This window comes from Bradyrhizobium sp. SSBR45G, from assembly GCF_030159255.1.
Taxonomy (GTDB): domain Bacteria; phylum Pseudomonadota; class Alphaproteobacteria; order Rhizobiales; family Xanthobacteraceae; genus Bradyrhizobium.
Genome location: NZ_BSCT01000038.1, coordinates 1 through 57,671, shown reverse-complemented (window position 1 = coordinate 57,671; position 57,671 = coordinate 1). Strand labels below are relative to the sequence as shown.

Annotated in this window: 43 protein-coding genes and 1 tRNA gene (1 of these 44 running past the window's edge); 23 read left to right on the top strand and 21 right to left on the bottom strand. The window is 65.3% G+C overall.

The features are described from left to right. The 4 genes from QQL87_RS30890 to QQL87_RS30875 all read left to right on the top strand — a co-directional run. Window positions 1–577 carry the end of a glycosyltransferase family 2 protein gene (locus QQL87_RS30890; protein WP_284422881.1) on the top strand. It extends 1,298 nt beyond the left edge of the window, so 577 of the gene's 1,875 nt are visible here — the last part of the coding sequence; its start codon lies off the left edge, out of view; its stop codon occupies window positions 575–577. A gap of 122 nt (window positions 578–699) precedes the next feature. Then, the gene (locus tag QQL87_RS30885; RefSeq protein WP_284422882.1) at window positions 700–2,073 is read left to right on the top strand and encodes a glycosyltransferase family protein; all 1,374 of its coding nucleotides are present in this window, start codon (window positions 700–702) and stop codon (window positions 2,071–2,073) included. Between the two features lie 27 nt (window positions 2,074–2,100). Continuing rightward, the gene (locus QQL87_RS30880; protein ID WP_284422883.1) at window positions 2,101–3,060 is read left to right on the top strand and encodes a response regulator; all 960 of its coding nucleotides are present in this window, start codon (window positions 2,101–2,103) and stop codon (window positions 3,058–3,060) included. Window positions 3,061–3,083: 23 nt separating this feature from the next. After that, the gene (locus QQL87_RS30875; RefSeq protein ID WP_284422884.1) at window positions 3,084–3,905 is read left to right on the top strand and encodes a hypothetical protein; all 822 of its coding nucleotides are present in this window, start codon (window positions 3,084–3,086) and stop codon (window positions 3,903–3,905) included. Window position 3,906: 1 nt separating this feature from the next. Here QQL87_RS30875 and QQL87_RS30870 read toward each other — a convergent pair whose 3' ends face one another. Beyond that, complete coding sequence (locus QQL87_RS30870; RefSeq protein ID WP_284422885.1) at window positions 3,907–4,899, bottom strand: glycoside hydrolase family 113; 993 nt, start codon at window positions 4,897–4,899, stop codon at window positions 3,907–3,909. Between the two features lie 431 nt (window positions 4,900–5,330). On the opposite strand from QQL87_RS30870, the gene QQL87_RS30865 reads away from it, so the two are divergent. The 4 genes from QQL87_RS30865 to QQL87_RS30850 all read left to right on the top strand — a co-directional run bounded on the left by QQL87_RS30865 (window position 5,331) and on the right by QQL87_RS30850 (window position 10,116). Beyond that, on the top strand, window positions 5,331–8,054 hold the full coding sequence (locus tag QQL87_RS30865) for a PAS domain S-box protein (RefSeq protein WP_284422886.1): 2,724 nt from the start codon (window positions 5,331–5,333) through the stop codon (window positions 8,052–8,054). Next, the gene (locus QQL87_RS30860) at window positions 8,051–8,494 is read left to right on the top strand and encodes a response regulator (RefSeq protein WP_284422887.1); all 444 of its coding nucleotides are present in this window, start codon (window positions 8,051–8,053) and stop codon (window positions 8,492–8,494) included. The genes QQL87_RS30865 and QQL87_RS30860 overlap by 4 nt, the downstream gene beginning before the upstream one ends. Continuing rightward, a complete protein-coding gene (locus QQL87_RS30855) occupies window positions 8,491–9,639 on the top strand; it encodes a sensor histidine kinase (RefSeq protein WP_284422888.1) in 1,149 nt (382 codons plus the stop codon). The genes QQL87_RS30860 and QQL87_RS30855 overlap by 4 nt, the downstream gene beginning before the upstream one ends. A 72-nt stretch (window positions 9,640–9,711) precedes the next feature. Next, window positions 9,712–10,116 (top strand): site-specific integrase, encoded by a 405-nt coding sequence (locus QQL87_RS30850; protein WP_284422889.1) that lies wholly within the window; start codon window positions 9,712–9,714, stop codon window positions 10,114–10,116. Here the strand turns inward: QQL87_RS30850 and QQL87_RS30845 are convergent. Further along, window positions 10,087–10,161, bottom strand: a tRNA-Val gene (locus QQL87_RS30845). The genes QQL87_RS30850 and QQL87_RS30845 overlap by 30 nt on opposite strands. A gap of 164 nt (window positions 10,162–10,325) precedes the next feature. Beyond that, the gene (cpdR, locus tag QQL87_RS30840; RefSeq protein WP_006610087.1) at window positions 10,326–10,685 is read right to left on the bottom strand and encodes a cell cycle two-component system response regulator CpdR; all 360 of its coding nucleotides are present in this window, start codon (window positions 10,683–10,685) and stop codon (window positions 10,326–10,328) included. Window positions 10,686–11,028: 343 nt separating this feature from the next. On the opposite strand from cpdR, the gene QQL87_RS30835 reads away from it, so the two are divergent. The 3 genes from QQL87_RS30835 to QQL87_RS30825 all read left to right on the top strand — a co-directional run bounded on the left by QQL87_RS30835 (window position 11,029) and on the right by QQL87_RS30825 (window position 15,298). Next, on the top strand, window positions 11,029–11,913 hold the full coding sequence (locus QQL87_RS30835) for an N-formylglutamate amidohydrolase (RefSeq protein WP_284422890.1): 885 nt from the start codon (window positions 11,029–11,031) through the stop codon (window positions 11,911–11,913). A gap of 515 nt (window positions 11,914–12,428) precedes the next feature. Then, the gene (gene hisN / locus QQL87_RS30830) at window positions 12,429–13,214 is read left to right on the top strand and encodes a histidinol-phosphatase (RefSeq protein WP_284422922.1); all 786 of its coding nucleotides are present in this window, start codon (window positions 12,429–12,431) and stop codon (window positions 13,212–13,214) included. 113 nt (window positions 13,215–13,327) lie between these two features. Further along, complete coding sequence (locus QQL87_RS30825) at window positions 13,328–15,298, top strand: methyl-accepting chemotaxis protein (RefSeq protein ID WP_284422891.1); 1,971 nt, start codon at window positions 13,328–13,330, stop codon at window positions 15,296–15,298. Window positions 15,299–15,302: 4 nt separating this feature from the next. Here the strand turns inward: QQL87_RS30825 and QQL87_RS30820 are convergent, their stop codons facing one another. Further along, window positions 15,303–16,193 (bottom strand): LysR family transcriptional regulator, encoded by an 891-nt coding sequence (locus QQL87_RS30820; protein ID WP_284422892.1) that lies wholly within the window; start codon window positions 16,191–16,193, stop codon window positions 15,303–15,305. An 84-nt stretch (window positions 16,194–16,277) separates the two neighbouring features. On the opposite strand from QQL87_RS30820, the gene QQL87_RS30815 reads away from it, so the two are divergent. Then, entirely contained in the window at window positions 16,278–17,030 is a 753-nt protein-coding gene (locus QQL87_RS30815; RefSeq protein WP_284422893.1) for a sulfite exporter TauE/SafE family protein, read from the top strand. Here QQL87_RS30815 and QQL87_RS30810 read toward each other — a convergent pair whose 3' ends face one another. Beyond that, window positions 17,031–17,666, bottom strand: a complete 636-nt coding sequence (locus tag QQL87_RS30810; RefSeq protein WP_284422894.1) for a LysE family translocator — start codon at window positions 17,664–17,666, stop codon at window positions 17,031–17,033. A gap of 172 nt (window positions 17,667–17,838) precedes the next feature. On the opposite strand from QQL87_RS30810, the gene QQL87_RS30805 reads away from it, so the two are divergent. The 3 genes from QQL87_RS30805 (at window position 17,839) to QQL87_RS30795 (ending at window position 24,474) form a co-directional block, all read left to right on the top strand. After that, window positions 17,839–19,584 (top strand): adenylate/guanylate cyclase domain-containing protein, encoded by a 1,746-nt coding sequence (locus tag QQL87_RS30805; RefSeq protein ID WP_284422923.1) that lies wholly within the window; start codon window positions 17,839–17,841, stop codon window positions 19,582–19,584. Window positions 19,585–19,699: 115 nt separating this feature from the next. Beyond that, window positions 19,700–21,493 (top strand): adenylate/guanylate cyclase domain-containing protein, encoded by a 1,794-nt coding sequence (locus QQL87_RS30800; protein WP_284422895.1) that lies wholly within the window; start codon window positions 19,700–19,702, stop codon window positions 21,491–21,493. A 173-nt stretch (window positions 21,494–21,666) separates the two neighbouring features. Beyond that, window positions 21,667–24,474 (top strand): di-heme-cytochrome C peroxidase, encoded by a 2,808-nt coding sequence (locus QQL87_RS30795; RefSeq protein ID WP_284422896.1) that lies wholly within the window; start codon window positions 21,667–21,669, stop codon window positions 24,472–24,474. Between the two features lie 47 nt (window positions 24,475–24,521). On the opposite strand, the gene QQL87_RS30790 is transcribed toward QQL87_RS30795, so the two are convergent. Both QQL87_RS30790 and QQL87_RS30785 read right to left on the bottom strand, forming a co-directional pair. After that, window positions 24,522–27,053: a YbcC family protein gene (locus tag QQL87_RS30790; RefSeq protein WP_284422897.1), complete on the bottom strand. Its 2,532-nt coding sequence runs from the start codon at window positions 27,051–27,053 to the stop codon at window positions 24,522–24,524. Window positions 27,054–27,067: 14 nt separating this feature from the next. Continuing rightward, the gene (locus tag QQL87_RS30785; protein ID WP_284422898.1) at window positions 27,068–28,657 is read right to left on the bottom strand and encodes an NADH-quinone oxidoreductase subunit L; all 1,590 of its coding nucleotides are present in this window, start codon (window positions 28,655–28,657) and stop codon (window positions 27,068–27,070) included. Between the two features lie 115 nt (window positions 28,658–28,772). Here QQL87_RS30785 and QQL87_RS30780 point away from each other — a divergent pair, with 115 nt between their 5' ends. Further along, entirely contained in the window at window positions 28,773–29,660 is an 888-nt protein-coding gene (locus QQL87_RS30780) for a LysR family transcriptional regulator (RefSeq protein ID WP_284422899.1), read from the top strand. Between the two features lie 847 nt (window positions 29,661–30,507). Here QQL87_RS30780 and QQL87_RS30775 read toward each other — a convergent pair. The 6 genes from QQL87_RS30775 to QQL87_RS30750 form a co-directional block, all read right to left on the bottom strand. Then, the gene (locus QQL87_RS30775; RefSeq protein WP_284422900.1) at window positions 30,508–31,155 is read right to left on the bottom strand and encodes a CPBP family intramembrane glutamic endopeptidase; all 648 of its coding nucleotides are present in this window, start codon (window positions 31,153–31,155) and stop codon (window positions 30,508–30,510) included. A gap of 147 nt (window positions 31,156–31,302) precedes the next feature. After that, window positions 31,303–31,470, bottom strand: a complete 168-nt coding sequence (locus QQL87_RS30770; protein ID WP_284422901.1) for a hypothetical protein — start codon at window positions 31,468–31,470, stop codon at window positions 31,303–31,305. A 729-nt stretch (window positions 31,471–32,199) separates the two neighbouring features. Further along, window positions 32,200–32,349 carry a hypothetical protein gene (locus tag QQL87_RS30765; protein ID WP_284422902.1) on the bottom strand — a complete coding sequence of 50 codons (150 nt, stop codon included), beginning with the start codon at window positions 32,347–32,349 and terminating at the stop codon, window positions 32,200–32,202. Window positions 32,350–32,779: 430 nt separating this feature from the next. Further along, the gene (locus QQL87_RS30760) at window positions 32,780–33,631 is read right to left on the bottom strand and encodes a protein-L-isoaspartate O-methyltransferase family protein (RefSeq protein ID WP_284422903.1); all 852 of its coding nucleotides are present in this window, start codon (window positions 33,629–33,631) and stop codon (window positions 32,780–32,782) included. 138 nt (window positions 33,632–33,769) lie between these two features. Continuing rightward, window positions 33,770–34,093 (bottom strand): immunity 53 family protein, encoded by a 324-nt coding sequence (locus QQL87_RS30755; RefSeq protein ID WP_284422904.1) that lies wholly within the window; start codon window positions 34,091–34,093, stop codon window positions 33,770–33,772. 108 nt (window positions 34,094–34,201) lie between these two features. After that, entirely contained in the window at window positions 34,202–34,885 is a 684-nt protein-coding gene (locus QQL87_RS30750) for a GntR family transcriptional regulator (protein WP_284422905.1), read from the bottom strand. A 142-nt stretch (window positions 34,886–35,027) separates the two neighbouring features. Between QQL87_RS30750 and QQL87_RS30745 the strand changes: the two genes are divergently transcribed. Next, on the top strand, window positions 35,028–36,230 hold the full coding sequence (locus QQL87_RS30745; protein WP_284422906.1) for an ABC transporter substrate-binding protein: 1,203 nt from the start codon (window positions 35,028–35,030) through the stop codon (window positions 36,228–36,230). A gap of 61 nt (window positions 36,231–36,291) precedes the next feature. Here the strand turns inward: QQL87_RS30745 and QQL87_RS30740 are convergent, their stop codons facing one another. After that, the gene (locus QQL87_RS30740; RefSeq protein WP_284422907.1) at window positions 36,292–37,239 is read right to left on the bottom strand and encodes an alpha/beta fold hydrolase; all 948 of its coding nucleotides are present in this window, start codon (window positions 37,237–37,239) and stop codon (window positions 36,292–36,294) included. Between the two features lie 193 nt (window positions 37,240–37,432). Here QQL87_RS30740 and QQL87_RS30735 point away from each other — a divergent pair, with 193 nt between their 5' ends. Further along, on the top strand, window positions 37,433–37,909 hold the full coding sequence (locus QQL87_RS30735) for an Hsp20 family protein (RefSeq protein WP_284422908.1): 477 nt from the start codon (window positions 37,433–37,435) through the stop codon (window positions 37,907–37,909). A 298-nt stretch (window positions 37,910–38,207) separates the two neighbouring features. On the opposite strand, the gene QQL87_RS30730 is transcribed toward QQL87_RS30735, so the two are convergent. Next, window positions 38,208–39,275 (bottom strand): hypothetical protein, encoded by a 1,068-nt coding sequence (locus QQL87_RS30730; RefSeq protein WP_284422909.1) that lies wholly within the window; start codon window positions 39,273–39,275, stop codon window positions 38,208–38,210. Between the two features lie 550 nt (window positions 39,276–39,825). Between QQL87_RS30730 and gltB the strand changes: the two genes are divergently transcribed. Together gltB and QQL87_RS30720 are read left to right on the top strand one after the other, a co-directional pair. Continuing rightward, the gene (gltB, locus tag QQL87_RS30725) at window positions 39,826–44,562 is read left to right on the top strand and encodes a glutamate synthase large subunit (RefSeq protein ID WP_284422910.1); all 4,737 of its coding nucleotides are present in this window, start codon (window positions 39,826–39,828) and stop codon (window positions 44,560–44,562) included. 255 nt (window positions 44,563–44,817) lie between these two features. Then, entirely contained in the window at window positions 44,818–46,266 is a 1,449-nt protein-coding gene (locus QQL87_RS30720; protein ID WP_284422911.1) for a glutamate synthase subunit beta, read from the top strand. A gap of 929 nt (window positions 46,267–47,195) precedes the next feature. On the opposite strand, the gene QQL87_RS30715 is transcribed toward QQL87_RS30720, so the two are convergent. From QQL87_RS30715 to QQL87_RS30705, 3 genes are all read right to left on the bottom strand, one after another. Next, window positions 47,196–48,011 carry an arylamine N-acetyltransferase family protein gene (locus QQL87_RS30715; protein ID WP_284422912.1) on the bottom strand — a complete coding sequence of 272 codons (816 nt, stop codon included), beginning with the start codon at window positions 48,009–48,011 and terminating at the stop codon, window positions 47,196–47,198. Between the two features lie 10 nt (window positions 48,012–48,021). Beyond that, window positions 48,022–48,837, bottom strand: coding sequence for an arylamine N-acetyltransferase family protein (locus tag QQL87_RS30710; RefSeq protein ID WP_284422913.1), 816 nt, complete (start codon window positions 48,835–48,837; stop codon window positions 48,022–48,024). Between the two features lie 120 nt (window positions 48,838–48,957). Beyond that, window positions 48,958–49,959 (bottom strand): KpsF/GutQ family sugar-phosphate isomerase, encoded by a 1,002-nt coding sequence (locus QQL87_RS30705; protein ID WP_284422914.1) that lies wholly within the window; start codon window positions 49,957–49,959, stop codon window positions 48,958–48,960. Between the two features lie 170 nt (window positions 49,960–50,129). On the opposite strand from QQL87_RS30705, the gene QQL87_RS30700 reads away from it, so the two are divergent. Then, a complete protein-coding gene (locus QQL87_RS30700) occupies window positions 50,130–51,827 on the top strand; it encodes an outer membrane beta-barrel protein (protein WP_284422915.1) in 1,698 nt (565 codons plus the stop codon). A gap of 138 nt (window positions 51,828–51,965) precedes the next feature. On the opposite strand, the gene QQL87_RS30695 is transcribed toward QQL87_RS30700, so the two are convergent. The 3 genes from QQL87_RS30695 to hemH all read right to left on the bottom strand — a co-directional run bounded on the left by QQL87_RS30695 (window position 51,966) and on the right by hemH (window position 54,678). After that, on the bottom strand, window positions 51,966–52,412 hold the full coding sequence (locus QQL87_RS30695) for an NfeD family protein (protein ID WP_284422916.1): 447 nt from the start codon (window positions 52,410–52,412) through the stop codon (window positions 51,966–51,968). 16 nt (window positions 52,413–52,428) lie between these two features. Next, entirely contained in the window at window positions 52,429–53,430 is a 1,002-nt protein-coding gene (locus QQL87_RS30690) for an SPFH domain-containing protein (protein ID WP_284422917.1), read from the bottom strand. Window positions 53,431–53,625: 195 nt separating this feature from the next. After that, window positions 53,626–54,678, bottom strand: coding sequence for a ferrochelatase (hemH, locus tag QQL87_RS30685; protein ID WP_284422918.1), 1,053 nt, complete (start codon window positions 54,676–54,678; stop codon window positions 53,626–53,628). 95 nt (window positions 54,679–54,773) lie between these two features. Here hemH and QQL87_RS30680 point away from each other — a divergent pair, with 95 nt between their 5' ends. Together QQL87_RS30680 and shc are read left to right on the top strand one after the other, a co-directional pair. Beyond that, entirely contained in the window at window positions 54,774–55,181 is a 408-nt protein-coding gene (locus QQL87_RS30680) for an MAPEG family protein (protein ID WP_284422919.1), read from the top strand. Window positions 55,182–55,394: 213 nt separating this feature from the next. Beyond that, window positions 55,395–57,449, top strand: a complete 2,055-nt coding sequence (gene shc, locus QQL87_RS30675) for a squalene--hopene cyclase (RefSeq protein WP_284422920.1) — start codon at window positions 55,395–55,397, stop codon at window positions 57,447–57,449. Window positions 57,450–57,671: the final 222 nt, after the last annotated feature.

The window sequence follows — 57,671 nt, the reverse complement described above, 5'->3', positions numbered from 1 at the left end:
CGTGCGCCTGACCCAGAAGGGCTACCGCGTCGGCATCGTGGATTCCACGACGTTCGAGGAGGCAAGCTGCCACGCCGGCAACTGGATCAGGCAGCGCTCGCGCTGGATGAAGGGCTATATGCAGACGCTGCTGGTTCACACCCGGCGCCCGCTTCATTTCGTGCGCAGGACTGGGCCGCTCGGTTTTCTCGGCTTTATCTTCTTCATCGGCGGCACCGTGCTGTCCGGCCTGCTGAACCCGGTCTTCTGGCTGCTCTATCTCGCCTGGATGATCGCCGCGATCAGCGGACTGGAGGCGGTCTTTCCGGAGCCGCTGTTGTTCCTCAGCCTGTTCAACCTTCTCGCGGGCAACGGCGCGCTGATGTTTCTCAACATGCTGGCGCCGATCCGGCGCGGCTGGCTCAATCTGATTCCCTACAGCCTCACCGCGTTCGGCTACTGGGCCATGCTCTCGATCGCGACCTATCGCGGCTTGTGGCAATTGCTGCGAAATCCGTTCTATTGGGAGAAGACACACCACGGCGTCTCCAAGCATGTCGTTCGCGAACTGGCGCGGGCGCGGGAGGCCGCCGCATGAGCCGCCTGTTGTCGCTTTGGGCGTTGATGGCCGTCGTCTGCGTGTCCGTCTTCGCCGCCTCGCTGAGCGCCGTGACGGCTGGCCTCGTTCCCAACGATGCCGTGACGTTGTGGGCGAGCGCGATGACCGCCGGCGAGGGGCAGATGCCGATCGGGCGCATTCTCGCCGCCTATCCGACCCTCCCCTTCCTGGCCACGACGCTGCTGCAGGTCGTCACCCCCGCCGGGACGCCAACCCCCGTTCTCCTGACCGGCGTCGTCCTCGCGCTGCTCGCCGGCGGCCTGCTGACCTCCCTTCACCGCATCGGCGTAGCCGCCGTCGTCGCGCCGTTGATCGTCGTTCTGATCGTGCTGCATCCGGCGGTCCTGCGTGCCGCGATCGCCGGACCGTCCGAGATGATCTTTACGGTCTTTCTGTTCCTGCTCGGATGCGCCTTGTTCAGAATGCGCGCCCGCACCGGAGCCTCCGAGGTGATGGCCGTCGCCCTGTCGCTGCTCGGATTGACCTTCTCGCATCCGATGGGCGCGGCGATGACCTGCGCCGCCGTCCCGTTCTTGGTTCTGGCGATCCAGCCCGAGCAATTGTCCCGGACGACGTTGAACCTGGTGCTCGCATTGCTGTTTCCGACGGTGTTCTGCGTCGCGGCCTTCTCCTACATGTCGTGGATATTCCCCGGCAGCGGCTGGACCTTCCTGATGGCGCCCGCCGAAGGAGTCGCCACCTGGGCGACGGGATTTTTCACCCTGTTTGGTCGCGGATGGTCCGGCTCCCTCGCGATCGACGCCGGCCTCGCGACGATCGCGGCGATCGTCATCGGCGCGCCCATCGCAGGCTTCGCGATCATCTCGATTTGGCGCCAGCGGCCTTTGCTCGCGCCCACCCTGATGTTCGTCTCGACGGCCGTCGCGGCGGCCGTTCTCGCGGTCACGACCGGCCTGTTCGGCGATCCCGCCGCGCTTGCGGTGATGCCTCCGATCCTTGCCGCGACCGTCATCATTCACATGCCACCGGTGCGCAGGCGGTTGGGGATCGTGGCGGCATTGCTGGTGCTCGGCTGGTTCGGCGGCGCCGCCGCGCTGGCGATCGCGGATCCCAGCGGGGCCGTCAACGTCGCCATTGCCATGGAAGGCCAACACGCGGACAGCGAGCGGAGCGCGGCGATCGATCTCGGTCATGCCAGCGCGGGACGGGACGGAGTTCTCGTCGACACGCTCAACGCGCCCGCGATCGTCCTCGGTCGGGGCGGCGCGCGTGGCTTGCTGTCGCCATCGGACGAGGCATTCACGCTCGGGATCTTGTTCTCTCGGATCGACACTCCGTTCGTGGCCGTTCCTGATCCGCAGGTCGGAAGCGGAGCGCAGGACCGGCTGAACAAGGCTTTCCCCCTGCTCTATCGGCGGGGAGCACCGGGTTATCAGCTCATTTACGACAAGGCCGGCTGGCGGCTGTTCGGACGCACCGACGCCATCGCCGGAGAGGCCACCATCCAGCACTGACGTGAGGATCATTCCAGGGAGTTCACCATGCGTATTCTCGTTGTCGACGATTCCGAAGACGGGCGGGACATCACCGAAGCGCTACTGCTGTCGGCGGGCTATGAACAGGTCATCACCGCGGGATCGGCAAACGAGGCCTATCTGGCGCTCGGGATCGGGGCGTCGTCTGCAGCGCCCGTCACGGTCGATCTCGTGCTGCTGGACATCGTCATGCCCGACATCGACGGCATCGAGGCCTGCGCACGGATCCGAAAGGAACCGCGCTTGGCAAGCGTGCCCATCATCATGCTGACAGCGCTCGGTGATACCGACAATCTCGGCAATGCGTTCGTCGCCGGTGCCACCGACTACATCACCAAACCGGTCGATCGCGTCGAACTTCTGGCCCGCGTCAGATCTGCGCTGAAATTGAAGGCGGAATTCGATCGCCGCGAGGCGCGCGAGGCCGAGTTGACCCGCCTGGCATCGAAGTCAAGCGACCGCCGCGCATCGCACACCATCGACACGAGAACGGGGCTGTTCTCCGGTGAGATCGCCGAGGCATATCTGCTCACTGATCTGAATTTTCCCGCCGGCACCGAGACATCCATTGTCGCGCTCGCCGTCGATCGACTGAACGGCTATCTGGACGCCGAAGGCAATCCAGAAGCGGGCGTCATGGCACGCGTCGCAGCCACGGTACGCGCTGCCTCCGCCTCTGTGGGCGCGGTCGCCGCCATCTACCGCGACCGTGTCATCGTGATCATTCTTCCCAATCAATCGCGCGCATCCGCCATCAAGCTGGCTGAGACGTTGCGGGGCTCGATCGCGGGTCTCGGGATATCCAATCCGGAAGGGATCGCGGCAAAACACTTCACCGCAAGCGTTGCCGTCGTGACCGAACGGGTCAACGGTGCGGGCCGCATCCATCTCCTGACCCGGGCCATCGCGGCGGTTTCAGAAATTGCGACAGCCGGCGGCGACTGCGTCGTGCCCCAATGTGCCTAGCGCCTTTTTCCGCGGCGATGGCCGTGCCAGACGGAATCAAATCATCGGCGAAATGTCTGGGCACCGCATTCATGCTGGCCGCCGGCCTTCCCGGCTTCGCAACGCCGGCGTGGGCCGGAGCCTGGACGCTCGATGCCGGAACAGGCGCGCTCATCGTCACCGGCACGGCCATGCAGTCGAACAGTGCCTTCGACCATGGCAGCAGACAACGCCCGATTCCGCACTACAGCAAGGATGAGGCGCAGGCCCTGATCGAATATGGCGTCACGGACTGGTTCACGGCCATCGTCCAGCCCTCCTTGCAGCATGTCGACATCGCGGCCCCCATTGACGCGCGACGCGCCGGCTTCGGCTACACCGACATCGGCGGCAGGGTCCGGATCTGGTCGAATTCCGCCTGGGTCGTATCGGCTCAGGCCATGGTGCGCATACCCGGCACGTCCGAGAAGACCAACCCCGCCGCAATCGGATACACCGATCACGAGATCGAACTCAGAGGCCTCGCCGGCTACGGCTTCAAGGCCGGGACACTTCCGGCCTTCGTCGACCTGCAGGTGGCGCAGAGGTATCGCCTGGGCGGCCCGCCCAATGAATTTCGGACCGACATCACCTTTGGCGTTCGGCCGGCCGACAAATGGCTGCTGCTCGCGCAATCCTTCAACGTCGTTTCCGAAGGCGCGGGCAGTTGGGGCTTCGGCAGCTTCGCCTATCATAAATTCCAGCTCAGCGCGGTGTATGCCGTAACGCCAGCGCTGTCGTTGCAGGCAGGCGGCTACTCGACATATTGGGGCCGCAACGCGTTGCAGGAGAACGGCCTGGTGCTCGGCGCCTGGTACAAGTTCTAGATCAGGGATTGCGGCAGACGCCCGCCCATGCACATGCTAGCACGGCCTCCGCCGGCTTGCCTTGCACCGTAAAGTCGGTGTCGGCGCGCCCGCCGGCGGCAGGATCGGTAAACCAGCGCCAGACCAGCACGCCCTCGACAGCGGGGCGCTCGAGCACGGCGAGCCAGTCCGCGATCACATCGGCCTGCAGCTGCAGATCCACGGGCGCGGCACGTTCTTCGGCGCTTTCCCAGGGTTTCGCGGCAGCGCCCTTGGCCGAGCGCAACCCGATCTCGGCCACCAGGACAGGCTTGCCCCAACGCGCCGACAGCGCATCGAGGCGACCCGCTACCGCTTCCATCGTCGCGATACGGCCGGCCCGGTCATCGTCGGGACCGAGCGGTGGATACAGCGACACGCCAATGACGTCGAGCTCTGACCAGAAGGTGACCGCTTCGGCTTCATCCGCGTTGTGCGCGACGTAAAGCAGGGTCCCCGGGAACGCCGCCCTCACGGCGGCGATCACAGCGCTCCATTCGGGACGCCGCGTGGTCTTGGCGAGTTCGGTGCCGATCGACAGGACATCGGCCCCCTCTTCCGCCGATATTCGAGCGATGCGTTCGAGCTCGGTACGGTAGCGGGCAAACCAGATTTTCCAGGCTTCCTCCGCCACCGGCTCGACGGCGCCGGCCCAGCTTTCCGGCACCCAGACATGCGGCTTGACCATGACCACAAGGTCGAGCCGATGCGCCTGCCGGATCGCCACGCGTAACGCCTCGTCGGACATGTCGCTACCCGCGACGACGTCCGGTGCCGAGGGACCTGCTTGCCAGAGGAACGGAATCACGGCAACCGACGTCGCCCCGAGCCTTTTCGCCGTCAACAGCGCGCTGTCCGCAGTCGAACTGCCGAACGGATGATCCGGCGTCGCCACGATGTTGAAGCCCTGCAGTCGACGCCCAAAGGCCGGATTGAGGATCTCACTTGCGAATATCAACCAAAGCAGAGACCGCATTACGGTTCGGGCAGATGGGACACGCATTTGATTCAGCCTTTAGCGACGTTATGAACCTCGCCCTCTCATGTCGGCATCGCCCGCCAAACGAGCTCGCCTGCCTATCGCGCTCGCGCAAAGCCATGTCGACGCCGGCGGCGCGACAATGGCGGGTGAGCTCATCAAGTCCCGTGTTAGCCCGGATAGGTTGCGGCGTCATATCCCTCGCCGAGCGATACTCCGCAAAACCCCGGATAGACTTTAATCTAGGATCGCCCGCGCCGCCTGCGACTCCATCGACAATCTACGATACAACCGCTAGGTATTAATACGCGAGCATTCGAAATCCGGCATTTATACTGATCAACTATTAGTTTCTGCGTATTGGGCGGTGCCTTATCCGAGGAACCGGCCAACCCGTTTCACATTCGTCAACTTTGATCGATATCGACATGAATGTGCAATTTGCGATGCGTTCAGTCGACGTTCTACATGTCGACGATGATGCTGACGCCCGCGAGATCATCGGGACCGCGATCGAATTCGACCCGATCTTCAGCGTACGCAGCTGCGCATCAGGAGAGGAGGCGCTCGCCGCGACTGCGAAGTGGTCGCCCGACCTGATCCTGCTCGACCTGAACATGCCCGGCATGGACGGACCAACGACACTGGCGCGCTTGCGGGAGCGCCCGCAGACCGCGGGAGTCCCCGTCATCTTCGTGACCGCGTCCTCGAAGGCCAAGGAGCTTGACGAAATCCGGCGCCTTGGCATCGCCGGTGTCATCGCGAAGCCCTTGGATCCGACATCTCTCTGCTCCCAGATCAATGGAATTCTCTGCAGGAGTCATCGCGAACTCGAGAGGGAGAGGAACGAGTTGCGGGACAGGCTGGCGATAGCCAGCGCGATCATCGACTCGTCGGACGATGCGATCGTCGCAAAGGACCTTTCGGGCACGATTCTTTCATGGAATGCGGCGGCCGAGCGCCTTTTCCAATTCCGCCCGAATGAGGTCATTGGCCGCAGCATTCGTATCCACATCCCGCCCGAGCAGTTGATCCATGACGACTATATTCTCGATCAGGTCAGGCAGGGACGACACATCGACAATTTGGAAACGCGGCGTTTGCGCAGGGACGGCACCGCGATCGACGTGTCACTCAGGGCCATTCCGATACGGCGGCAGGATGGCACGATCATCGGCGCGTCGATCGTCGAGCGCGATATCAGCAGGCAGAAACAGGTCGAGGACGATTTTCGGAAGAACAACTCCTCCCTCGAGCAGGAGGTCGCCGCCAGAACGGCGGAGCTCAAGACCATCATCGATGCCGTCCCAAGCGTCATCGCGTACTGGGACCGCGACCTTCGATGCCGCTTCGCAAACTCGGCCTATCAGGATTGGTTCGGCCGGTCACTGGATGACCTCGTCGGTTGCCATGTCACCTCGCTCCTGGACGAGACCCTGTTCGCCGAGGCCGAGCCTCACATCCAAGCCGCCCTGTCGGGCCGGCAGCAGAACTACGAGCGCATGCTGAACAAGGCCGATGGAAGCATCCGCAACACTTGGACCAACTACATTCCGCATTGCGACGCCAGCGGCGAAGTGCTTGGCCTTTTCGTACTCATCACCGATATCACGGAGATGCGCGAAGCACAGCGCAAGATCAAGGAGAGCGACGCTCGGTATCGCATTCTGGCCGACAACAGCTCGGACCTGATCATCCAGCTCGATCGCGACCTTCGCCTGCGCTACGTCTCGCCGGCATGTCGGGACATTTTGGGCGTCGACGAAAGCGAGCTTCTCGGCGAACGACCGTACGGCCCGATCCATCCCGAGCACGTGGAGCAGTTGCAAGCCGCCTTCGATTTGCTGCTCGCCGGCCAGGTCGATCGGAGTTCGACTTCCATCCGCGCGCATGATCGGGACGGCCGCTGGATCTGGCTTGAGGCGGTGATGAGGCCGCTCCGGGATCGGGATTCGGGACAGATATCCGGGATCGTCGGCGCGCTCCGAGACGTATCCGCTCGCAAGGCTGCAGAGGAACGGTTCCGCCTTGTCGTCGAGTCCACCCCGACCGCCATCGTCATGATCGATAGATCGGGGCGTATTGCGCTGGTGAACCGGCAAACCGAACAGCTGTTCAGCTACGGCAGAGACGAATTGGTCGGACAGCGGATCGAACTGCTCATGCCGGCGGACGAACAGCAGGGACACCAGGCCCACATCGATCGCTATTTCGCCGGCCCGGCCGCGCTGGATCCATCGCAGCGCGCGATGAGTCCCGCGCGCGAACTCAATGGCCGGCGCAAGGACGGCAGCGAATTTCCTGTCGAAATCGGGCTTACACCGATCAGCACGGACGAAGGCGTGATGGTCCTGGGCGCAATCGTCGATATCACACTCCGCAAGCAGGCCGAGGAGGAACACCGAAGGTTCAACGATCGGCTCGAACAACAAGTTGCGCAGCGCACCGCCGAGCTCGAAGCCGCGAACAAGGAGCTCGACGATTTTGCGTACGCGGCGTCACATGATCTGAAAGCGCCTCTCCGGGTCATCGACAACGCTTCGAAATGGCTCGAGGAGGACCTCGCGCCGCACCTGACCGGCGAAAACCGGGAAAACATGCAGCTGTTGCGGAACCGCGTCAAACGGCTCGAGAAGCTCCTCGACGACCTGCTGCAATTCTCCCGAATTGGCCGCCGCGCAGCCGGTACCGAGGTCATTTCCGGCGCGGACCTCATGGACAACGTGCTCGCGCTGCTCGCGCCCCCGCGCGGCTTCGACGTGATCGTCGCCGCCGAGTTCGGCTCAATCCAAGTCTACCGCATGCCCCTGCAGCAGATCATGATGAACCTGATCGGAAATGCCATCAAGCATCATGACAAGGCGACCGGGCGCATCGAGGTCACCGTGGAGAATCGCGGATCGCATCACGCCTTCGCCGTGAAGGATGACGGTCCCGGGATTCCGCCCCAATTCCATGATCGTATTTTCAAGATGTTTCAGACCCTGAAGCCGCGCGACCAGGTCGAGGGCAGCGGCATGGGTCTCGCAATCGTCCGCAAGCAAATCGAGCTGTCGGGAGGATCAATCTCCCTCGACTCGAGCCAGGGCCATGGGACGACCTTTCGCTTCACTTTGCGTACTTCCAATTCAACGAAGGAACGAGAAAGATGATCGCCGGCGCCACAGAAAGTGCGCGCGAACTGACGATCCTGGTGGTCGACGACGACGACGGCGACGCCAGATCCGTGCAGCGCGCATTCAGATCCGCGAGGATCATCAATCCGTTGCTGAGAGCATTTGACGGAGCTGATGCGCTCGACATCTTGCGCGGCACGAACGGGAAGACCAAAGTCAGTTCACCGTACATTCTGCTCGTGGACATCAACATGCCCCGCATGAACGGCATCGAGCTCGTCAAGGAGTTGCGGCTGGACAGCAGCTTGAACCGCACCATCGTGTTCATACTGACCACCTCGAGCCGCGATGAGGACGTGTTCGCGTCCTATGATCTCAATGTCGCGGGATACATACTCAAGGAACGGGTTGGGGAGGACTTTCAAAAGCTCGTCGAATTGATGCGGGGCTACTGGCGGATCGTGGAGCTCCCATGACTCTTTCGGACGACGCCAAGCGCCCCCTTGCGATCCTGATCACGGACGATGATGACGGCGACCGCAAACAGGTGCTGCGAGCCCTGAGGTCTTCGGGAACACCGTGCGAATGCACAGAGGCTGACAATATTGACCTGGCGCTGGCCGCCTGTGGGCGCCAACCGTTCGACGTCGCGATCGTCGACTACAGGTTACCGGGATGCGACGGGATCGAGGGCGTGGAGGCCTTGCACCGGATCGCTCCAGCGATGTTCATCGTCATGGCGACCGGTCAGGGCGATGCCGCCGTCGCCACCGAGGCGATGAAGCGCGGAGCGTCGGACTATATTGCAAAGGAACATATCAACGAGCGATCCATCGGTCGCATCCTCCGCTACGCGCGAAAGAAGGCAGCGATGCAGATCGCCCTGGATCAGCAGCGGGAGGAACTGGAGCGGTTCGCGGACGTTCTCGTGCACGATCTGAAATCGCCTATTTCGTCTATCAGGGGATATGCCTCGATTATCAGCCATGCCGTCAAGTCGGGTACGGCGACCCCAGATAAGATCACCGAATACTGCGGACGGATGGTTCAGCTTGGCGAGCGAATGGTCGCATTGGTCGAAACACTCCACGAATATACCAAGTCGGACGCGCATGTCGTCTTCGAGACCGTCGACATGAATCTCGTCGTCGGCGACACGTTGGCAAATCTCGCGCAGATGATCAGCAACCGAGGGGCCAAGGTGACACATGATGACCTTCCGATCGTGTTTGGCCACGCGCCGCTTTTGACGCAGCTGTTGCAGAACCTGATCGGGAACGGCATCAAATATTGTCAGGCCGCGACGCCGGCATTGCACATTTCAGCTGTGCTGGAGAAAACGGACTACTGGCGGATCGGCGTCCGCGACAACGGCATCGGCATCGCTCCGGAATTCCACCAGCAGATCTTCGAGCCCTTCAAGCGATTGCACGGCCGGGACGAATTCGAGGGCACCGGCCTCGGACTCGCGACTTGCCGGAAGATCGTCGACCGTCACAATGGGAAGATCTGGTGCGAGTCGAATCCTGACAGAGGCTCGACATTCAATTTCACTCTCCCCATTCCGGCCGAAAATCCGCCGACGCACGGCAACGACAAGGAGCCGGAATTCGCGGCGTGACACCTTCCTTGTCCGTTGGCGAATGAAGCAGCGAGAACCGAAACCTGCATCGCGACCCGGCAGGACAAGCCGATGACCAAGGAAAGCCTTGGCAGCCTGCCTCTTGGCAACCTGTTTCTCGGCAACCTGTTCAAGGAGAAGTGCGTCGCTGCTGGCCTGACGAACCGATCGGCTCACGGACTGCGCAAGGCGGCTGCGACCGTCGCAGCCGAGAACGGCACGACGGAAGCCGAATTGGATGCGATCTTCGGATGGAACCGATCGCCGGAGGGCAAGCCATTCCACGCGAAAAATCAACCGCAAGAAACTCGCGTATGGCGGCGTTGCGAAGCTCGAACGAATGACCAGATCCACGGACCATGGAGCGAACGTCTATGCCCTCACCGACAAGCCCGGCGTAGGAAATCAAGCCAAAAGCTCAAACGAATCAGACGGCGGTCTGAAGAGTGGTGGGCACGACAGGGATCGAACCTGTGACCCCTACCATGTCAAGGTAGTGCTCTCCCGCTGAGCTACGTGCCCTAATCCAAAAGTCCATTCGGGTGGGCGTCCCTATACCGGCTCCCACGCGGGCAGGCAAGGACGCAAAATGCCGAAATTGGGAATAATCCGTCGACCGCGGAGCGGCCGGTCCCAGACACCCGGGTCCGAAGCCCCAGGCGCCGAGACACCAGCGCTTTGCGGCCTCAGGCCGCCAGCATCTTGTTGACCTCGCTGACGAGCTCGCGGAGGTGCACCGGCTTGGACAGCACCTTGGCGTTCTTGGGCGCCTCCGAATCGGAGTTCAGGGCGACCGCGGCGAAGCCGGTGATGAACATGATCTTGATGTCCGGATCGAGCTCGGAGGCGCGGCGCGCCAGCTCGATGCCGTCCATCTCCGGCATCACGATGTCGGTGAGCAGCATCTCGAACGGCTCCTCGCGCAGCCGCTGGTAGGCCGACATGCCATTGTCGTGGGGCGAGACCTGGAACCCGGCATTTTCCAATGCCTTGACCAGGAAGCGGCGCATGTCGTTGTCGTCTTCGGCGAGCAGGATTTTGTGCATGGCGGGGAGCGTCTGGTCCGGGTGAGAGGCGGAGCGTTGCCGCCACTAAGCCTGACGGGCGGTAAATTTCGGGTGAAAGATTGCGCCTTTTGATCCGACATCGGCAAGGCAATTTGAGGGCGCCGGTGCGACCTTCGCCCGCCAACAGTCCGCCAGCTCAGAGTTGTTCCAATCCGGACATGAACTTTTTCATTGCTTTTCGCTTGGCAGAACGGCTCGGATTATCGAAGATGCGGCGTGGCCAAGAGTGTGCCTGCGTTGTCCAGCGCGAATCGGCCGGAGGATACCGGCGCATCAACGGACGTGACATCAACGCACGTGACCAGGGGGACGGCGCCCAGCGATGACGGATTTTGATGGCGAATTGCCGCCGTTCGAGATCATGGAGCCGGCCGAATGGCGCGCGCCCATCATCTTCAATTCGCCGCACTCCGGCTCGGTCTATCCGGACGAGTTCCTGCTGGCATCGCGAATCGACTTGCCGTCGCTGCGGCGCTCGGAAGATTCGTTCATGGACGAATTGGTCGCCGATCTGCTGACGCGCGGGTTTCCGGTCGTCCGCGTGCATTTCCCGCGCTGCTATGTCGACGTCAACCGCGAGCCCTATGAACTCGATCCGCGGATGTTCACCGGACGGCTGCCGAGCTTCGCCAACACCCGCTCGATGCGGGTCGCCGGCGGGCTGGGCACCATTCCGCGCGTGGTCGGCGACGGCCAGGAGATCTATCGCGACAGGCTCAGCGTCGACGAGGCCCTGCATCGGATCGAAACGCTGTACAAGCCCTACCATCGCGCGTTGCGCCGGCTGATCAACCGCGTGCACCAGCAGTTCGGCACGGTCGTGCTGGTCGACTGCCACTCGATGCCGTCGGTCGGCGTGTCGCGCGACGAGCCGCGCCGCCCGGACATGGTGATCGGGGATCGCTACGGCACAAGCTGCGCCTCGCTGCTGCCAGAGCTGTTCGAGGACGTGCTCGGCCGCCTCGGCTATTCGGTCGGCCGCAACAAGCCCTATGCCGGCGGCTTCATCACCGAGCATTACGGCAATCCGGCCTCAGGCCTGCATGCGATCCAGATCGAGCTCAACCGCGCGATCTACATGGACGAGCGCAAGCGCGAGCGCGGGCCGCGCTTTGCGCAGGTCGCCTCCGACCTCGCCGTGCTCGCCGAGGTGCTGGCCACGGTGCCGCTCGGGGACCTCGGCCCATTCCAGGCGGCGGCGGAATAGAGCAAGAAGCGTTTCTCTGCGCGACGGGAAGCGACGGCCACGTCAGACACGGGCACAAGACACCGCCACAAAAAAAAGGGCCGCTTGAATGACAAGCGGCCCAAGTCTAGGGAGGAAACGCCCAAGGAGGGCAGCGATAACGCGAAGCGCTACCGCACCGCAACAATATGCATTCGCGCTGCACAAAGCGCAAGGGTTTTTCCGCCCTTCTCCATGCAAAAAACACAGGCCGGGTTGCGCTCAACGCGACCCAACCGGTATTTTCATTTGACCTGTCAATGGCTTGATCCAAAAGTCTGATCAAAGGAACCGGGCCGGCGCATTTCGGTTTCGGTTGCGATTGAAAGGCCAGCGAAAGGCCAAGGCACCAAACGCGCGCGATGCGAGCCCCCGCTGGTCACTGAACGATATCCAAGATGCCAAGTCGCCGTTCCATCTCCGGATGCGCGCTCCACGGCTTTGAGATAGGCATGATCGGCGCATCGCCATTCGATTCCCTGACGCAAGGACGTGTTGTGACGGTCATCGACTTCTCTGCCTTCATCGGTCGCCTCGCGACCGCCTCGGGCGAAACCATCCTCCCGTTCTTCCGGACCTCGCTGTCGATCGACAATAAGAGCAGCCGGCATGACTTCGATCCGGTGACGGAGGCCGACCGCGCCGCCGAGGCGGTGATGCGCCGCCTCATCAAGGCGAACTTCCCGCAGCACGGCATCGTCGGCGAGGAGTTCGGCAACGAGCGCGAGGACGCCGATTATGTCTGGGTGCTCGATCCGATCGACGGCACCAAGTCGTTCATCGCGGGCTTCCCGACCTGGGGCACGCTGATCGCCCTGCTGCACAAGGGCACGCCGGTGTTCGGCATGATGCACCAGCCCTTCATCGCCGAGCGCTTCGCCGGCGACAACGGCTCGGCCAATTACAAGAACGCCGCCGGCGAGCGTCGGCTCTCGGTGCGGCGCTGCGATCGGCTCGAGGACGCGGTGTGCTACACGACGAGCCCGCTGTTGATGAACGAGAGCGACCGCGCCATCTTCGCCAAAGTCGAGGCCGAGACGCGGCTGTCGCGCTATGGCGGCGACTGCTACTCCTATTGCATGCTGGCGGCCGGCCATCTGGATCTCGTCATCGAGACCGAGCTGAAGCCCTACGACATCGCGGCGCTGATCCCGATCATCAACGGTGCTGGCGGCGTCGTCACCAACTGGGACGGCGGTCCGGCGCAGAATGGCGGGCGGATCATCGCCGCCGGCGACAAGCGCGTCCATGAGGCAGCGCTGAAGCGCATCGCCGGGGGCTGAGTGCGATCCGTACAACTACGGGCAACGCACATCACCATGCATTGTTAACAACGCGTTGACCTCACCCGCCTAGGATTTGTGCAAATTTGACACTTCCTGGGAAGGTGACGTCAATGTCTCGTTTCAGCTTGCGGCTCACGCACAAGATCATGGCGATCGCCCTGATCGGCATCGGTGCTCTGGCTGTTTTCGGTGTCATCTATCTGGCCGGCAACGCGTCCCAGGAGGCCTCCCGCCGGCATGCAGACAGCGCCCGCGCGACCGCAGATCTCAACCAGACGCTGCTGACGGATCTGCTCGAGGCAAGACGCGCGGAAAAGGACTTTCTGCTGCGACGCGATCAGAAATACGCGGTGCGTCATGCCGAGCTGAGCGCCGCGATCAAGCGTAAGCTCGATGATCTGCGCCGCGCCGTCAGCACGATGGGCGACGCGTCGATCGCCGGCAAGGTCGACGCCGTCGCCACGGGATTTGCCTCCTATGGCTCGGAATTTGCCGAAGCGGAAAAGTCGGAGGTGCGCCTGGGACTGAACGAGACGCTCGGCCTGTCGGGCTCGCTGCGCACCGCCGTTCACGACATCGAGGCGCGGCTGAAAGAGGCCAACGATCTCAGGTTGACGGGGGCCATGCTGATGCTGCGCCGGCACGAGAAGGATTTCATGCTGCGCCGTGATCCGAAATATGTCGGCGAGCTGAAGAGCGCCTCGGCCGAATTCGCCAAGGCCGTCGCCAGCGCCGATCTCGCGCCGGCGATGAAGGCGGACATCAGTCAGAAGCTCGACAAGTACCAGACGGATTTTCTGGCCTGGGCCGAGGGATCCCAGGACGCGGCACGGCACGGCGCGGCCATGTCGAAGGCCTACGCCGAGATCGAGCCCGTCATCGCGGAGATCGGCAAAGCCGTCGCGCAACGCTATGCCGCAGCACAAGCGGCCGAGGCCGAGACCGGCAGCGCGCTCAGGCGCGGCATGCTGGTGACGCTCGGCATCTCGCTGATCCTGGTCAGCTGCGCGTCGTTCCTGATCGGCCGCGGCATGTCCAAGGCGATCCGCAGCATGGTGCAGGCCATGACGCGGCTGGCGAGTGGCGATGCCTCGATCCGAATTCCGGGCGCCGGCCGTCGCGACGAGATCGGCGAGATGGCGGGCGCCGTGGAAATCTTCAAGACCAGCATGATCGAGACCGAGCGACTGCGCACCGAGCAGGCCGCAATCGAGCAGCGCCAGGCGCAACAGCGCAAGGCCGACATGGCGGCGCTCGCACACCGGTTCGAAGTCGCCATCGGTGAGATCATCGGCACCGTGTCGTCCGCCTCGACCGAACTGGAAGCCTCCGCGACAACGCTGACCAGGAATGCCCAGCATGGCCAGTCGCTGGCGACGACCGTTGCGTCCGCCTCCGAGGAAGCCGCGTCCAGCGTCCAGTCCGTGGCGTCGGCGACGGAGCAGTTATCGGCGTCGGTCAACGAAATCAGCCGCCAGGTGCAGGAATCCGCGCGGATTGCCGTGGAGGCGGTCGGCCAGGCGCGCCGCACCAATGACCGCGTCAGCGAGTTGTCGAAGGCGGCCACGCGAATCGGCGACGTCGTCGAGCTGATCAACACCATTGCCGGCCAGACCAACCTGCTGGCCCTGAACGCGACCATCGAGGCGGCGCGCGCGGGCGAGGCCGGCCGCGGCTTTGCCGTCGTCGCCTCCGAGGTCAAGGCGCTGGCCGAGCAGACTGCGAGGGCGACCGGAGAGATCGGCCAGCAGATCGCGAGCATTCAATCGGCGACGGAAGAGTCGGTCGACGTCATCCGCGAGATTTCGGGAACGATCGAACGGCTGTCCCACATTTCCTCGACCATCGCCGCGGCGATCGAGCAACAGGGCGCCGCCACCCAGGACATCTCGCGCAACGTTCAACACACAGCACGGGGAACGCAGCGCGTCTCCGACAATATCGTCGAGGTTCAGCACGGTGCCACCGAGACGGGATCGGCCTCGGCGCAGGTATTGTCCGCAGCGCGGTCGCTCTCGGAGGAAAGCGGCCGGCTGAAGCTCGAGGTCGGCCGCTTCCTCGATACGGTGCGCGCCGCCTGACCGCTCACCCGGCCGCTCGGCGCAGATGCTCGACGAGCAGCTTGGCCGGGCGCGGCAGCGCCTTGAAGCTGCGGGCGCAGATCACCAGCCTGCGGTCGGCCCAGGCGTCGCGCAGCGCGACCAGGCTGATCGGCATCGTTCGCGCGCAGCGGCGCGCGGCAGCTTCCGGCACGACGGCGATGCCGATGCCGGCCGCCACCATTTGGCAGATCGCATCGAAATCGCGCAGGCGCGCCCGGACATGCTGGCGAATGCCGAGGCGTGCAGCATGCCGGCCGATATGCACGTTGAGGGCCGTGCCCTGGGTCAGGCCGATGAAGTCCTGCTCTGCGGTTTCGCTGAAATTGATCTGCCTGCGGCCCGCCAACGGGCTTCGTTTGCCGGCCACCAGGATCAGCCGGTCCTCGCCAAAGACGAAGCGCTCGATCGTCTCCGGCACCGCATGCTCGGCGGCAAAGCCGAGATCGGCCCGGCCAGAGGCGATCGCTTCCGCGATCTCGGTGCTCTCGCGCTCCTCGACGTCGACATTGATCTCGGGATGCGCGCGCAGGAACGCCGCAAGCGCGTTGGGCAGATGTTCGGCAAGGCCGACCGTATTGGCGAGCAGCTGCACATTCGCCCGCTGGCCCGATGCGAACCCCGACAGATCCCCCTGCATGGTCTCGACATAGGCCATGATGATGCGGGCATGATCGAGCAGGCTTTCGCCTGCGGCCGTCAGGTCGACGCCGCGACGGCCGCGCTTGAGCAGCGCCACGCCGAACGCGGTCTCGAGGCCTCGGATCCTCGCGCTGGCGGACGCCAGCGCCAGATGCGCCCGGTCGGCGCCGCCGGTAATGCTGCGGGCTTCGGCGACGGCAATGAACAGCCTGAGATCGACGAGGTCGTACCGCATGATCTTCTGCCTCTGTCCAGGACGAAGGCTGGCTCCGTAACCTCCACATTGTGACGCCGACGCTCTTCGGTCAATGTCGGAGCCATGATCGATCCGATCCTCATCTTCATCGCTTTCGCGCTGACGCTTGCCGGCTTCGTCAAGGGCGCGCTGGGTCTTGGCCTGCCGACCATCTCGGTTGGACTGCTCGCGATCGCCATGCCGCCAGGCCGCGCACTCGCCATCGTGATCGTGCCGGCCGTCATCACCAACATCTGGCAGACCTTCGCGGGCCCGTATCTGCGAGACATCGCCAAGCGCCTGTGGCCGCTGATGGCGGGTACCGCGATCGGCATCTGTCTCAACGCCGGCGCCCTCAGCCATGCATCCACGCACTATGGCAACGTCGCGCTCGGCGTGCTGCTGATGGTCTACGCCGCGCTCGGCCTCACCCGCTTCGCCTTCAAGGTCGTGCCGCGCCACGAGAAATGGATCGGCGGTATCGTCGGCCTGGTGACCGGGCTGATCTCCGCGGCAACCGGCGTGCAGGTGGTGCCGTCGGTGCCGTACATGCAAGCCATCGGCCTGCAAAAGGATGAGCTGATTCAGGCGCTGGGCGTGTTCTTCACGGTCGCCACGGTCACGCTGGCCTTCAACCTGACGAGTTCCGGCCTGCTCAGCACCGCCACCGCCCTGCCCGGCGCGGTCGCGATGGCCTGCGCCTTTCTCGGCATGTTCGCCGGTCAGGCCGCACGGTCGAGACTGCCGGCCGAAGCCTTCCGCCGGCTGTTCCTGATCGCCATGATCATCCTCGGGCTCTATCTTGCCGGCCGTGCGATCATCGAGCTGGTCTGGTGATCAACGCGCGTCGAGCATGGCGATCCGGACGCCGAGATAGATGAGGAGACCGCCGATCGCGCGGTTCAACCAGAGCAACGCGCCCGAGGAGCGCCTGACGCCGCGCGCGGCGCCGGCTGCCGCCACGGCGACGCCCAGGCACCAGATCGTGCTGTTGACGATGAAGATCGTCCCGAGCATCAGGAAGGCGAGCCCCTGATGCGGCGCGTCAGCTGCGACGAATTGTGGCAGGAAGGCGAGAAAGAACATCGCAACCTTGGGATTGAGAATGTTGGTGAGTGCGCCCTGCCGGAACACGTCGCCCAGCATGACCGGCGCAGCAGGCATGCTCGTTCTTGCGGTGTCCTGGCGGCGCGCCAGCATCTGCGTGACGCCGAGATAGACGAGATAGGCGGCACCCGCCCATTTCACCGCGGCGAATGCTGTCGCCGATGCTGTGAGCAGGGCTGACAGCCCGACGGCGCTGCCGAATACGTGGACCAGACAGCCCGTGCTGATGCCGAAGGCCGCGGCCGCGCCGGCACGCCAACCCAGCTGCGCACTGCGGCCAACGATATAGGCCGTGTCCGGACCCGGCGTGATGTTGAGCAACAGTCCCGAGACCAGAAACAGCGGCAGATCGTGAATTCCAAGCATGATTGAACTTTTCCTAACGATATCGATCTAAATTTCGAGCCATGCTGAGGTTGCTGTCCTCCCGGCCAGACGGGCAACAGGGCGCGACCTCGAAGGTAGCGCGACTGGTTCTGGAAAAGCATTGGATTCGGCCGCCTGGGCCATGGTATGCGCGAGGCGGGAGCACGACGTGATGGAAAGACGCCTCGCCGCCATCCTTTGCGCCGACGTTGCCGGCTATTCGCGCATGATGGGGATCGACGAGGCCGGCACGCACGCCGCTTTCAAGGCGCATCGCGGCGCCATCCATCCGATCATCCTCAATCACGCCGGCCGCATCGTCAAACACACCGGCGACGGCTTCCTGCTGGAGTTCGCGAACGCCGCCAGCGCGATCCAGTTCGGGGTCGAGATGCAGTGCCTGATGGCGGAGCGCAATGCGCACCTGCCCGCTGACCGCAACATGCGCTTTCGTCTCGGCATCCATCGGGGCGATGTCACGATCGACGACGGCGAGGCATTCGGGGACGGCATCAATGTCGCCGTCAATCTCGAATCGATCGCCGCCCCCGGCGGCGTTGCCGTGTCGGGCAGGGCCTATGAGGAGGCCGGTCCGCAGCTTCCGGTCAAACTGGTCAATGCGGGAAGCTTCCAATTCAGGAACCTGCAACAGCCGATTCAGGCCTGGACCTGGGAGCCTGACAGCGAGGCGGCATTCCGGCCACAAAGAGACTCTGCGAGCCTTCCGCCGCAATACCGCACGGCCATTGTCGGCGTGCTGCCGTTCACCAATCTCGCCGATGCCCCCGACGACTATCTCGCCGACGGGCTTGCCGACGACCTGATCCACGCTTTGTCGCTGCAATCGTTCTTTCGCGTGCTGAGCCGGACATCGACCTTCCGCTTCAGGGACCGTAACCTCAATCTTCGCCTGATCGCACGCGAGATCGATGCGACCTATCTGATCCAGGGGACGGTGCGGCGATCGCACGACAAGATCCGCGTGACGGCGGAATTGATCGCGCCGGAAAGTGGGGCGCAACTGTGGACCGGGCGCTACGACCGTGACCTCGGCGATCTGTTCGCGATGCAGGATGAAATCACGACGAGCCTGTGCGCGGCGCTCATGCCCGAGATCTACCGTGTCGAGGCCTCGGTCCCGTTCCGCTCGCCCACGACCGACCCGACCGCCTGGGACCGCTTTCTCCGGGGTCTGTCGCACTACTATCGACCGACCAAGGCCGACTACGAGATCTCGATCGCGCTGTTCGGCGAAGCCATCGCGCTCGATCCGACGCTGGGCATCGCACATGCCTATCTCTCGACCATTCTGATGCAGGGCATCAGCTTCGGCTGGATCAAAGGCTCGCGCGAGCTCTGGGAGCAGGCAAAGGGCCTCGCGCTGGACAGCGTCCGGCTCGACCCGCGGTCCTCCTTCGCCTACGCGATTCTCGCCTTCGTGCACGCCATGCAGGGCGCGCATGAGGACGGCATGAAGGCGGCACGGAAGGCCACGGACCTCAACGCCTACGACATGGGCGCGCGCGGCGTGCTCGGCCTCTGCCACATGGTCACGGGCGAGCACCAGCAGGCGATCGATCAGTTCTCGGTCGCCGCACAGCGCGGCAACAGCGATCCGCGCTATCAATGGCCGGCATTGAACGCCTATAGTCATTACCTGGTCGGCCGCTACGAGGCCGCGTTGTTCTGGGCGCGTGACGAGCTGCTGCTGTATCCCAACCATCTGCAGGCCTTGATGATCCGGGCGGCAACTCTGGCGCAGCTTGGAGACACCGATCAGGCGCGCGAGGCCATTGGCGGCGTGCGCGGGCAATATCCCTGGCTGACGCTCGAGCGTCACATGAAGAACATCAGATGGAAGAACCTGGCCGACATCGACCACTACCGCGACGGGCTGATCAAGGCCGGTCTGACCTGAAGCAAATCTCCGCGTTCATCCCCGGTCTGCCACATGGCCTACACATTGCTTCCGCAAATTGATTGGATTCCAATGATGCTGCCGTGGTATCGCCCTCTATCAGAGTGAGGAACGGATGGAGAGACGGCTGGCCGCCATTGTCTGTGCCGATGTGGTCGGTTACTCGCGGATGATGGGCGCCGACGAGGCGGGAACCCATGCCGCGTTCAAGGCGCATCGCGGCGCCATCCATCCGGTCATCCTCAATCACGGCGGCCGGATCGTGAAGTATACGGGGGATGGGTTTCTCCTGGAATTTCCTAGCGTCGTCGGCGCAATTGCAGCCTCGGTCGAGGTGCAGAAGCTGATGGCGGAGCGCAATGCGCACCTGCCGGCCGATCGGGTGATGCAGTTCCGCCTCGGCGTGAACATGGGCGACGTCATTTTCGATGAGGACGAGGTGTTCGGCGACGGCGTCAACACCGCCGTGCGACTTGAAGCCGCAGCCCCTCCCGGTGGAATTGCACTGTCCAACAAAGCCTACCAGGAGGCGAGCAAGCATCTGACGGTCACCTTCATCGACCGCGGTCCATTCCGCTTCAAGAACATCGAACACACCATCAACGTCTGGAGCTGGGATCCCTCCTCGCCGGACAAGAGCCGCGAGCCGCGGCCCGCGACCTCGCTGCCGGCCCAATATCGGACGGCGATCGTCGGTGTGCTTCCCTTCGCCAACCTCAGCAGCGAGACCGACGAGTATTTCTCCGACGGGCTGGCGGAAGACCTCATCCACGCGCTGTCGCTGCAATCCTTTTTCCGGGTGCTCAGCCGCAACTCGACCTTCGCCTTCAAGCATGCCGGAATGAGCGCCCGCCTCATCGCTCGCGAGATCGATGCGACCTACCTGATCCAGGGCTCGGTGCGGCGCTCCGGCAACAAGATCAGGGTCACGGCCGAGCTGGTCGCGCCGGAGAACGGTGAGCAGCTGTGGGCCGGCCGCTACGACCGCGACATCGGTGATCTGTTCGCCGTGCAGGACGACATCACGGCCAATCTGTGCACCGCGCTGATCCCCGAGATCTACCGCGCCGAGGCGGCCGTGCCGGTGCGATCCATGACGACCGACCTCACGGCGTGGGACCGCTTTCTGCGCGGATTGTCACACTACTATCAGCCGACCAAGGCCGACTACGAAAGTTCGATCACGCTGTTCCGCGAGGCGATCAGGATCGACCCGGGACTGGCGATCGCCCATACCTATCTCGGCACGATCCTGCTGCAGGGCATTCATTTCGGCTGGATCCGGAATTCGCGGGAGCTCTGGGAAGAAGCGATGGGGCTCGCAGAGGCCAGCGTGCGGCTCGATTCCCGCTCGTCCTTCTCCTATTCACTGCTGGCTTACGTCCATGCCATGCAGGGCCGCGTCGAAGCGGGCATGGAGGCGGCGCGCAAGGCGCTGCAACTCAATCCCTACGACATGGGCGCGCGCGGTGTGCTCGGCGTGTGCCACCTCGTCAGCGGAGAGCACCGCGAGGCGATCGAGCTGTTCTCGGTGGCGGCCCAGCGCGGCAACAGCGATCCGCGCTATCAATGGTCGGTGCTGAGCGCGTTCAGCCACTACATGCTCGGCCAGTATGACGCGTCGCTGTCCTGGGCGCGCGAGTCGCACTATCAAAATCCCAACCATCTGCAGGGCCTCGCCATTCGCGCGGCGGCCCTGGCGCAGCTCGGACGCTCGGTCGAAGCCGGCGAGGCCGTCGCCACGCTCTTGAGCCAGCATCCGTGGATGACGATCGATCGGCTTCTGAGCAACATCCGCTGGCGAAATCCAGCTGATATCGCTCATTATCGCGACGGTCTCGCCAAGGCCGGCGTGCCGCTGACCAAGCTGACCCTGGTCGACAGCAAGGCGAAATACGCGGGCGAATAACGCAATCTCGACTTGAGGTTGACACTGCGGCGGGTTACGCCATCATTCATAATTGCATTGTAACTTTTGGACGGCGCGGCCTCGACCCGTTCCGCGGCGCAATTCGGCGCCGGCTTTGTTTGTTTGCGTGATCCCGTTTTCATCACTCAGGTGCTTTGCAAGGATGTCGTTCGATGCAAGAAGACAGCGCCCGCGTCCGTGACGCCCTGCCCGGACAGACCCCCGTCTCGCCCAACAATCCCTGCCCCTTCCTGCGCGCGCTCGTCGCCGGCGGCTTCGTCGGCGGCCACAGCGTCCCGCTGAAGACCATCGCTGATCGCGTCGAGGCGGCGAGTGGCGAAACCGGGCTGAAGAAGCGCTTCGTCGGCATCGAAACCTCTGGCGTCGCGCTGATCGCCAACGGCCTGTCGCCGCTGCGGCTGCTCAAGAGCCTGTGGTCGGGCGCCGATCTCGACCAGTTGCGCGACGGCCCGCTCGACAAGCTCGGCGGCGGCTCGCGCATCCTCGATGCCGAGGCCAAAGTCCATCCTGAGGAGATCGACCGGCTGGCGGGCTTCGGCAGCGACTATCCCGATCCCAATGGCGGCACCGAGCACGGCCTGAATGCGGCGCAGATCCAGACCTTCATGAAGGCCAATCTGAAGCGCGACGGCGACAAGGCGCGCTGGTACTACCCAGTTCTGATGAAGGGCGAGTGGCCGGTGCTGCTCAACATCCTCGGCAAGGGCGAGGGCGATGGCCGCTATCTCTCCGTCGCCGAGGTCCGCACGCTGTTCGTCGAGCGCCAGCTTCCGCAGCGCATCGTTGCGCGCCTGATGGTGAAGCCCAGGCCGGCGAGCATCATCTGGCGGGCTGCCAAGGCTGTCGTCGGCGCGGCCGTGCTGGCCGCCGTCGCGCTGCTGCTGGCCTGGATGGCGGCGCCGGATGCCGTCAGCGACAAGCTCAGCGCGATCCTGCCGAAGAAGGTCGCGGCCCTGATCCCGCCGGCGCTGCCGGAGACCGAGCCGACCAAGGCGGCCTATTGGCTCGACCAGGGCTGGACGACCAAGGACCGGCACTGGTTCCACCACGTGACCCAGGGCACGGCGACCTTCCCGATTCCCTACAACTGGTTCATGGCGATGGAGCAGCCGTATCTGTCGCTGTTCGGGACGCCCGGCCTGATCTCCGACAGCGCCTATCTCGAGCGCTTCGGCTTCATTCCAAGCCCGAAGAGCGTGGATGGTGACCCCAGCGCTCTCCGCCCGTTCGGCTATGCCGCCAACGCGACGGCCAAGACCGACACGGCCCCGGCGCTGCCTGCCGGTCTCAAGCCGACGCCGGCCGGCAATGAAGGCGGCCTGCCGGTCGGCTTCGCCCGGCTCTCGGGTGCGGCCGATCCGGTCACCGGCGCGGCACAGTCCGACAAGATCGGCCTGACCTGCGCGGCCTGTCACTCCGGCAGCATCCACTACAAGGGCGTCAGCGTCCGCTTCGACGGCGGCCCCGGCATGGCCGACCTGCGCAAGCTGGAAGAGGCGATGGGCTTTGCGATGATCTTCACGCAATACGTGCCCGGCCGCTTCGCGCGCTTTGCCGATCGCGTGCTCGGGTCGAAGGCGTCTGATGCCGATCGCGATGCCCTCAAGAAGGGTCTGAAGTCCGCGACCGACTTCGCGCTTAACATGCAGGCCAAGAACTACCAGAGCGCGATCGAGGCCAAGGGCCAGACCGAGACCGGTGAAGGGTTCGGCCGGCTCGATGCGCTCAATCGCATCGGCAATCAGGTGTTCTATCTCGACATGGCGGTCAGCGGCCTGCCGAACATGGTCGGCAACCAGGAGGCCATCGACGCGCCGGTGTCCTACCCGCCGATCTGGACCGTGCCGTGGTTCTCCTGGGCGCAATATGACGGCTCGATCGCGCAGCCGCTGATCCGCAATGCCGGCGAGGCGCTCGGCGTATTTGCGCAGATCAACCTCTCGCCGGAGACGGCAAGCGACAAGCTGTGGCGGTCGTCGATGGCGATCGAGAACCTCATCCACATCGAGGACATGCTGCGCGGGCCCGATCCGTTTGCGACGACGACGCCGGCGTTCGGCGGCCTGACCTCGCCGAAATGGCCGGAGAAGCTGTTTGCCGGCGATGACGCCTGGAAGATCGACCCGGTCCGCGTCGAGCGCGGCCGCAAGCTCTACGCCACGGTCTGCGTCGAATGCCATCTCGGCCCGGTCGCCGATCCCGTGTTCGACAAGACCTATCCGGACAAGAGCTTCTGGAAGATCAAGCCGGCCGAGGATTGGGAGAGCAAGGGCTGGAACGCCAAGGGTCCGATCCTCGACCTCGTGCAGAAGCCGGTCGAGGCGATGCAGACCGATCCGGGACAGGCCACGATCCTCGCCACCCGCAAGGTCAAGGTGCCCGGCTTCCTCGAGGTCGATCCGGCCAAGGACCTGAAGGGCTGCAACCTGCCGCAGGGCTCGACCACCGAGATGCCCTATGCGCTGGCGCTGATGGCGGTCGTGCAGAAGGCGAGCGACAAATGGATGGACGACCGCAAACTCTCTCCCGCCGAGCAGGCGGCACTGTGGGGCGACCGCAAGAACTGCCCGAATCCGGCCGGCAAGAGCTATCGCGCCCGCCCACTCAACGGGGTCTGGGCCACCGCGCCCTATCTGCACAACGGCTCGGTGCCGTCGCTGTACTGGCTGCTGACGCCGGCGGCGGAGCGGCCGACCTCGTTCTGCCAGGGCGCCCGCGACTATGACCCCACCCATGTCGGCTTCGACGTACCGAAGGGCGGCGAGGCCTCGTGCAAGGTCGGGCAATCGCTGTTCGCGACCACGGATTCCAGCGGCAAGCCGATCAAGGGCAACAGCACGCTCGGCCATTCCTTCGAGGGTCCGGCGAAGCCCAACAAGGACTATCCGAACGGCATCATCGGCGGCGCCTTCTCCGAGGAGGAGCGCTGGGACCTGATCGCCTATCTGAAGACGCTGTGAGCTGATGACGCGGCGCGCCTTGCCGAGAGCGAGGCGCGCCGGCGCTATCATGCGGCCCTCCATTCGCCAGGGCGGATGCAGCGCCGGATCGCGCCCTGCTCGCTCAGGGAGTGCAGCATCACCCAGCCGTTGACGATGAGATCACGCACGCCCTGGTGACGCTGCATGATCTCGTCCATCGCGCTCTCCGGCGCGGCGATGAAGACGTTGAGCCGGACCGGCTCGTGGATGAAGCGCGTGCCGTCATGCACCGACTGCCAGGGCAGTCCGACCCTGAGATCGCCGGCATTGCCTTCGAGCACACCGAGCTGGCCGACGATATTGTGCAGCACCTTGTTGCCGCTGCCGAAGGCGGCGTTGTTCACGGTCGAGCCGTAGTACTGCAGATTGATCCAGCTCGCGACCACCATCGGCGCCGTCATGATCAGCTCGAGCGTGCGAAAGCCGTCGTCGCGCCCGGCCTCGTAGGAGTGCAGGAAGGCGCGGCCGGCGAGGTCGAGGCCGCGGGTGAAGGCGCGCGGCGCGGCGATGAACGCAGCGTTGCCGGCGAGCCCCCATTCGGGCCGCACCTGCGACCAGTCGCGGCTGCGGGCGATGACGGCATCATCGACATCGGATGTGTCGCGGATGCCGAGCAGCGCGCTGCGTTCGAGCCGCGCCAGCCGCGCGGCGTCCGCCAACCGCGCCTTGAGCCGGGATAGATCCGGCGCGAGCGCGGCCGGAACATCATCTTCGTCGAACAACGTCACCGCGTCGGTGGTGGTGTCGTGCAGCGCGCCGATGAACCAGCAATCCGCGGGAATGTCGATGCCCTTGGCGCGCAGGCCCTCTCGCACGCGCCAGTCGTTGAGCACGGCGGCGGCGACGCGCGCATTAGCTTCGCCGGTGTGGCCGCCGCAGGCGCCGCAATCGAGCCCCGAGGCGTGCGGGTTGTTGACCGTGGTGCTGCCGTGGCCGGCGAGCAGCACCAGCCGCGCGAACGGCCCCGTCAGCGACATCGCCTTCAAGACGGCCTCCGCCATCGCGACACGCTGCGGATCGGTGAAGCCGGTAGCACGTCCGCCGAGCTCGCCGGGCGTCAGCCGCGGCTGGACGCGGGCGGCGACCTCCGGATCGAGGCCATCCACCACCGGCGACGGCACGGGACGCGTGACGCCGGCGCTGTCGGTAGCGATCTTGGCGGCGAAGCCGAGGCCGGCGGTCTCGACGAAGGAGAACGACGACACCGCCGACACCTTGAACGACTTCCACGCCTTGGCCGCGCGCCGCCGCAGCAGCCGCAAGCCCAGCACCTCGGCCGCCTCGACGTCGTCAGCGTCCTTGACAGCCTCGCAGACGATGAAGGCGGGCTTGAGCAGCACTGGGCATTGCGCGCCGCCTTTGGCATGGCCGATCGGGACGTATTCGATTGGGAAGCCGAAGAATCCGGCGAAGCCGATGGTCTCGGCTTCGGGATAGGCGGTCTCCAGCGCCCGCCGGAAGATTTCCGAGCGCACGTCGATGCAGAACGCCGCCTGCACCGGCGGCCGTGCCGGCAGCTGCGCGATCGCGGCCTGTGCGCTGTGCGCGGCGAGCTTTGCGACGAGCTTGCGCCGGAACGCGATCTCATAGGCCTCGTGCAGGACGAGATCGATCGCAAGCTCGGGCGTCTCGTCGAGCCGGTGATCGGCCGGCAGCTTCGCCGCCTCCGCCATCGCCTGCGCCCAGGCCGACTTGAACGCCTCGTCGGTGCGCGCCTGAAACAGCGCATAGCCCCAGGCGAGCCGGATCCCGAGCAGTTCGCGCAGCGTGTCGTCCCGCTGGCCGTCGAGCTCGGCGTTCCAGCCGATGTAGCGCGCGTAGGCCGACCAGCCGCCGACATCGAACAGTGCCCGCACCAGATAGTCCTCGACCGCGCGCTCGGGGATGCCCAGCCGATCGATGATCACGCCGATCGCCTGCACCGGATCGGCCGGCAGCCCGGCGATCGCTTTCCGGAATCCCGGGAGGCCCATCACCTCGGGATTGCGATCGCAGGCCGCGAGTTGCCGCCAGGCGGCGTAGGGCTTCAGCTTGCGCGCCGGGTTCGGCCAGCTCGCCTGGCCCTCGTCGAAATAGCTGGCGCAGAACGCCGAGATCTCGTCGATCATGAACGCGACCAGCGAGACGTAGCGATCGCCCTCGGCGAGCCGGTCCAGCACCTCGGCGACGGTGGCGACGACGGCGGGCGGCGATGACAGGCCGGCGTCAGCACGCGCCCTCTGCTTGAGCTGATCGATGTCGAGCCCGATCGACGGATGCAGCTCGAGCGCCTGCGCCAGCGCGGCATCGTCGATCCGGCCGTCGTCGAGCGCCTGCCGATAACAGGCGCGCGGCATCAGCATCCGCGTCCGCACCACGCGCTCGAAGGTGGCGGCGGTCGCGGCGAAGCTCTGCGACGTGAAGCCGAGGAACGGGTTGACCGCGACGAAGTGCTTCAGCGGCCACAGCGGCGCGATCCGCCGGCAGGCGCTGTCGATGCACGCAGCGAGCCGCACATCTGCTTCAGCGCCGACCGGATCGGTGGCAGTCATGGGCTTGGCGAGGGCGGCCTGGGTCATGGGACTCTCGATGATCACGGGTTGGACGGCGTCTGCGAGGCCGCGCGGCGCGGCCACAGGCTCAGCACGAGGCGGTTGGCGAGCGTGTTGAGATAGAGCCCGTTGCGCAGGTGGACATAGGCTGCGATCCAGAACGGCGCGTCGGCGCGGCGCATCATCTGGTTCTGGAACACGGTCACCGCCGCGAACGAGACCACCACCGCGGCCGCGATCAGCATCGGCACGACGCCGTCGACCGGCCGCGATGCAGGGAAGCTCCCGGCCACGACCCAGGCCATGCCGGCCTGCAGCGCGAAGTACACAAGCGCGACGCCGACCGCGGTGACCGCGGCGCGGGCAACGACGAACGCGTTCGGCCGCTCATCGATGGCGTTGGCCATCAGGTGCACCAGCCCCATCAGCAGCACCGCGCCGAGCGCGATCTGCGCCGGGTTGCTGCGCAGGGTCATGCCGAAGGCAAGCCCCGTCAGCAGCGCGAGGCCAATGACCGCCGTCAGCGCCAGGATCAGTCGTGCCGCATGCGGCTGGCCGCCGGGGCTCGGCGTCCACGACGCGCGGGCGAGATCGATGATGCTGCCCGACGACAGGAAGGCATGCGCCTTGTAGAGCGAATGCGCGACGATGTGCAGCAGCGCCGCCGAGAACGCGCCGAGCCCGCATTGCAGCAGCATGAAGCCCATCTGCGCCACCGTCGAGTAGGCCAGCTGCACCTTGACCGAGGTCTGCGTCAGCATCACCAGCGAGCCGAACAACGCAGTGGCGCCGCCGACCAATGCGAGCACGTCGAGCGCCGGCGTCGCCAGCAGCAGCACGTCGCTGAGTCTGAGCACCAGGAAGCCGCCGGCATTGATGATCCCGGCATGCAGCAGCGCCGACACCGGCGTCGGCGTCTCCATCACCTCGATCAGCCAGCCATGCAGCGGCAGCTGCGCCGATTTGAGCATCGCCGTCGCGACGATCAGCAGCGCCGCGATCGTGACCAGCGCCGATCCCGCGCCCTCACCACTGCGGGCCTGCGCGGCGAGGCTTGCGATCTCGAGCGTGCCGAACCGGACGTAGAGCAGCAGCGCCGCCAGCGCGAGCATGGCGTCGCCCAGCCGGCTGGCGACGAACTTCTTGCGTGAGGCGCGGATCGCGGCCGGCCGCGTGCCATAGAACAGCAGCAGCTTGCCGAGCGCGAGGCTGGTGGCGATCCAGGCGGCCAGCAGCAGCACGAGGTTGCCCGAGATCAGCAGTGTCAGCACCGCGGCCAACGTCAGCAGCAGCCAGCGCGTGAACCTGACCTGCCCCGGATCGCCGTCGAGATAGTTGCGGCTGTAGCGGATCACGACGACGCCGATGAAGCTGACCAGCACGATGAGGATCGCACCCAGCGCGTCGAGCTGCAGCGACAGCCCGAGACCATAGCCGCCGAGCAGGGGCGTCCGCCCGGCCCCAAGGACGGCTGCAGCGAGGCTCGCGGTCACGGCGATGCCGAATGCGATCGCAGCGGCGACGATCGCGTTGCGGGCGACGGTCCTGGCGCTCCCGCCCGTCACGGTGAGCGCGGCGACAGCGAGCATGAGCGGCGCAAGCGCCGCGAGATAGGGAAGCAGCTGGTTCATGGCGGTCCGGACGGTTGATCGGATGAGACGATGTCGCGCCCTGCTTTACCGACTGCGGTTCCTTCTTAAAATTTCAATCATTGAACCTGATCGTTATAAAATATAGAACGATGCCATGCCGCATCTGAACTACCACCATTTGCGCTATTTCTGGATGATCGCGAGCGAAGGCAGCATGAGCCGCGCCGCGCAGCGCCTCAACGTCTCGCCCTCCTCGCTGTCGGTGCAGGTCAAGGCGCTGGAGGAGCAGCTGGGCCAGAAGCTGTTCGAGCGCACCGGACGCACGCTGCAGCTGACCGAGGCCGGGCGCATCGCGCTCGACTATGCCGGCAGCGTGTTCAAGTCCGGCCATGAGCTGATCGAGACCTTGTCGGGCCTGCGTCCCGGACGGCAGCTGCTGCGGGTCGGCGCCGCGGCAAACCTGTCGCGCAACTTCCAGATCGCGTTCCTGAAGCCGCTGATCGGGCGCGCCGACGTCGAGCTGATCATCCGCACCGGCCAGTTCGCCGATCTGCTGGAGCAGCTCGACGCGCACAAGCTCGACCTCGTGCTCGCCAATCATCCGGCGGCGCCGGATACGCGCAGCAGCTTCGAGAACACGCTGATCGACGAGCAGCGCGTCAGCCTGGTCAGCCGCAAGCCATCCAGGCCCGCCCGCTTCTGCTTTCCGCAGGATCTGGCGACGACGCCGGTGATCCTGCCCGGCCGCGGCAGCGCGCTGCGCTCCGCCTTCGATGCGCTGGTCGGCGGCAGCGGCGTCCGTCCGCTGATCGCCGCGGAGGTCGACGACATGGCGATGCTGCGCCTGATGGCGCGCGAGAGCGGCACCGTGACCCTGGTGCCGTCGATCGTCGTGATCGACGAATTGCGCTCGGGCGTGCTGGTCGAACGTGCACGGCTGAGCGCGCTCAAGGAGCAGTTCTTCGCCGTCAGCCAGCAGCGCCGCTATCCGAACCCGCTGGTGGCCGAACTGATCGGAGCACGCAGCAAGAAGATGGGGTGAGCCCATACGAGCCGCAACGGTACGCGCCGCCTGATACAGCGCCCTCTCCCCTTGCGGGAGAGGGCTGCACCGGCCCATCCACGTTTTCATTCGGGTGAGGGGTATCTCTCCGCGAGTGTCGATCGTCGAGACATACCCCTCACCCGACCGCATGTGCCGCACTGTCCGAGATGCCCTCTCCCGCAAGGGGAGAGGGCACATTCATGCACACCGCTTCTGATGCCTCGGTCATGGCAGCGCGATGGGCGCCAAGATACACTTGATGACGATCGTTCGTCATTCCTACACATGTCAAACAGCAGAAGACATGAGATCGCGCTCTCGCGGCGTGATCCGCCCGAGCTTTGCGCTTGATCACCCTCCGCAACTAACGGGAGGGCGCAGGGAAGGCCGGACCTCGACTGAGGCCCGTGGCCCCCGTGCGGAAAGAATGCACGGGGCAGGAACCACAGGTTCAGCCGGACGACCCGGCCCTCCCTGCGCGATGGCGTTACGATTTATACGCGCTCTCCCCGGTGTCCGGCTTTCAGCCACCGTCGCCCGCGCGCCTCGTCAGCAGCGCCGGCTTGACCTCAGCGTCGGGAGGCCAGGACCACGCGATTTCATCGTGCACGGCCGGTCGTTCGTCGGCATGAGCAATCACGCTGCGACCCGCCGCACCCACCGCATCCAGCCTCCCACGCTCGTGACGACCGCGATACGCCCCTCCTCGCGGAAACCGGACGGCGCGGAGACTACACGAATTCCGAAATTCGTAAATCAGAATATTTTTCGCGGGAGGGCTGGACAGGCTTTGGCGAGGTGTGCCCGTCGGGCAAATCGGGGCGACCATAAGGACAGGCCCGCCTCAAGCAAAAGCGATCAGGTCGACCACATCATGCGCCAGCACCAATGGCCACAACGCCACCGAGCGCTGCAGCATCAGCATGAATCCTGCACCGAGGATGGTGGCCATGACGACGTTTCCGAGTCCGGCCCACCGATGGTAGCCGCCGAACAGGAGTGACGAGACCAGCACGATCAGAACGCGGTTGCCGAGCCAAAGCCGCAGCACGTCGGCAGCGCAGCGGCGAAACACCAACTCCTCGCTCACAGCGACCAGCCCAAGTCCGAGGGCGAGATCGAACAAATAGAGCCAACCGCCGGGCTGGGGATAGCGTCCGACGACCGTGCCAGGAAACGCAGCATTGATGACGATTCTCGGCGCCTGGCTGAGACGTTCAAGCAGCGACAGGCCGACGATCCAGAGCATCGTCTCCAGATGGGAGATACGAGTCCTCTGCGACGTGAAGGCAACCATTCGCGCCGACGGGATCGCGGCCATGACGGCAAGCGCGCCAAGCCGGCCGGCATAGTCCCAGGCGATCCAGCCGAGTGCGGCGTGCTGCTGCAAACGCACGAGCTGGGACGCGATCATCGGCGCAAGGATGGCAGCGAACCATGCCGTTGCGCTGGTTCTGGCCCACCGGTCGTCGGGACTATCAAGCTCGCGCACGACGTGACTTCCGGATCCTTCGCTGCCGCGATCGCATCCTGGCAAGAACGACACGCGCTGTCACATGTTTCTCCGACCAGCGCGGATGGTCAATGTCGGAGAGGCCGGCGATGAAGGCGGCCTCTCATGGCTTTCCCGGCCGCACGGCTAGTGACAGGGCCTGCCCTTCATCTTCGCGTAGGCGCTGTGGCAGCCATCGTGCAACTGCCATTTCTTGATGGTCTTGGGTACCGGATAGCACCGGGTCTGCGCGTATGCCGATGACGCGGCGGTGAGCAGCGCCAGCGCCAGAGCAACCTTGAAGACGGATCTCATGGCTTCCTCCAAAAGCACATCGGTTAACGGGAGCGCGCGACGCTTGATGCAATCTAAGATTGTAAATTGGATCGTGATATCTCTAGGATCCCTCGCGCCGGCCGATTGTCATATGCTACGGTTTGTAGCGCTATGATTTGTACCGGTATCGCAGGGCGCCGGTATCGTCAAGCCATCGTTCCATGGGGAATCGGAAATCAGCGACGCTGAGAGCCGGCGGCTGTCTCACTCTGGCCGAAATGGCTGTGAACCCGGTCTGCGTCGGTCAACGCTGCGCGCTGTCGGAGCCGCAACGGACGACATCAGGGCCATCGCAGCACGGCCACCTGCCATGTGAGTTAGCCCTGCCCGGACTTGTCCGGTCCGCGCGTCCGGAAGCCGCTTCGGTGCGCGAAGGCCCGGCCATCTCTGACGAAGTGGGGACAGAGGAGCGCAATACGTCGAGCGCCACAAGCGATCGAACGGGCGGATCTTAGAGAAGGCGGCGCAGGCCGCGGCCGGCAACTGATCGCGAGCGTGGCCGCTCTCAGGTCTGCGACGAGACCGGCTGTCGTTCTCGGCAAGCGCGCCTTGGTCTGAAACAGGGGTAAGGCGCGCTGCGAGGTCGAGATGGTGCGCGGGGCAAAGCGACCGAGACGATCGCGCGCGCCCCGCTCGGAAAGCGTGCGAGCCGGCTCCTCATTCCTCATTTCGAACGGGAGCGCGGCTTCTTATCCTTTAGCCTTGCGATCAGAACATCGCCGGCGGGCTGAGATTGACGCCGTGCTGCACCAGCACGAGTGAAGCGACGACGCCGGTCAAGGCGAACATCGTCACGAGGCCGAAGCCGGAATTGAGCGCATGGGGTCCTACAAGCTTTCGCGCGATCGTCATCAACATGAATGTCTCCTCCAGAATTTTCATCAATGGCCGTCAATAGAAAGACGGCGCGTTACCGGGGGGTTTCCGGGAATGGAGAAAGCAGCGACGACATCGTGCGTGGTGAATGCATCCTTGAATGCGCAAAGCGGCCGGCATGAAGCCCGCTTAACGCTGATGGGGCGTTTGGAATTGATTAGCTACGAAGGGCATGCCGACGCGCGAGCAGGTTGAATATCTTGGGAAGCTCCCGCCAAGCGATCGACGTGTCAGCAGCAGGGGTGGCTTGCTACCGCGCGGAGGACGCGCGTCTTGGTGGTGATCTCTGCTGGACTCCGTGGCGGCTTTCGACAGCTATCATGATGGCGAGCGCACGATCATCATGGAGAGGTAGCTCAGCCCCCGTGACGTGACGACGACTGCAGGTCTCCAACCGGTGCCCAGGGGATCGCTAGTCCGTGCCGGGCTCGGCCACCTCTTGGGTCGACAGCCACCAGTCATCGCCTGCGAACCAGCAGCTGTCGTCGGGCGGACCGTCGAGATGGAGCGAGCGCACGGCGTCCCATGCTCCAGAGAACGCTTCGCTCAAGCGGCGGCCGCCCTCTTCGTCCTGGAGGCCGACGCAGCCGATGAATGCGGCGCGGCTGACGAATGTCGCCGGCCACGCCGGGCCCGTGCCGGGACGGGTGATCAGCAGCATGCCGCCGAACACGCCCTGCGGCGCCAGCGGAAAGAGCAGCCGCCCTCCAGGCCGCAGGCTGTTCAGCCAGCTCCGGCTCGGCTTCGCAGCTCCCGCGCAGACGTAGATCACATCGGCCGCAGGCAGCTCCGCCTCGACGCCGGATTGCATCCTTAGTTCGACGTGCGACAGATCCTTCAGGTTCTCGCGCGCCCGCACCGCCATCGCCTCGTCGATCTCATAGCCGCAGACCCGGCCCCGCGGGCCGACCAGATGCGCGAGGATTGCGGTGTAGTAGCCGCTGCCGACCCCGATCTGCACCACGGTGTCTGCCGGCCTGATCGCGCAGGCGCCGAGCCACAGCGCGTGCGCGGCGGGCTGGCCGATATTGATGCCGCGCTCGTGGTCCAGCGCGAGCAGCAGGTTCTGGTACAGAAACGCCGGGTCGTCGTCGGGCGTCTGCACATAGGGATGGCCGCCGATGGTCATCCACCAGGGACCCGGTCCGGCGAACGGCTCGCGCCGGACCGCGCGGAACGCCTCCTCGATGCGCGCATCATCGTGTTTTGCGGAGGCGCAGATCAAGCTGGCATAGAACGAGCGATATTTTTCCGACGGATCCACGACGCGGCCTCCCGGGATGGCTGACAATCGCCGGTATCATATGCCGGGCGCCCCTTGGCATCACCAGGAATCTGGGGGCGCTGCCCGCCCGTGTGGATCGCATCGTGCGTGCGTCCGCGTGAAACGGGAGCGTCGCGCTCAGTGCTCGGCATCCCGCGCGGCTGCAATCGCCCAGGCGAGGAAGATCGAGATCACGTCGTCGAGATGACCGGGGCCGCAGAAGGCCTCGAAGACGTTGCCGCGCACGCGGCAATGGCACCAGTCATCGTCGTCGTCGCCTTGAACCTTGACCTCCGTGAAGGCGCGTTCCGCCAATGCCGTGAAGGAGAGGTCGATCCTGAGGGTCCATCCGGGGTTGTCGAGCGTGCCGATCTTGATCCCATACTGGCGCTCCCATCGGCCATTGCATTGAGAAGCGTACCAGTCCTGAAGCGCCTTCAGAGGCTCGATCTGATGCGGCATCAGGATCTCACGTGCTCCGTGACATTCGGCGCGGACCGAACGCGCTCAAGACAGCAGCGTCACGCGGCCATCTCCTCCAGGGCAGACGCGACGTCGGCGGCCACGTCGTCATTGCGCGTCTCCGCGCCCGTTCATCAGCGCGGCCGCGACCAGTCCGGCCGCGATGGTGTCGCGCGTCGTGCCGAGATGCGCCGTGATGATCGTCACCGCGCGCTCGGTGTCGCGCGCCAAAGCCGCCTCCATCAGCTCACGATGCTCGCGGGCGGCGTCGCGCTCACCGCGGTCGGCCTTGTGAGCCAGTTCGAGATAGCGCTCATTATGCGCAAACAGAAGATCGCGCACACGGAGCATCCAGGCGCTGCCACAGGCCCGGGCAAGCGCGGCGTGGAATTCGTTGTGCGCCGTGATCCAGTCAGGCAGGAAGCTGCCGTCCGCATTGGCGACCGGCGTCGCGGCCAGCCGATGATGCGCCGCGACGACGGCGGCCTCCCAGGCGAGATCACCATTGGCGATGGCGCGGCGCAGGCATTTCGTTTCGATCTCGATGCGCATGTCGGTCAGATCGCGCAGGTCGGCCACCGAGACCGGCGCGACGCGAAAGCCGCGCTGCGGCATCGCCGTCACCAGCCCCTCCGCCGTCAGCCGCGCCAGCGCCTCGCGGATCGCGCCTGGGCTGACCGCGAACGCCGATCCGAGCTCGCTGATCTTCAGCTTCTCCTCCGGCCGGTAGAGGCCGGCGAGCAGGCTGGCGCGGAGCTGTTCGTAGACGGTCTGGGTGGCGCTTCCCGACATGACTCGCTCGATGACATCACGCACAGCATAGCAGAGCCAAAAGTATATTTTCTCTAAAAAGTATATTTTAATTGCCGGATGAAGGGCAGCTGCTATCCTTTCCGGCAAAACGCCGCTGCAGGCGGCCATCCGGGAGGTATCGATGCGAAGCGCCATCGCAGCTGCGGGATTGTTCGTGGTCGTGTCGATACTGGCGGGGCCGGCCCAGGCCGAGGATCAGCCCGGCATCACCGCCGGCGAGATCCGCATCGGACAGACCATGCCCTATAGCGGGCCGGTTTCCGCGTTCGGCATTCTCGGCAAGGGCGAGGTCGCCTATTTCAAGATGGTCAACGACCGCGGCGGCATCAACGGCCGCAAGGTCAACCTGATCTCGCTCGACGACAGCTACGTCCCGCCCAAGACCGTCGAGCAGACCCGGCGCCTCGTCGAGAGCGACGAGGTGTCCTTCATCTTCTCGACCATGGGCACCGCGCACAACACCGCGATCGCCAAATATCTGTCGGCCAAGAAGGTGCCGCAGCTGTTCGTGGCCTCCGGCGCCTCGAAGTTCGGCGACCCCGCGCAGTTTCCGCTCGCCCTGATGGGCGTGATGGCGCCGTTCCGCAACGAGGCGCGGATGTATGCGCGCTACGCGCTGCAGAAGAAGCCGGACGCGACGTTCGCGATCCTCGCGCAGAACGACGATTTCGGCCGCGACTATCTCGCCGGCCTGAAGGACGTCCTCGGCGAGCGCTTCGACACGGCGGTGACGGTGGCGAGCTACGAAGTGACCGAGCCGACCATCGACTCGCAGATCGTGAAGCTGAAATCGAGCGGCGCCGACGCGCTGATCATCGCGGCGACGCCGAAATTCGCGGCGCAGGCGATCCGCAAGACCTTCGAGATCAGCTGGCGCCCGATGATGTTCCTGAGCAACGTATCGGTGTGGATGTCCTCGGTGATGGAGCCGGCCGGTCTCGAGGCCGGCACCGGCATCATCTCGACGGCCTACGTCAAGGATCCGCTCGATCCGGTCTGGGCCGACGATCCCGGCGTCAAGGGCTGGCGCGACTACATGGCCAAATACGTGCCCGACGGCGACATCCGCGATTCCAACTACGTCAACGGCTACAACAACGGCATGGTGCTGGAGCACGTCCTGACGGCGGCCGGCAACGACCTGTCGCGCGAGAACATCCTCAGGCAGGCGCTGTCGATCAAGGACCTGGAGCTGCCGATGCTGCTGCCCGGGATCAAGGTCAACACATCAGACGGCGACCATCTGCCGGTCGAGCAGGTGCAGTTCATGCGCTTCACCGGCAAGCAGTGGGAGCGCTTCGGCGAGGTGCTGTCGACCAGGTAGCACGCGACTCCCCGGCGCGATCACGCGATCCGCGGAAACGGTCAGCGCCAAGCGACTCGCCTCAGCCGAACAGCGGCGTGCCCGGCACGAAGGCGTCGAACGCGGCCCAGAACTGCGAGCGGTAGCGGTCCTGCTCCTGCAGGATCTCGTGCTTGGCGCCGGCAATGACGAGATGCGAGCCGGCGCGCAGGTGATAGGCGAACTCCTCGATCGCCGCGGTCGACACCACGGCGTCGCTGGACGCCGCCAGCATCAGGATCGGCTGGCGGATCTGCGACGGATAGGTCATGCCGCGGAACGTCACCATGGCCGAGAAGGCGGCGTCGGCCCAGGCCACCGTGGGCGAGGCGATGCCGAGCGTCGGGTCCTCCTCAAGGATTGCGGCGTTGCGCGCATAGCGCACGGGGTCGGACGTCAGCGGATTGTTGACGAAGGAGGCAAGCCCGCTGATCTCGTCATTGCCGCCCGGCACGTAGCGACTGCCCTGGCCTGCGATCCGCATCGCCCGCAGCAGCAGCCGCGCCGGCAGCGACGTGCGCCGGCCCGGCAGGTCGATCATCGGCGCCGACAGCACGACGCGGTCGAACCAGCGCTTGCCGGAATGCGCGAGCCTGAGCAGCACGGTGCCGCCCATCGAATGCGCCAGCGCGAAATAAGGCGGCGGACAGTCCGGCAGCACGACCTGGGTGACGAAGGTCTCGACGTCGATCTCGTAGTCGGTAAACGAGCGCACATAGCCCTTGCGGGAATCGCGCAACCGCCGCGACGAATGGCCCTGGCCGCGCCAGTCGATGATGGCGACTGCAAAGCCGCGGTCGCGCAGGTCGCGCACCGTCTCGAAATACTTCTCGATCATCTCGCTGCGGCCGGTGAACACGCAGACGGTGCCCTTGCGCCCGGTCGGCGGCGCCCAGCGCGCAAAGCGCAGCTCGGCGCCATCAGGTGTCTTGATGGTGCCGGCGGTGGCGTTTTCAGGGACGGGATTGGCGGGAATCGAGACGAGCGTCATGAGGGGCCCATCGAATAGGTGAAAGGCGGGCGGAATCAAGGGGTGGAACGGCAAAAAGAGCCGCTTTCGGGGGCCCTTGAACGCTGAAACGTTCGACCCATATCGAAATCGTGCAGGCCTGATACGGCTGCACGACAGCCCGGCCCGATGGCGGGCGGGTTTGCCAACAGTCGCTCAATGGAGGACTTTGACCATGCGTACCTACGACCTCACCCCGTTCTATCGTTCCACCGTCGGTTTCGACCGTCTGTTTTCGCTGCTCGACCAGGCGACCGCCGAGCCCAGCCCCGGCTATCCGCCCTACAATATCGAGCGCACCGGTGAGAATGCCTACCGCATCACCGTCGCCGTCTCCGGCTTTGGCAAGGATGAGCTCTCCCTCGTCGCGAAGGAAAACACGCTGACGATCAAGGGCGAGAAAGCCGCCAACGAGAACGGCAAGAAGGCCGAGGTGCTGTATCGCGGCATCGCCGCCCGGGCGTTCGAGCGCTCGTTCCAGCTCGCCGACCACGTGGTGGTGAAGAACGCCAGCCTCGAGAACGGCCTGCTCCACGTCGACCTCGTGCGCGAGATCCCCGAGGCCAAGAAGCCGCGGTCGATTCCGATCTCGACCAACGCCAAGGCCGAGCAGCCGGCGATCGAAGGCTCGGCCGAGAAGGCCGCCGCGTAACCGCCCCCTCCCCTCCAGGACTGCAAACGCCCCGGGCAACCGGGGCGTTTTTTTGTGCGGTGAGCGAGAAGAAGTCGTGTGCTGCCCCGCCTGACAAGAGCGGCCGCCTTCCCAGCGCGAGCGCACGCGTGGCCGGGCCGCTACTGCGAACTCCGCTGTCATGCCCGCGAAGGCGGGCATCCAGTACGCTGCGGCGGTCGTGACAGGCCGAGGTGCCGGTGAATGCTGGATCGCCCGGTCAAAGCCGGGCGATGACAGGTTTGGTCGGGGCGGCAGCGCGGCAGCCCATGCAAGTAACTCAGTCCAGCCCCTGCGCCGGCGGCATCTTCGCGGTCGGTAGGATCTGCGGCGCCGGCCTGGCGGCGGGCGCGATGGACCCGGTCGTCTGTGGCGCGGCCGCGGCCGACTGGACCGGCTTGGCATCCGACGGCTTCACCTCTGATGCCTTGGCATCGGCGGGCTTGATCTCTGAAAGCTTGGCGTCCGACGACTTGGCATCAGCGGCCTTAGGATCAGCAGCCTTGGGATCAGCAGCCTTGGGATCAGCAGCCTTGGCTTCACCCGCCTTCGGCGCATCGGCCTTGGCCTCGACCGGCTTCGTCTCGACCGGCTTCATCTCCGCAGGCCTGGCCTCGGCGGGCTTGATGTCCGGCTTCGGCGCCGGCTTGACCGCCTCGGCTGGCTTGGGGTTGAGGGCCGCGGTCTGCGGCGGCGGAGCCACCGGCCGGGCCGCAGGCGTCGGCACTTTCGGCTGGGCCGGCATGGCGGTCGCAACCCGCGGCGCGGGCGGCATCGCCGGCACCACGCGCGGATCGGCCCGGATCACAGTCGGCGCCGGCAGTCGCTCGAGACCGCCGCGCGGCTCGAAGCGCATCCGCTCATAGTCTTCGCCCCATTGGAAGGCCGGCACGAAGCGGAGGATGCGGCCCGAGCGGGCATCGACGACGAGCTTGCCGTCCTCACCCTGGCGGTCGAGCACGGCCACGATATAGACATTGCCGCGCTGGCGCGGCGCGCCGAGCGGCGAGAAGCCGTTGTCGCGGAGGATGGCATAGACCTCATGCACCGGCAGGAACGCCGGCGCGTAGCCAAAGTCCTGCTGATAGCCGTCTCGATAGCCGTCCTGCCGGTAGACCGGCGCGGGCGGCGCGTAACGCTGGTCGCGATAGCCGTAGTCAGGTCCCGGCCCGTAGCCGTAACGCGGCGGCGGCGCCGGAACGACGGCAGGCGGCGGCTCGGGATAGGGCTGGTCGAAATCCGAGACTGCCGAATAGGGGGCACGAAGCCCCGACGGCGGGAGCGGCTCGGCCTGCGCGGCAAAGGTCGCGATCAACGAGGCCGAGACGGCTCCAACTAGCAACTTCATGGCTCAAAGCTCCTGCATGCCCCCGCACGTGAAGCTGTTCGCTTCTTCTGAGTGCTGCGCAGGTTCTGCCGTGATTCCGGCGGTGCTGGGTCGGAGAGTGGGCGGGATCGAGGCGAAGGGTTTCAAAATGGAGCGAGGTGCGTGATCGGCCGGCCCGGACACGTCGTTCCCAAACGGAAGATTTGCCGGAGGAATACGCGCCTTGCCGCGCCCGGGCTCAGGACTCCGATGCGCTTGTGTGATAGGTTGAAGTTTGGCATCTTGCGTTTTAGGACAGAAATGCTGTCTAAAATTTCGTTGCAAAGGTGACCGAGACTTTGCAATGATGTTACGGCGCCCAGTGACCTTGCGGCATGGGCGTTGCGACACGAACAGGCCGCCGTCGTCCAGAGGGGACCCTGTCCCCCGGCGACTGGCCTGAATTCTGCAAATGCGGCTCGCTGAGAAGGACGAGCGTTGGTTCCGGAGAGGGGCCCGCGCAGCGCCCGGGGTGCGCCGGACTGTACCGGACTGTGGTGAAGGCCCTGACCAATAATTTATGGGGACGGATATGAGCGGATCGAAGGTCGAGCACGGAAAGTTGGGCGGCGCGGTGCTGGCTGTGGATTCGCACGAAAAACCGGCCGAGATCACCCGCGAGTTGCATACGTGGCGGCCGGAGGCCGAGGGTCTCTATGACCCCTCGCAGGAGAAGGATTCCTGCGGCGTCGGCTTCATCGCCAACATCAAGGGCCAAAAGTCGCATCAGATCGTTGCGGATGCGCTGAGCATTCTCTGCAACCTCGAGCACCGCGGCGCCGTCGGCGCCGATCCGCGCTTCGGCGACGGCGCCGGCATCCTGGTGCAGATTCCGCACGCGTTCTTTGGCCGCAAGGCGAAGGAGCTCGGCTTCACGCTGCCGGCTCCGGGCGAATACGCCATCGGCGCGCTGTTCATGCCGCGCGACGAGGCCTGGCGTAACGTCATCAAGAGCATCATCGCCGACCAGATCGAGGAAGAAGGTCTGGTGCTGCTCGGCTGGCGCGACGTGCCGACCGACAACTCCTCGCTGGGCGTGACGGTCAAGCCGACCGAGCCGCGCAGCATGCAGGTATTCATCGGCCGCAACGGCGCCGCCAAGACCGAGGACGAGTTCGAGCGCAAGCTCTACATCCTCCGCAAGTCGATCTCGCAGGCGATCTATCAGCGCCGCGACCGCGGCATGTCGGGCTATTACCCCTGCTCGATGTCGTGTCGGACCGTGATCTACAAGGGCATGTTCCTGGCCGACCAGCTCGGCAAGTACTACGCCGATTTGCACGAGCCGGACTTCGAGAGCGCGCTGGCGCTGGTGCATCAGCGCTTCTCGACCAACACTTTCCCGACCTGGTCGCTGGCGCATCCGTACCGGATGATCGCGCACAATGGCGAGATCAACACCCTGCGCGGCAACGTCAACTGGATGGCGGCGCGGCAGGCGTCGGTGTCGTCGGAGTTGTTCGGCAAGGACATCAGCCGGCTCTGGCCGATCTCCTATGAAGGCCAGTCGGACACCGCCTGCTTCGACAACGCGCTCGAATTCCTGGTGCAGGGCGGCTACTCGCTGCCGCACGCCGTCATGATGATGATCCCGGAGGCGTGGGCCGGCAATCCGCTGATGAGCGAGGAGCGCCGATCGTTCTACGAATACCACGCCGCGCTGATGGAGCCGTGGGACGGCCCGGCCGCGATCGCCTTCACCGACGGCCGCCAGATCGGCGCCACGCTCGACCGCAACGGTTTGCGGCCGGCGCGCTATCTCGTGACCAAGGACGACCGCATCGTGATGGCGTCCGAGATGGGCGTCTTGAAGATTCCCGAGGAGCAGATCGTCACCAAGTGGCGGCTGCAGCCGGGCAAGATGCTGCTCGTCGATCTCGAACAGGGCCGCCTGATCCCGGACGACGAGATCAAGGCGCAGCTCGCCGCCAGCCACCCTTACACCGAGTGGCTCGCCCGCACGCAGATCCAGGTCGAGAAGCTGCCGGACGCGCCGACCACGGGCGCGCGCACCAATCTGCCGCTGCTCGATCGCCAGCAGGCGTTCGGCTACACGGCCGAGGACATCAACATCCTGATGACGCCGATGGCCTCGACCGGCGAGGAGGCGATGGGCTCGATGGGCAACGACGCGCCGATATCGGCGCTGTCGGACAAGCCCAAGCTGCTGTTCACCTACTTCAAGCAGAACTTCGCCCAGGTCACCAACCCGCCGATCGACCCGATCCGCGAGGAGCTGGTGATGAGCCTGGTCTCGATCATCGGTCCGCGGCCGAACCTGTTCGACCTCGAAGGCGTCGCCTCAACCAAGCGGCTCGAGGTGCACCAGCCGATCCTGACCGATGCCGACCTGGAGAAGATCCGCTCGATCTCGGAAGTGTCCGACAGCCACTTCGTCTCGCGCACGCTCGACACCACCTTCGACGCGAGCCTGGGCGCCGCCGGCTTCGAGCAGATGCTCGAGGATCTTTGCGGCCGCGCCGAAGCTGCGGTCCGTGAAGGCGTCAACATCATCATCCTGTCCGACCGCATGGTGTCGGCGCAGCGGATTCCGATTCCGTCGCTGCTCGCCTGCGCCGCCGTGCATCATCATCTGATCCGCACCGGCCTGCGCACCTCGGTCGGTCTCGTCGTGGAGAGCGGCGAGCCGCGCGAGGTGCATCACTTCGCGTGCCTGGCCGGCTACGGCGCCGAGGCGATCAATCCTTATCTCGCCTTCGAGACCATCGTCGCGCTCAAGGACAAGCTGCCGGGCGCGCTCAGCGACTACGAGGTGGTGAAGCGCTACATCAAGTCGATCGGCAAGGGTCTGCTCAAGATCATGTCGAAGATGGGCATCTCGACCTATCAGTCCTATTGCGGCGCGCAGATCTTCGACGCGGTCGGGCTCAAGGCCGAATTCGTGCAGAAGTTCTTCTACGGCACCCACACCCCGATCGAAGGCGTCGGCCTGCCCGAGATCGCCGAGGAGACTGCGCGCCGCCATCGCGACGCGTTCGGCGACGCGCTGGTCTACAAGACCGCGCTCGACGTCGGCGGCGAATATGCCTTCCGCACCCGCGGCGAGGATCACGCCTGGACGGCGGAGTCCGTCGCGACCCTGCAGCATGCGGTGCGCGGCAACTCCAAGGAGCGCTACCAGGCCTTCGCCAAGCTGCTCAACGAGCAGTCCGAGCGGCTCTTGACCCTGCGCGGCCTGTTCCGGATCAAGTCGGCCGAGGACGACAAGCGCAAGCCGATCCCGCTCGACGAGGTCGAGCCGGCGAAGGAGATCGTCAAGCGCTTCGCCACCGGCGCGATGAGCTTCGGCTCGATCTCGCGCGAGGCGCACACCACGCTCGCGATCGCGATGAACCGGATCGGCGGCAAGTCGAACACCGGTGAAGGCGGCGAGGAAGCCGACCGCTTCAAGCCGCTGCCCAACGGCGACTCGATGCGCTCGGCGATCAAGCAGGTCGCCTCGGGCCGGTTCGGCGTGACGACGGAATACCTCGTCAACTCCGACATGATGCAGATCAAGATGGCGCAGGGTGCCAAGCCCGGCGAAGGCGGACAATTGCCCGGCCACAAGGTCGACGCGACCATTGCCCGCGTCCGCCACTCGACCCCGGGCGTCGGCCTGATCTCGCCGCCGCCGCATCACGACATCTATTCGATCGAGGACCTCGCCCAGCTGATCTACGACCTGAAGAACGTCAATCCCGACGGTCAGGTCTCGGTCAAGCTGGTGTCGGAAGTCGGCGTCGGCACGGTCGCCGCTGGCGTGGCCAAGGCACGCGCCGACCATGTGACGATCGCCGGCTTCGAAGGCGGCACCGGTGCCTCTCCCCTCACCTCGATCAAGCACGCCGGCTCGCCATGGGAGATCGGCCTCGCCGAGACCCACCAGACGCTGGTGCGCGAGCGGCTGCGCAGCCGCATCGTGGTCCAGGTCGACGGCGGCTTCCGCACCGGCCGTGACGTCGTCATCGGCGCGCTGCTCGGCGCCGACGAATTCGGTTTCGCGACGGCGCCGCTGATCGCGGCCGGCTGCATCATGATGCGCAAGTGCCACCTCAACACCTGCCCGGTCGGCGTCGCGACCCAGGACCCGGTGCTGCGCAAGCGCTTCACCGGCCAGCCCGAGCACGTGATCAACTTCTTCTTCTTCGTCGCCGAGGAAGTCCGCGAGATCATGGCTGCGCTCGGCTATCGCTCCTTCAACGAGATGGTCGGCCAGACCCAGATGCTCGACCAGTCCAAGCTGGTCGCGCATTGGAAGGCCAAGGGCCTCGATTTCTCCAAGCTGTTCGTGAAGCAGCAGGAGGCGCCGGGCCAGAAGATCCACCATGCGGAGATGCAAGATCATCACCTCGAGGCCGTGCTCGACCGCAAGCTGATCGAGCAGGCCAGGCCCGCGCTCGACCGCGGCGCGCCGGTGAGAATCGAGGCAGAGATCAACAACACCAACCGTTCGGCGGGCGCGATGCTCTCGGGCGCGGTGGCCAAGATCTACGGTCATGCCGGCCTGCCGCAGGACACCATCCATGTCAGCCTGAAGGGCACCGCCGGCCAGGCCTTCGGCGCCTGGCTCGCCAATGGCGTCACCTTCGAGCTCGAAGGCGAAGGCAACGACTATGTCGGCAAGGGCCTGTCGGGCGGCCGCATCATCGTCAAGCCGCCGCGGAACTCCGGCATCGTACCGGAGGAGTCGATCATCGTCGGCAACACCGTGATGTACGGCGCCATCTCGGGCGAGTGCTACTTCCGCGGCATTGCCGGCGAGCGCTTCGCGGTCCGCAACTCGGGCGCGGTCGCGGTCGTCGAGGGCGCGGGCGATCATTGCTGCGAATACATGACCGGCGGCATCGTCGTCGTGCTCGGCAAGACCGGGCGCAACTTCGCGGCGGGCATGTCGGGCGGCGTGGCCTATGTGCTCGACGAGGCCGGCGACTTCGACAAGCATTGCAACATGGCGATGGTCGAGCTGGAGCCTGTGCTGTCGGAGGAGATGATCGCCGAGGACACCTATCACCAGATGGGCGATCTCGAGGCGCACGGCCGGGTCGACGTGTTCAAGAACCTGCTGGCCTCCGACATCGAGCGGCTGCACGTCCTGATCTCGCGCCATGCCAAGGCGACCGGCTCCAAGCGCGCCGCCGACATCCTGGCGAACTGGAAGGATTACGCGCCGAAGTTCCGCAAGGTGATGCCGGTCGAGTACCGCCGCGCGCTGCGGGAGCTCGCGGCCAAGGCCGACGCCGAGCCGAAGATCGCGATAGGGGCTTGAGGCGAGGGCGACAACCAAGGACGTCATTGCGAGCGCAGCGAAGCAATCCAGGGCCAGGAAGACAGTCTGGATTGCTTCGTCGCCTCCGGCTCCTCGCAATGACGGTATGAAGCAGACGGGCCTCGCCCTTCGAGACGCGGCGCACGCGCCGCTCCTCAGGGTGAGGAGAAGCAGGAAACTAAACCCTCATGGTGAGGAGGCGCGAAAGCGCCGTCTCGAACAATGAGGCCCGAGCAGTCAGGGACGTCACAGGTCATGGGCAAGGTCACAGGTTTTCTCGAAATCGAGCGGCACGATCGCAAGTACGCGCCGGTTGCCGAGCGTCTGAAGAACTTCAATGAGTTCGTGGTGCCGCTCTCCGAGAAGGAGCTGCGCGACCAGGCGGCGCGCTGCATGAACTGCGGCATCCCCTATTGCCACGGCACCGGCTCGGCCGCGCCGGGCACCACCGGCTGCCCGGTCAACAACCAGATCCCGGACTGGAACGACCTGATCTACAACGGCAACTGGGAAGAGGCCGCGCGCAATTTGCACTCGACCAACAATTTCCCGGAGTTCACCGGCCGCATCTGCCCTGCCCCGTGCGAAGCGTCGTGCACGCTGAACATCGACGACAATCCGGTGACCATCAAGACGATCGAATGCGCCATCGTCGACAAGGCCTGGGAGAACGGCTGGGTCAAGCCGGAGCCGGCCGCGGTCAAGACCGGCAAGAAGGTCGCCATCGTCGGCGCAGGCCCCGCCGGTCTCGCTGCCGCGCAACAGCTTGCGCGCGCCGGCCACGACGTCCATGTCTATGAGAAGAACGCCAAGGCCGGGGGCCTGCTGCGCTATGGCATTCCCGACTTCAAGATGGAGAAAGGCATCATCGACCGCCGCATCGGACAGATGGAGGGCGAAGGCGTCACCTTCCATTACGGCGTCAACGTTGGCGGCAAGGATGGCCTCGATGCCAAGACCCTGCTGAAGGATTACGATGCCGTGGCGCTGACCGGCGGCGCGGAAGCGCCGCGCGATCTGCCGATCCCTGGCCGCGATCTCTCCGGCATCCACTACGCGATGGACTTCCTGCCGCAGCAGAACCGCCGCGTCGGCAACGAGCCCGTGAACGCGACCGAGATCCTCGCCGGCGGCAAGCACGTCGTCGTCATCGGCGGCGGCGACACCGGCAGCGACTGCATCGGCACCTCGCTGCGCCAGGGCGCCAAGTCGGTCACCCAGCTTGAGATCATGCCGGCGCCGCCGGAGCGCGAGGATAAGGCGCTGACCTGGCCGAACTGGCCGCTGAAGATGCGGACCTCATCGAGCCAGGCCGAAGGCGCGGTGCGCGAATTCGCGGTGCTGACGCAGAAGTTCGAAGGCGAGAACGGCGTCGTCAAGAAGCTGCATTGCGTACGCGTCGACGGCCAGTTCAAGCCGATCCCGGGCACCGAATTCGTGCTCGATGCGGACCTCGTCCTGCTGGCGATGGGCTTCGTCCATCCGATGCACGAGGGCCTGCTCAAGGGCCTCGGCGTCGACCTCGACCCGCGCGGCAACGTCAAGGCCAATTTGACGGACTACCAGACCTCGCTGCCGAAAGTGTTCTCCGCCGGCGACATGCGCCGCGGCCAGTCGCTGGTGGTGTGGGCAATCCGCGAAGGCCGCCTGTGCGCCCAGGCCGTCGACAAGTTCCTGATGGGCAAAACCGAGCTGCCGCGGTGAGCGCGGAAGGGCGTTGGTTGGGCGAGGCCCACTCAGTTGGACTCGACCTGCCACCGCAAAGTTGGTGCGCTCCCCTCCTCCTTGCGGGGAGGGGTTGGGGGTGGGGGTCTCCGGGCGCTGAATCGCGTTGAGTTCGCCAGCCTTTGAGCTGACGCGCGGCGAGCAATTCGTTGTCTAACGCACTCCCGTCATTGCGAGGAGCGAAGCGACGAAGCAATCCAGAGCCCAGCAAACGACTCTGAATTGCTTCGCTCCGCTCGCAATGGCGCGGTGAGGCCGTTCGACTTCAGCGAGCCCCCTGCTCGCAGAACGATCTGCCTATCCCTCAATACGTCGAGCGGGACGCGTGGACCCCCCGTCCCCTCAAGGGGGCGGGGCGCGCACCGTCATCGCGGTCTCATATCGAATCCATCTGACAACAGACAAAAAGGGGTGGGGGCTTCCTCGACGTGAGTTTCCGCACGGCCTGAAGTGGCAGGTCAGGCCGTCGTCCCATGATCGATCGGATGAGCGTCGAAGCGTCAGAGACGACGATCCACCGTGAAGCCCCCACCCGTCCTGGCCGTCAGGCCAGCTCGGATGAGCCGCGGCTTGTGCGGCTCCGAAACTCAGGCGGGATGCGGCCGCGTGCGGTGGCAGGTGCCCCGCTCCGCGTTCGACATGCTCAACGAGATTGCACGTGTGGCGCGCATCACGATGTCAATCATCTTGAACGGTCCCCATTGTTCGACAGCCGGACGCCGCGAGCCCCCTCAGGTTCCCGCAACCTAAGGCTGCGACTCTTAAGATAAGAAGAATGACGGCGCCGGCATTCCATTCAAATGCTGGTCAAGACTCGAAAAAAGCACACGATCCGTGTGCCCGCGGTTCGCATGAATCACGAGCAACGTTCGATCATCGAACATTGTTGTCGTACGTCGATGCTGCAATCAAATCGTCGTTCGCGCCCAGATGTCGTCGACGGGCACCGGCGGTGTCACGCGGAAGATCTCATCGATGACGCGGCCGAGCTCGGCAGCGGTCTGGATCGTACGTTCCTCGGTGATCTCACCATCGCGCGCCTCGATCACCGAGCGGCGGTTGACCAGCTTGTGCCGCGCGGTGCGCGTGACCCGCTCCATGATCAGCGTGGTGGTGATGGGCACCGTCGGGTTGGTCGAGGTGTACCAGCTGCCGAGCACATAGTCGGCATGGATCTGCGGCACCAGGTCGAAGGCGTACATCATGCGCCAGCCGGTCGGCTGCCTGGCACTCAACGTATAGAGCCCGTTCCACGTGTCGACGCGGAAGGTTCCCATCGCGGTCGGCTGCTCGTGCCCGATCTCTAGCGGAATCGGCGCGTCCATCATGCAGATGCCGAAGCCGACGTCGGCGATGTAGGGACGACCATCGAGCTCGACCAGCAGCATCATGTGCTGTCGCGGTCCGAGCGGATCGCCAGGAGCCGAACGCCAGCGCACCCGCCCGGTGAGACCGATGGCCTTGAATCCGATCGCGTCCAGCACCGCCTGGAACAGCACGCTCTGCTCGAAGCAGTAGCCGCCGCGCCGGCTGAATACGAGCTTCTGCTCGACCGAGGGCAGATCGACCAGTACCGGGCGCCCCAGTAGCGGATCGAGCGCCTCGAACGGGATCGCGTCGACATGCGCGGCCTGCAGCGCCGTGAGCGTCGCGAGATCTGGTCTCAGGGGCCCGGAATAGCCGATGCGGGCGAGATATCTGTCGAGCTGAAAGGCGTCGGCCATCGTCGCGCGCTCAGCTCTCGGTCCGCGCCCAGACATCATCCGCCGGCACGGGAAGCGCCACGCCGAACACCTCATCGATCACGTTCCGCAGCGCTTCCGGCGTCTCGATGATGCGCTCGCTCTTCACCTCACCATCGCGCGCCTCGATGACGAAGCGGCGGTTGACGAGCCGGTAGCGCGCCTCTGATGTCAGACGCTCCAGGATCAGCACCGAGGTGAACGGTGTCGACGGGCTGGTCGAGGTGAACCAGTTGCCGAGCACATAGTCGGCATGGATCTGCGGCACGAGATCGAACACGTACATCATGCGCCAGCCGGCCGGCTGCTTGGCCGCGAGCCAGTGCAGCCCGTCAGACAACGTCAGACGAAACGTCCCCATCACTGTCGGCTGCTCGATGTCGGGCACCATCCGCAATGGCGTATCGAGCAGGCAGGAGCCGAAGCCGACATCGGCGAGATAGGGGCCCTCCGGCAGGTCGACCTTGAGCATCATATGCGTGCGCGGCGTCAGCGGCGCATCCGCATCGAGCCGCCAACGCACCCGCGCCGACAGCGGCGTGACCGCAAAGCCGATCGCCTCCAGCGCCGCCTTCAGCAGCGCATTCTGCTCGAAGCAATAGCCGCCGCGGCGGCCGTCGACGATCTTGGCCTGCACCGCGGCGAGATCGATGTTCACGGGCCGGCCGAGCAGCGGATCGATGCCTTCGAACGCGATCGCATCGACATGCGCCGCCTGCAGCCCGCTCAGCGTTTCAAGCGTCGGCGCCAGCGGCCCGCGATAGCCGCTGCGGGTGATGTATTTGTCGAGATCGAAGTCGGGAGGCATGAGTACAGCTCTAGCGGCAAGCTCGCGTTCGACTTGCGAGCGAAGCGAAGCAATCCTGGGGCTGAACAAGGACTCTGGATTGCTTCGTCGCTACGCTCCTCGCAATGACGGCGGGTGAGATCACGCTACCCCGGCGCGCAAGAGATCATGCATGTGCAGGATACCGACGGGCTTGGCGCCGTCGGTCACGATCAAGGTCGTGATCTTGGCGGAGTTCAGGATCTCCAGCGCCTCGGAGGCGAGTGCCTCGCGGCGGACGGTGCGCGGGTTGGCGGTCATGATCTCGTCCACCGAGACGGACAACAGATCGGCGCGCATCTTCCGGCGGAGATCGCCGTCGGTGATGATCCCCGCGACATGGCCGCGACCGTCGACGATGACGACGCAGCCCAGCCCCTTGGCCGACATCTCGGCCAGCGCATCGGTCATGCCGGTGCCGAGCGGCTTCAGCGGCACCGCGTCGCCCGAGCGCATCAGGTCCGAGATGTGCTTGAGCATGGCGCCAAGCTTGCCGCCCGGGTGGAAATTGGCGAATTCGAGCGCGGTGAAGCCGCGGCCTTCGAGCAGCGCGATCGCGAGCGCATCGCCGATCGCGGCCTGCATCAGGGTCGAGGTGGTCGGCGCCAGATTGTGCGGACAGGCTTCGCGCGCCCGGGGCAGCTCGAGCACGATGCGCGCGGCCTGCCCCAGCGACGATTGCGCGTTCGACGTGATCGCGATCATCGGGATGGCGAAACGCTTGGTGTAATTGACCAGCGTCTTCATCTCCGGCTGCTCGCCGGACCAGGACAGCGCGATGACGACGTCGTCGGAGGTGATCATGCCAAGATCGCCATGGCCGGCCTCGGCGGAATGGACGAAGAAGGCGGGCGTGCCGGTCGAGGCCAGGGTCGCGGCCATCTTGCGCGCGACGTGGCCGGACTTGCCGAGTCCGGTGAGAATGGCGCGGCCCTTGGCCTGGCGGATCAGCTCGACGGCGGCCGCAAAGGCCGGGCCCAGCGGACCGCGCAACGCAGCCGAGATCGCGGCAATGCCGTTGCTGCCGGCGTCGAGCGTGCGCAGCGCCGATTGGATATCCGCGTTGGCGGGAGGGGCTTCGGTCAACGGCTTCGATCTCGGCATTCTCGCTTCCAAGGCTGAAACAGTCAGGCGCCGCTCTTTAGCATGGGTAAGGCAGCAAGGCGTCATCAACAGCCCATTAACCATATTTGTTTTTACTCCCTTAACGACGGTGTTGGCCGGCGACGCGGGATTCCCCGACGACGCAATTGATTTTGTTGGAGTATTTCATCGTGGGGTGGAGGCCTGACAGCGGCCGCGCAGGGCGCGCGATGTGGCGCGGCGCCTCCGCCATCTGCCTGCTGCTCGGCGCCGGACCGGCCCAGTCCCAGACCATCGACGTGTTCCGACCGGTGCGCGACGGCTTTCTGGCTCCGCAGGAATCGCCATTGCGGCGGACCGCGGTCAGCGGCCTCTCCGATGCCGTCACAAACCCCGGGGTGCCGTCCACGCCAGCTCCGGCCGGCTCCGCATCCCGCACCAACCGCGTCCCCCTGCCCGGCGTCCCCGCCGCCAGCGGCGCGGCCGATGTCGGCTATGATTCGCTGAACCGGACGCGCAAGAAGCCGAAATACTACCCCGCCCAGGCGCGGCCCAGGCCGGCGCCGGGACCCGGCACGCCCTCGTCCGGCGATCTCGCCGGCCAACTGCGCCCGACCCTGCCGCCCTCGGCGTCCGCCAACCGGCAGCCGGTCCCGGCCGCCATGGCGGGCACCGTCCCAGGCCAGCCGGCGCGCCGGCGCCTGCGCATCGATGACGACCCGTTCGGCGCGGTCGGTGACTATGTCGGGCCGTTCCTGGTCAAGGGCGCGGTCGAGCTGTCGGCCGGCTATGACAGCAACCCGGCCCGACTCGCCAATGCGCGCGGCATGCCGGCGTGGATGATCGCGCCGGAATTCCTGGCGGTGTCCAACTGGGACCGCCACGCCGTGGTCGCCGACCTGCGCGGCTCCTTCACCGGCTATGGCAGCACCCTGCCCGCCATCATGGACGGCGGCATCAATTCCGCGCCGACCACACTCGACCGCCCCGATTTCACCGGCCATGTCGACGGCCGCCTCGACGTCACCCGCGACACCTCGGTCGGCGCCCAGCTCCGCTTACGCGCAGCAACCGACAATCCCGGCAGCCCGAGCGTGCAGGCTGGATTGGCGCGCTATCCGATCTACACCACGCTCGGCACCACCATAGGCGTCGACCAGCGCTTCAACCGGCTGCAGATCTCGGCCGGCGCCACCGCCGACCGCACCAGCTATCAAGAGAGCAAGCTGACCGACGGCACGATGACGTCGAACGACGACCGCAACTACAACCAGTTCGGCGGCATCGGCCGGGTGTCCTACGAGGTCACGCCCGGCCTGAAGCCGTTTGCCGAGGTCCAGGGCAACACCCGCAACTACGACCAGCAGTTCGACCGCTCCGGCTACCAGCGCGATTCGGCCGGCGGCTACGCCAAGGCCGGCACCTCGTTCGAGTTCACCCGGCTTTTGACCGGCGAGCTCTCGCTCGGCTACGCCACCCGCAGCTACACCGATCCCCGGCTCAACCGCCTGCAGGGCTTTCTCACCTCGGCCTCGCTGGTGTGGTCGGCGACGCCGCTCACGACAGCGCGGTTCTTCTCCGACACGCAGGTTGCGGAGACCACCGTGGCCGGCGCCTCCGGCGTGCTGGTGCGCACCTACACGGTGCAGGTCGACCACGACTTCCGGCGCTGGCTGACCGGCATCGGCAAATTCACCTTCGGCACGCTCGACTACCAGGGCTATGGCCGCAACGACCGGACCTATTCGGCGGAAGGCAACCTCGTCTACAAGATGACGCGCAGTCTCTGGGTCAAGGGCACGCTGCGCTACGACAAGCTGGACTCCAACATTGCGGGCGCCGGCTCGTCGGGCACGGTCGTGATGCTCGGCGTCAGGCTGCAGAATTAACCCCCGCTCTCTCCCCGTCATTGCGAGGAGCGAAGCGACGAAGCAATCCAGGGCTAAGCGCGCGACTCTGGATTGCTTCGCTTCGCTCGCAATGACGTGGTGAGGCCGCGGACTCAAACGATCACTCGCCTCGCAGGCCTACGCCGCGGCCACCGTCAGCTGGGCGCCATCGGCCTGGACGATGCGGACGCGGCTGCCGGCCGGCGTGTCCGGGCCGGCGACGCGCCAGACCGTGTCGTCGATGCGGACGGTGCCGTTGCCGCCGACGATCGGCTTCTCCAAGGTGAACTCGCGGCCGACCAGGGCGGCCGAGCGGCGGTTGAGGAACGGATTGTCCTGCGATGGCCTGGCGCTGGCGCGGGCGACGCGGCGCCATAGCGGCACGGCGGCGATCGCGAACAGCGCGAACAGCAGGATCTGCAGCTGCCATCCGGGCGCGATCACGAACGAGATCAGGCCGACCAAAAGCGCCGCGAGGCCGAGCCAGAACAGGAAGATGCCCGGCGCGAGCAGCTCCAGCGCCATCAGGATGATGCCGAAGATCAACCAGTTCCAGGTGCCGAGCGTGACGAACATGTCGCTCATGAACGACCTCCCCTGCCTATGATTGCGGCGGTATCGGCGGATTCGGCGTCGCGCGTGCCGACGGCACCGAGCCACCGCGGCGCGCCGCCACGGCCGAGGTCGCGCTCTCGCCGAAGGTCGCCTTGGCGATCTCGCCGATGCCGGCGAGTGAGGCCAGCATGCCCGTCGCCTCCAGCGGCAGCATGATCACCTTCTGGTTCGGCGAGTCGGCGAGCTGACCGAACGCCTTGATGTATTTGTCGGCGATGAAGTAGTTGAGCGCGGCGACGTCGCCCTTCGAGATCGCCTCCGACACCATCTGCGTCGCCTTGGCCTCGGCCTCCGCGGCGCGCTCGCGCGCCTGCGCGTCGAGAAACGCCGACTCGCGGCGGCCTTCGGCCTGCAGGATCTGGCTCTGCTTGGCACCTTCCGCGCGGAGAATTTCCGACTGCCGCTGGCCCTCGGCCTGCAGGATGTCGGCACGCTTGACGCGCTCGGCCTTCATCTGCCGGCCCATCGCCTCGACCAGGTCGGCCGGCGGCACGATGTCCTTGATCTCGATGCGGTTGACCTTGAGGCCCCAGGGCGACACTGCGGCGTCGACGACGCGCAGCAGCCGCTCGTTGATCTCGTCGCGATGCGACAGCACCTGGTCGAGATCCATCGCGCCCATCACCGAGCGGATGTTGGTCATGGTCAAGGTGACGATCGCCTGGTTGAGATTCGACACCTCGTAGCTCGCCTTGGCGGCGTCGAACACCTGGTAGAAGGCGACGCCGTCCACCGTCACGGTGGCGTTGTCCTTGGTGATCACCTCCTGCTCGGGGATGTCGATCACCTGCTCCATCATGTTGACCTTGCGGCCGATGCGGTCGAAGAACGGCACGATGATGTTGAGGCCCGGCGACAGGGTGCCGGTGTATTTGCCGAACCGCTCGACGGTCCAGTCGAACCCCTGCGGCACCGTCTTGACACCGGCGACCAGCGTGAGGACGACCAGCAGCGCCAGTCCTATGACAAAAATCTCGAAACCGCTCATGGACCCTCCAAGGGAGGAGAAAATCGTCTCCTCACCGAACTCTGCAGCCATCACAATCTAGGGATTGCCGCGTGAGTTTGTCGGGGGTCCGAGGGGCGCGGTTCAGGAAAGTATTTTCGCAATCCAACCGAAAACCGGCCTTGCAGCTGCGCTCGGTTGACCTAGCGAGCGGCAGAATACCGTCATCGGACCGGCTCAGAGCCAGCCTTGGAGCTCGCGCAGCACCAATTGCCGCAGCACCTCCATGCCCGGGGCGCTGTCGTTCAGGCATGGCACGGCGGAGAATTCCTCGCCGCCATTGTGCTTGAAGATCTCGCAGTTCTCGCCGGAGATCTCCTCCAGCGTCTCCAGGCAGTCGGCCGAGAAGCCCGGCATGACCACGGCGATGCGCTTGACGCCGTCCTTGGCAAGCTTCTCGATGGTCTTGTCGGTGTAGGGCTGCAGCCACTCCGAGAAGCCGAAGCGCGACTGGAAGGTCAGCATCAGCTTGGTGTCGTCCATGCCGAGCCGCTTGCGCAACAGTTCGGTGGTCGCGATACACTGCTCGCGATAGGGATCGCCCTTGTCGACATATTCCTTGGGCATGCCGTGGAACGAGGCCACGATCAGCTCGGGCTTGTACGGCAGCGTCTTGAGGTGATCCTCGATCGAGACGGCGAGCGCCTCGATGTAGAAATCGTCGTTGTAATAAGGCGGCGTCACCCGCAGGGTCGGCTGGGCGCGCATTTGCCCCAGCACGCGGAACGCCTCGTCGCACACCGTGGCCGACGTCGCGGCCGAATATTGCGGATAGAGCGGCACGACCAGGATGCGGTCGCAGCCTTTGGCCATCAGGCCCTCGATACCGGCCTTGATCGACGGGTTGCCGTAGCGCATCGCCCAATCGACCATGACGTGGCTGCGATCGGCGATGCTGGCCGCCAGCTTTTCGCTCTGCGCGCGAGTGATCGTCTTCAGCGGCGATTCGTTCAGCTCGGTGTTCCAGATCGACTGGTAGTCCTTGGCCTTCTTGCGCGGCCGGACGTTGAGGATGATCCCGTTGAGGATGATCTTCCACAGCAGGCCCTGGTCCTCGATCACGCGGCGGTCGGACAGGAATTCCTTCAGATACACCCGCACGCCGGCGGCGTCCGCCGTATCGGGCGTGCCGAGATTGACCAACAGCACGCCAGCGCGCGCAGCGCTCGCGACCGGCAACGGCCTGGTATCAACAGGCCTGGCATTGTCCAGAGAGATGGCGGCGGTCATGATGCCCGTGACGAGTGAAGGACGTGGCTTGGCGGCTTGTTTCGGCATTGTCAAGATAAGGGCCATTTCACCGATGTCATCGGGCCGGAGGAGCCATGACGATTGCAGAATTGTGCATTTTCGCCAGTGTCGTGCTGTACCTGGTAACGATCGTTCCCGTGAAATGGATCAGCGCCGGACAGGCCGGGCGCTACGATAATGCCAGACCGCGTGATCCCGGGTTCTACGATGGCGGCATCCGCGAGCGTGCGCTGGGGGCCCATCAGAACGGCATCGAGGCGTTCCCGTTCTTCGCGGCAGCCGTGCTGCTGGCCGAGTTCCGCGGGGCGCCGCAGAACCTGATCAACGAGCTGTCGGTGTTGTTCCTGATCGTGCGCAGCGCCTATGTGCTCACATATGTGGGCAACCGGCCCGCGCTGCGCTCGATCCTGTGGGCGATCGGCTTCTTGATCACCGTCGCGATCTTCTTTCTGCCTGTCCTGCGCAATTACCTGCCCATTTGACAACTCTCCCCGCCTCGCCGCGTGAGCAGCGTCACACCGCGGCAAGAATGGGCGCGCTATGCAGAGGCGCCCGGCCGCCCTGTGTACGCACTTCGTTCGTCCTTTGATCTGGTCCACTACGGCCAGTTGATTGGATTTGGCGGCGAAATTCCCTATAGGGCGGGGTGAATTCGACTGCTGCAGCGGCGCTGTGAGGCCGCCAGAGGGATTGTGATGACGCTGACCAGCTCGGCCTCCGCGCGCGCCTCGCGCGACCCGGGAAACTATGCGACGGCCCTGCAATCGACGGTGCGGGCGGCCTCCGACTGGCTGATCGCCAGCCAGAAGCCGGACGGCCACTGGGTCGGCCGCGCCGAGTCCAACGCCTGCATGGAGGCGCAATGGTGCCTCGCGCTGTGGTTCATGGGGCTGGAGGACCATCCGCTGCGCAAGCGGCTGGGCCAGTCGCTGCTCGACAGCCAGCGTCCCGACGGCGCCTGGCAGGTCTATTTCGGCGCCCCCAATGGCGACATCAATGCCACGGTCGAGGCCTATGCGGCGCTCCGCTCGCTTGGCTTCCGCGACGACGAGCCGCCGGTGCGCCGCGCCCGTGAATGGATCGAGGCCAAGGGCGGCCTGCGCAACATCCGCGTCTTCACCCGCTACTGGCTCGCCTTGATCGGCGAATGGCCGTGGGAGAAGACGCCGAACATCCCGCCCGAGGTGATCTGGTTTCCGCTCTGGTTTCCGTTCTCGATCTACAATTTCGCGCAATGGGCGCGCGCCACCCTGATGCCGATCGCAGTGTTGTCGGCACGGCGGCCGAGCCGCCCGCTGGCGCCCGAGAACCGGCTCGACGCGCTGTTTCCGCACGGGCGCAGGTCGTTCGATTACGACCTGCCGGTCAAGGCCAATGCCGGCGGCTGGGACAAGTTCTTCCGCGGCGCCGACAAGGTGCTGCATGCGCTGCAGAACTTCGGCGATCGGCTCAATCTCGGGCTGTTCCGGCCCGCAGCCCGCAGCCGCGTGCTGGAATGGATGATCCGTCACCAGGATTTCGACGGCGCCTGGGGCGGCATCCAGCCGCCCTGGATCTACGGCCTGATGGCGCTCTATTCCGAGGGCTATCCGCTCAACCATCCGGTGCTCGCGAAGGGCCTCGATGCACTGAACGATCCCGGCTGGCGCGTCGATGTCGGCGAGGCCACCTACATCCAGGCCACCAACAGCCCGGTGTGGGACACGATCCTCACTTTGCTCGCCTTCGACGATGCCGGCGTGCTTGGCGATTATCCCGAAGCCGTCGACAAGGCGGTCAACTGGGTGCTGGACCGGCAGGTGCGCGTGCCCGGCGACTGGTCGATGAAGCTGCCGCACGTCAAGCCGGGCGGCTGGGCGTTCGAATACGCCAACGCCTTCTATCCCGACACCGATGACACCGCCGTCGCGCTGATCGCGCTGGCGCCGCTGCGCCATGATCCGAAATGGAAGGCGAAGGGCATCGACGAGGCCATCCAGCTCGGCGTCGACTGGCTGATCGGCATGCAGAGCCAGGGCGGCGGCTGGGGCGCCTTCGACAAGGACAACAACCAGAAGATCCTGACCAAGATTCCGTTCTGCGATTATGGCGAGGCGCTCGATCCGCCGTCGGTCGACGTCACCGCCCACATCGTCGAGGCGTTCGGCAAGCTCGGCATCTCGCGCAACCATCCGTCCATGGTGCAGGCGCTGAACTATATCCGACGGGAGCAGGAGCCGAGCGGTCCGTGGTTCGGCCGCTGGGGCGTCAACTACGTCTACGGCACCGGCGCGGTGCTGCCGGCGCTGGCCGCGATCGGCGAGGACATGAGCCTGCCCTATATCGGCCGCGCCTGCGACTGGCTGGTCGCCCACCAGCAGGCCGATGGCGGCTGGGGCGAGAGCTGCGCCTCCTACATGGACATCAGCGCGGTCGGCCGCGGCACCGCCACGGCGTCGCAGACCGCGTGGGCGCTGATGGCGCTGCTCGCCGCCAACCGGCCTGATGACAAGGACGCGATCGAGCGCGGCTGCATGTGGCTGGTCGAGCGCCAGTCGGCCGGGACCTGGGACGAGCCGGAATTCACCGGCACCGGCTTCCCCGGCTACGGCGTCGGCCAGACCATCAAGCTGAACGATCCCGCGCTGTCGGAGCGGCTGATGCAGGGCCCGGAACTCTCCCGCGCGTTCATGCTGCGCTATGGCATGTACCGCCACTACTTCCCCCTGATGGCCTTGGGCCGCGCGCTGCGGCCGCACGGGCATGGGTAGGCGATGACCCTGCAAACGTAGCAGGTGCACATGAATGCGCCCTCTCCCCTTGCGGGAGAGGGCATCTCCGGCCCATCCACGTACTCGATCGGGTGAGGGGTATCTCACCGCGGACGACATTGCGGAAGCATACCCCTCACCTAATCGAGCTTGCTGCACTTTCCTACATGCCCTCTCCCGCAAGGGGCTACCGGATTCACACTTCGCCTCGGGCTAAGAGGT

Bases quoted from the DNA above. Each gene is read 5' to 3' on its own strand.
- QQL87_RS30820 (WP_284422892.1), bottom strand. From the start codon at position 16,193: ATGCGGTACGACCTCGTCGATCTCAGGCTGTTCATTGCCGTCGCCGAA.
- QQL87_RS30795 (WP_284422896.1), top strand. From the start codon at position 21,667: ATGCAAGAAGACAGCGCCCGCGTCCGTGACGCCCTGCCCGGACAGACC.
- QQL87_RS30880 (WP_284422883.1), top strand. From the start codon at position 2,101: ATGCGTATTCTCGTTGTCGACGATTCCGAAGACGGGCGGGACATCACC.
- QQL87_RS30850 (WP_284422889.1), top strand. From the start codon at position 9,712: ATGACCAAGGAAAGCCTTGGCAGCCTGCCTCTTGGCAACCTGTTTCTC.
- QQL87_RS30870 (WP_284422885.1), bottom strand. From the start codon at position 4,899: ATGCGGTCTCTGCTTTGGTTGATATTCGCAAGTGAGATCCTCAATCCG.
- QQL87_RS30805 (WP_284422923.1), top strand. From the start codon at position 17,839: ATGGAAAGACGCCTCGCCGCCATCCTTTGCGCCGACGTTGCCGGCTAT.
- QQL87_RS30755 (WP_284422904.1), bottom strand. From the start codon at position 34,093: ATGCCGCATCAGATCGAGCCTCTGAAGGCGCTTCAGGACTGGTACGCT.
- QQL87_RS30780 (WP_284422899.1), top strand. From the start codon at position 28,773: ATGCCGCATCTGAACTACCACCATTTGCGCTATTTCTGGATGATCGCG.
- QQL87_RS30855 (WP_284422888.1), top strand. From the start codon at position 8,491: ATGACTCTTTCGGACGACGCCAAGCGCCCCCTTGCGATCCTGATCACG.
- QQL87_RS30720 (WP_284422911.1), top strand. From the start codon at position 44,818: ATGGGCAAGGTCACAGGTTTTCTCGAAATCGAGCGGCACGATCGCAAG.
- cpdR (WP_006610087.1), bottom strand. From the start codon at position 10,685: ATGCACAAAATCCTGCTCGCCGAAGACGACAACGACATGCGCCGCTTC.
- QQL87_RS30785 (WP_284422898.1), bottom strand. From the start codon at position 28,657: ATGAACCAGCTGCTTCCCTATCTCGCGGCGCTTGCGCCGCTCATGCTC.
- QQL87_RS30800 (WP_284422895.1), top strand. From the start codon at position 19,700: ATGGAGAGACGGCTGGCCGCCATTGTCTGTGCCGATGTGGTCGGTTAC.
- QQL87_RS30860 (WP_284422887.1), top strand. From the start codon at position 8,051: ATGATCGCCGGCGCCACAGAAAGTGCGCGCGAACTGACGATCCTGGTG.
- QQL87_RS30770 (WP_284422901.1), bottom strand. From the start codon at position 31,470: ATGAGATCCGTCTTCAAGGTTGCTCTGGCGCTGGCGCTGCTCACCGCC.
- shc (WP_284422920.1), top strand. From the start codon at position 55,395: ATGACGCTGACCAGCTCGGCCTCCGCGCGCGCCTCGCGCGACCCGGGA.
- QQL87_RS30730 (WP_284422909.1), bottom strand. From the start codon at position 39,275: ATGAAGTTGCTAGTTGGAGCCGTCTCGGCCTCGTTGATCGCGACCTTT.
- QQL87_RS30885 (WP_284422882.1), top strand. From the start codon at position 700: ATGACCGCCGGCGAGGGGCAGATGCCGATCGGGCGCATTCTCGCCGCC.
- QQL87_RS30790 (WP_284422897.1), bottom strand. From the start codon at position 27,053: ATGACCCAGGCCGCCCTCGCCAAGCCCATGACTGCCACCGATCCGGTC.
- QQL87_RS30765 (WP_284422902.1), bottom strand. From the start codon at position 32,349: ATGTTGATGACGATCGCGCGAAAGCTTGTAGGACCCCATGCGCTCAAT.
- QQL87_RS30710 (WP_284422913.1), bottom strand. From the start codon at position 48,837: ATGCCTCCCGACTTCGATCTCGACAAATACATCACCCGCAGCGGCTAT.
- gltB (WP_284422910.1), top strand. From the start codon at position 39,826: ATGAGCGGATCGAAGGTCGAGCACGGAAAGTTGGGCGGCGCGGTGCTG.
- QQL87_RS30865 (WP_284422886.1), top strand. From the start codon at position 5,331: ATGAATGTGCAATTTGCGATGCGTTCAGTCGACGTTCTACATGTCGAC.
- QQL87_RS30745 (WP_284422906.1), top strand. From the start codon at position 35,028: ATGCGAAGCGCCATCGCAGCTGCGGGATTGTTCGTGGTCGTGTCGATA.
- QQL87_RS30715 (WP_284422912.1), bottom strand. From the start codon at position 48,011: ATGGCCGACGCCTTTCAGCTCGACAGATATCTCGCCCGCATCGGCTAT.
- QQL87_RS30810 (WP_284422894.1), bottom strand. From the start codon at position 17,666: ATGCTTGGAATTCACGATCTGCCGCTGTTTCTGGTCTCGGGACTGTTG.
- QQL87_RS30690 (WP_284422917.1), bottom strand. From the start codon at position 53,430: ATGAGCGGTTTCGAGATTTTTGTCATAGGACTGGCGCTGCTGGTCGTC.
- QQL87_RS30815 (WP_284422893.1), top strand. From the start codon at position 16,278: ATGATCGATCCGATCCTCATCTTCATCGCTTTCGCGCTGACGCTTGCC.
- QQL87_RS30680 (WP_284422919.1), top strand. From the start codon at position 54,774: ATGACGATTGCAGAATTGTGCATTTTCGCCAGTGTCGTGCTGTACCTG.
- QQL87_RS30750 (WP_284422905.1), bottom strand. From the start codon at position 34,885: ATGTCGGGAAGCGCCACCCAGACCGTCTACGAACAGCTCCGCGCCAGC.
- QQL87_RS30740 (WP_284422907.1), bottom strand. From the start codon at position 37,239: ATGACGCTCGTCTCGATTCCCGCCAATCCCGTCCCTGAAAACGCCACC.
- hemH (WP_284422918.1), bottom strand. From the start codon at position 54,678: ATGACCGCCGCCATCTCTCTGGACAATGCCAGGCCTGTTGATACCAGG.
- QQL87_RS30705 (WP_284422914.1), bottom strand. From the start codon at position 49,959: ATGCCGAGATCGAAGCCGTTGACCGAAGCCCCTCCCGCCAACGCGGAT.
- QQL87_RS30695 (WP_284422916.1), bottom strand. From the start codon at position 52,412: ATGAGCGACATGTTCGTCACGCTCGGCACCTGGAACTGGTTGATCTTC.
- QQL87_RS30735 (WP_284422908.1), top strand. From the start codon at position 37,433: ATGCGTACCTACGACCTCACCCCGTTCTATCGTTCCACCGTCGGTTTC.
- QQL87_RS30825 (WP_284422891.1), top strand. From the start codon at position 13,328: ATGTCTCGTTTCAGCTTGCGGCTCACGCACAAGATCATGGCGATCGCC.
- QQL87_RS30835 (WP_284422890.1), top strand. From the start codon at position 11,029: ATGACGGATTTTGATGGCGAATTGCCGCCGTTCGAGATCATGGAGCCG.